The organism is Cereibacter azotoformans (genome assembly GCF_021391315.1).
GTDB classification, from domain to species: domain Bacteria; phylum Pseudomonadota; class Alphaproteobacteria; order Rhodobacterales; family Rhodobacteraceae; genus Cereibacter_A; species Cereibacter_A azotoformans.
In genome coordinates, this window is sequence record NZ_CP090022.1 from 673,440 (window position 1) to 728,861 (window position 55,422).

Annotated in this window: 47 protein-coding genes, 10 pseudogenes, 3 riboswitches and 2 other annotated features (1 of these 62 cut by a window edge); of the genes and pseudogenes, 34 read left to right on the forward strand and 23 right to left on the reverse strand. The window is 68.6% G+C overall.

The features are described 5' to 3' along the window. Positions 1-368 (reverse strand): annotated as a pseudogene (locus LV780_RS18325) (IS110 family transposase) (its annotated part extends 217 nt beyond the left edge of the window); the annotation flags it as partial. Between the two features lie 282 nt (positions 369-650). Between LV780_RS18325 and LV780_RS18330 the strand changes: the two are divergent. Then, entirely contained in the window at positions 651-923 is a 273-nt protein-coding gene (locus LV780_RS18330; RefSeq protein WP_011910416.1) for a hypothetical protein, read from the forward strand. A 373-nt stretch (positions 924-1,296) separates the two neighbouring features. Here LV780_RS18330 and LV780_RS18335 read toward each other — a convergent pair whose 3' ends face one another. Then, entirely contained in the window at positions 1,297-2,169 is an 873-nt protein-coding gene (locus LV780_RS18335) for a DMT family transporter (protein ID WP_108222474.1), read from the reverse strand. A 449-nt stretch (positions 2,170-2,618) separates the two neighbouring features. On the opposite strand from LV780_RS18335, the gene LV780_RS18340 reads away from it, so the two are divergent. From LV780_RS18340 to LV780_RS18355, 4 genes are all read left to right on the forward strand, one after another. Next, on the forward strand, positions 2,619-4,088 hold the full coding sequence (locus LV780_RS18340) for a GntP family permease (protein ID WP_233864044.1): 1,470 nt from the start codon (positions 2,619-2,621) through the stop codon (positions 4,086-4,088). A gap of 45 nt (positions 4,089-4,133) precedes the next feature. Next, positions 4,134-4,280: a hypothetical protein gene (locus LV780_RS18345; RefSeq protein ID WP_180325234.1), complete on the forward strand. Its 147-nt coding sequence runs from the start codon at positions 4,134-4,136 to the stop codon at positions 4,278-4,280. A 199-nt stretch (positions 4,281-4,479) separates the two neighbouring features. Next, positions 4,480-5,076 (forward strand): YdcF family protein, encoded by a 597-nt coding sequence (locus tag LV780_RS18350; RefSeq protein ID WP_233864046.1) that lies wholly within the window; start codon positions 4,480-4,482, stop codon positions 5,074-5,076. After that, positions 5,069-8,908 (forward strand): amino acid adenylation domain-containing protein, encoded by a 3,840-nt coding sequence (locus tag LV780_RS18355; protein ID WP_108222477.1) that lies wholly within the window; start codon positions 5,069-5,071, stop codon positions 8,906-8,908. The genes LV780_RS18350 and LV780_RS18355 overlap by 8 nt, the downstream gene beginning before the upstream one ends. Here LV780_RS18355 and LV780_RS18360 read toward each other — a convergent pair. After that, positions 8,892-9,032, reverse strand: a pseudogene (locus LV780_RS18360) (IS3 family transposase); the annotation flags it as partial. The gene LV780_RS18355 and the pseudogene LV780_RS18360 sit on opposite strands and share 17 nt — an antisense overlap. Positions 9,033-9,576: 544 nt before the next feature. Here LV780_RS18360 and LV780_RS18365 point away from each other — a divergent pair. Continuing rightward, entirely contained in the window at positions 9,577-10,041 is a 465-nt protein-coding gene (locus tag LV780_RS18365) for a recombinase family protein (protein ID WP_233864048.1), read from the forward strand. A gap of 125 nt (positions 10,042-10,166) precedes the next feature. Continuing rightward, positions 10,167-10,611, forward strand: a pseudogene (locus LV780_RS18370) (IS3 family transposase); the annotation flags it as partial. Further along, positions 10,415-10,566, forward strand: a sequence feature (AL1L pseudoknot). It overlaps the preceding pseudogene by 152 nt. Positions 10,612-10,678: 67 nt before the next feature. On the opposite strand, the gene LV780_RS18375 reads toward LV780_RS18370, so the two are convergent. Further along, positions 10,679-11,881: an IS256 family transposase gene (locus tag LV780_RS18375; RefSeq protein WP_117345032.1), complete on the reverse strand. Its 1,203-nt coding sequence runs from the start codon at positions 11,879-11,881 to the stop codon at positions 10,679-10,681. Positions 11,882-12,041: 160 nt separating this feature from the next. Here LV780_RS18375 and LV780_RS18380 point away from each other — a divergent pair. Further along, positions 12,042-12,548: pseudogene (locus LV780_RS18380) on the forward strand (IS3 family transposase); the annotation flags it as partial. Here LV780_RS18380 and LV780_RS18385 read toward each other — a convergent pair. Further along, positions 12,548-12,811, reverse strand: a complete 264-nt coding sequence (locus LV780_RS18385) for a hypothetical protein (RefSeq protein ID WP_181318568.1) — start codon at positions 12,809-12,811, stop codon at positions 12,548-12,550. The pseudogene LV780_RS18380 and the gene LV780_RS18385 overlap by 1 nt on opposite strands. 74 nt (positions 12,812-12,885) lie before the next feature. After that, positions 12,886-14,688 (reverse strand): SLC13 family permease, encoded by a 1,803-nt coding sequence (locus LV780_RS18390; RefSeq protein ID WP_108222478.1) that lies wholly within the window; start codon positions 14,686-14,688, stop codon positions 12,886-12,888. 645 nt (positions 14,689-15,333) lie between these two features. Between LV780_RS18390 and LV780_RS22120 the strand changes: the two are divergent. From LV780_RS22120 to LV780_RS18415, 5 genes and pseudogenes are all read left to right on the forward strand, one after another. Further along, a pseudogene (locus tag LV780_RS22120) lies at positions 15,334-15,411 on the forward strand (hypothetical protein); the annotation flags it as partial. A 55-nt stretch (positions 15,412-15,466) separates the two neighbouring features. Further along, a complete protein-coding gene (locus LV780_RS21970) occupies positions 15,467-16,189 on the forward strand; it encodes an AbgT family transporter (RefSeq protein WP_108222480.1) in 723 nt (240 codons plus the stop codon). Then, the gene (locus LV780_RS18405) at positions 16,186-17,271 is read left to right on the forward strand and encodes an efflux RND transporter periplasmic adaptor subunit (RefSeq protein ID WP_108222481.1); all 1,086 of its coding nucleotides are present in this window, start codon (positions 16,186-16,188) and stop codon (positions 17,269-17,271) included. Before LV780_RS21970 ends, LV780_RS18405 begins: the two co-directional genes overlap by 4 nt. Further along, on the forward strand, positions 17,268-20,321 hold the full coding sequence (locus tag LV780_RS18410; protein ID WP_108222482.1) for an efflux RND transporter permease subunit: 3,054 nt from the start codon (positions 17,268-17,270) through the stop codon (positions 20,319-20,321). Before LV780_RS18405 ends, LV780_RS18410 begins: the two co-directional genes overlap by 4 nt. Beyond that, positions 20,305-21,546, forward strand: a complete 1,242-nt coding sequence (locus LV780_RS18415) for an MFS transporter (protein WP_233864050.1) — start codon at positions 20,305-20,307, stop codon at positions 21,544-21,546. Before LV780_RS18410 ends, LV780_RS18415 begins: the two co-directional genes overlap by 17 nt. A gap of 29 nt (positions 21,547-21,575) precedes the next feature. Here the strand turns inward: LV780_RS18415 and LV780_RS18420 are convergent, their stop codons facing one another. After that, entirely contained in the window at positions 21,576-22,652 is a 1,077-nt protein-coding gene (locus LV780_RS18420) for a patatin-like phospholipase family protein (protein ID WP_011910397.1), read from the reverse strand. A 341-nt stretch (positions 22,653-22,993) separates the two neighbouring features. Between LV780_RS18420 and LV780_RS18425 the strand changes: the two genes are divergently transcribed. After that, on the forward strand, positions 22,994-23,671 hold the full coding sequence (locus tag LV780_RS18425) for an NYN domain-containing protein (protein ID WP_108222483.1): 678 nt from the start codon (positions 22,994-22,996) through the stop codon (positions 23,669-23,671). Positions 23,672-23,969: 298 nt separating this feature from the next. Here the strand turns inward: LV780_RS18425 and LV780_RS18430 are convergent. The 3 genes and pseudogenes from LV780_RS18430 to LV780_RS18440 all read right to left on the reverse strand — a co-directional run. Beyond that, positions 23,970-24,080: pseudogene (locus LV780_RS18430) on the reverse strand (IS5/IS1182 family transposase); the annotation flags it as partial. A gap of 443 nt (positions 24,081-24,523) precedes the next feature. Next, on the reverse strand, positions 24,524-25,369 hold the full coding sequence (locus LV780_RS18435; protein WP_108222484.1) for a universal stress protein: 846 nt from the start codon (positions 25,367-25,369) through the stop codon (positions 24,524-24,526). Positions 25,370-25,380: 11 nt separating this feature from the next. Further along, a complete protein-coding gene (locus tag LV780_RS18440; protein WP_117345079.1) occupies positions 25,381-26,871 on the reverse strand; it encodes a SulP family inorganic anion transporter in 1,491 nt (496 codons plus the stop codon). A gap of 65 nt (positions 26,872-26,936) precedes the next feature. After that, positions 26,937-26,994, reverse strand: a sequence feature (sul1 is cis-regulatory element that is thought to sense ions involved in sulfur or methionine metabolism; They are found in Alphaproteobacteria). Between the two features lie 335 nt (positions 26,995-27,329). On the opposite strand from LV780_RS18440, the gene LV780_RS18445 reads away from it, so the two are divergent. After that, positions 27,330-27,563 carry an ArsR/SmtB family transcription factor gene (locus LV780_RS18445; RefSeq protein ID WP_233864052.1) on the forward strand — a complete coding sequence of 78 codons (234 nt, stop codon included), beginning with the start codon at positions 27,330-27,332 and terminating at the stop codon, positions 27,561-27,563. A gap of 78 nt (positions 27,564-27,641) precedes the next feature. Here LV780_RS18445 and LV780_RS18450 read toward each other — a convergent pair whose 3' ends face one another. The 4 genes from LV780_RS18450 to rsgA form a co-directional block, all read right to left on the reverse strand. Further along, a complete protein-coding gene (locus tag LV780_RS18450; protein WP_117345078.1) occupies positions 27,642-29,447 on the reverse strand; it encodes an amidohydrolase in 1,806 nt (601 codons plus the stop codon). A 243-nt stretch (positions 29,448-29,690) separates the two neighbouring features. Further along, on the reverse strand, positions 29,691-30,281 hold the full coding sequence (locus tag LV780_RS18455) for a hypothetical protein (RefSeq protein WP_181969646.1): 591 nt from the start codon (positions 30,279-30,281) through the stop codon (positions 29,691-29,693). Then, entirely contained in the window at positions 30,247-30,429 is a 183-nt protein-coding gene (locus tag LV780_RS18460; RefSeq protein ID WP_117345076.1) for a hypothetical protein, read from the reverse strand. The genes LV780_RS18455 and LV780_RS18460 overlap by 35 nt, the downstream gene beginning before the upstream one ends. Positions 30,430-30,536: 107 nt before the next feature. After that, on the reverse strand, positions 30,537-31,577 hold the full coding sequence (gene rsgA, locus LV780_RS18465; RefSeq protein ID WP_117345075.1) for a ribosome small subunit-dependent GTPase A: 1,041 nt from the start codon (positions 31,575-31,577) through the stop codon (positions 30,537-30,539). 502 nt (positions 31,578-32,079) lie between these two features. Here rsgA and crcB point away from each other — a divergent pair. The 4 genes from crcB to chrA are packed head-to-tail and all read left to right on the forward strand — an operon-like array spanning position 32,080 to position 34,336. Continuing rightward, positions 32,080-32,484: a fluoride efflux transporter CrcB gene (gene crcB / locus LV780_RS18470; protein WP_108222489.1), complete on the forward strand. Its 405-nt coding sequence runs from the start codon at positions 32,080-32,082 to the stop codon at positions 32,482-32,484. A gap of 1 nt (position 32,485) precedes the next feature. Next, the gene (locus tag LV780_RS18475; RefSeq protein WP_011910389.1) at positions 32,486-32,896 is read left to right on the forward strand and encodes a fluoride efflux transporter FluC; all 411 of its coding nucleotides are present in this window, start codon (positions 32,486-32,488) and stop codon (positions 32,894-32,896) included. Positions 32,897-32,898: 2 nt separating this feature from the next. Next, positions 32,899-33,105, forward strand: coding sequence for a DUF190 domain-containing protein (locus tag LV780_RS18480; RefSeq protein ID WP_108222490.1), 207 nt, complete (start codon positions 32,899-32,901; stop codon positions 33,103-33,105). A gap of 13 nt (positions 33,106-33,118) precedes the next feature. Then, the gene (chrA, locus tag LV780_RS18485) at positions 33,119-34,336 is read left to right on the forward strand and encodes a chromate efflux transporter (RefSeq protein WP_108222491.1); all 1,218 of its coding nucleotides are present in this window, start codon (positions 33,119-33,121) and stop codon (positions 34,334-34,336) included. 304 nt (positions 34,337-34,640) lie between these two features. On the opposite strand, the pseudogene LV780_RS18490 reads toward chrA, so the two are convergent. Beyond that, positions 34,641-35,034 (reverse strand): annotated as a pseudogene (locus tag LV780_RS18490) (transposase); the annotation flags it as partial. A 108-nt stretch (positions 35,035-35,142) separates the two neighbouring features. Beyond that, positions 35,143-35,587, reverse strand: a pseudogene (locus tag LV780_RS18495) (IS110 family transposase); the annotation flags it as partial. Positions 35,588-35,827: 240 nt separating this feature from the next. Between LV780_RS18495 and LV780_RS21975 the strand changes: the two are divergent. The 3 genes from LV780_RS21975 to LV780_RS18505 all read left to right on the forward strand — a co-directional run bounded on the left by LV780_RS21975 (position 35,828) and on the right by LV780_RS18505 (position 37,424). Then, positions 35,828-35,953, forward strand: a complete 126-nt coding sequence (locus tag LV780_RS21975; RefSeq protein ID WP_267964965.1) for a hypothetical protein — start codon at positions 35,828-35,830, stop codon at positions 35,951-35,953. Positions 35,954-36,202: 249 nt separating this feature from the next. Next, positions 36,203-36,427 (forward strand): hypothetical protein, encoded by a 225-nt coding sequence (locus LV780_RS18500; RefSeq protein ID WP_108222493.1) that lies wholly within the window; start codon positions 36,203-36,205, stop codon positions 36,425-36,427. A 90-nt stretch (positions 36,428-36,517) separates the two neighbouring features. Next, positions 36,518-36,712: riboswitch (cobalamin riboswitch) on the reverse strand. Between the two features lie 49 nt (positions 36,713-36,761). Continuing rightward, positions 36,762-36,949: riboswitch (cobalamin riboswitch) on the forward strand. A gap of 91 nt (positions 36,950-37,040) precedes the next feature. Next, complete coding sequence (locus LV780_RS18505; protein ID WP_117345074.1) at positions 37,041-37,424, forward strand: cysteine-rich small domain-containing protein; 384 nt, start codon at positions 37,041-37,043, stop codon at positions 37,422-37,424. A 287-nt stretch (positions 37,425-37,711) separates the two neighbouring features. Here the strand turns inward: LV780_RS18505 and LV780_RS18510 are convergent. After that, positions 37,712-38,071 (reverse strand): annotated as a pseudogene (locus LV780_RS18510) (cobyric acid synthase); the annotation flags it as partial. Here LV780_RS18510 and LV780_RS18515 point away from each other — a divergent pair. After that, a pseudogene (locus LV780_RS18515) lies at positions 38,061-38,702 on the forward strand (IS5 family transposase); the annotation flags it as partial. The pseudogenes LV780_RS18510 and LV780_RS18515 overlap by 11 nt on opposite strands. Here LV780_RS18515 and LV780_RS18520 read toward each other — a convergent pair. Then, a complete protein-coding gene (locus tag LV780_RS18520) occupies positions 38,618-39,040 on the reverse strand; it encodes an alkaline phosphatase (RefSeq protein ID WP_108222557.1) in 423 nt (140 codons plus the stop codon). The pseudogene LV780_RS18515 and the gene LV780_RS18520 overlap by 85 nt on opposite strands. A 154-nt stretch (positions 39,041-39,194) precedes the next feature. After that, positions 39,195-40,073: an NAD-dependent epimerase/dehydratase family protein gene (locus LV780_RS18525; protein ID WP_233864061.1), complete on the reverse strand. Its 879-nt coding sequence runs from the start codon at positions 40,071-40,073 to the stop codon at positions 39,195-39,197. A gap of 181 nt (positions 40,074-40,254) precedes the next feature. On the opposite strand from LV780_RS18525, the gene LV780_RS18530 reads away from it, so the two are divergent. From LV780_RS18530 to LV780_RS18545, 4 genes are all read left to right on the forward strand, one after another. Then, the gene (locus LV780_RS18530) at positions 40,255-40,743 is read left to right on the forward strand and encodes a hypothetical protein (protein ID WP_101342249.1); all 489 of its coding nucleotides are present in this window, start codon (positions 40,255-40,257) and stop codon (positions 40,741-40,743) included. Next, the gene (locus tag LV780_RS18535; protein WP_108222556.1) at positions 40,740-43,211 is read left to right on the forward strand and encodes a rhamnan synthesis F family protein; all 2,472 of its coding nucleotides are present in this window, start codon (positions 40,740-40,742) and stop codon (positions 43,209-43,211) included. Before LV780_RS18530 ends, LV780_RS18535 begins: the two co-directional genes overlap by 4 nt. Before the next feature lie 5 nt (positions 43,212-43,216). After that, a complete protein-coding gene (locus LV780_RS18540; protein WP_108222555.1) occupies positions 43,217-44,218 on the forward strand; it encodes a polysaccharide biosynthesis protein in 1,002 nt (333 codons plus the stop codon). A 123-nt stretch (positions 44,219-44,341) separates the two neighbouring features. Then, complete coding sequence (locus LV780_RS18545; RefSeq protein WP_108222554.1) at positions 44,342-45,751, forward strand: sulfotransferase family protein; 1,410 nt, start codon at positions 44,342-44,344, stop codon at positions 45,749-45,751. 77 nt (positions 45,752-45,828) lie between these two features. Here the strand turns inward: LV780_RS18545 and LV780_RS18550 are convergent, their stop codons facing one another. Then, the gene (locus LV780_RS18550) at positions 45,829-46,056 is read right to left on the reverse strand and encodes an acyl carrier protein (RefSeq protein WP_233864064.1); all 228 of its coding nucleotides are present in this window, start codon (positions 46,054-46,056) and stop codon (positions 45,829-45,831) included. A gap of 44 nt (positions 46,057-46,100) precedes the next feature. Between LV780_RS18550 and LV780_RS18555 the strand changes: the two genes are divergently transcribed. From LV780_RS18555 to LV780_RS18585, 7 genes are all read left to right on the forward strand, one after another. Beyond that, positions 46,101-47,411, forward strand: coding sequence for a hypothetical protein (locus tag LV780_RS18555; RefSeq protein ID WP_233864066.1), 1,311 nt, complete (start codon positions 46,101-46,103; stop codon positions 47,409-47,411). A gap of 10 nt (positions 47,412-47,421) precedes the next feature. Next, the gene (locus LV780_RS18560; RefSeq protein ID WP_108222551.1) at positions 47,422-48,204 is read left to right on the forward strand and encodes a Pnap_2097 family protein; all 783 of its coding nucleotides are present in this window, start codon (positions 47,422-47,424) and stop codon (positions 48,202-48,204) included. 337 nt (positions 48,205-48,541) lie between these two features. Further along, positions 48,542-48,741, forward strand: a riboswitch (cobalamin riboswitch). Between the two features lie 136 nt (positions 48,742-48,877). Continuing rightward, on the forward strand, positions 48,878-49,663 hold the full coding sequence (locus LV780_RS18565; protein ID WP_233864208.1) for a DUF4198 domain-containing protein: 786 nt from the start codon (positions 48,878-48,880) through the stop codon (positions 49,661-49,663). 4 nt (positions 49,664-49,667) lie between these two features. After that, positions 49,668-50,279 (forward strand): cobalt transporter CbiM, encoded by a 612-nt coding sequence (gene cbiM / locus LV780_RS18570; RefSeq protein WP_101342242.1) that lies wholly within the window; start codon positions 49,668-49,670, stop codon positions 50,277-50,279. After that, positions 50,276-50,848 (forward strand): Ig-like domain-containing protein, encoded by a 573-nt coding sequence (locus LV780_RS18575; protein ID WP_101342241.1) that lies wholly within the window; start codon positions 50,276-50,278, stop codon positions 50,846-50,848. The genes cbiM and LV780_RS18575 overlap by 4 nt, the downstream gene beginning before the upstream one ends. Positions 50,849-50,851: 3 nt before the next feature. Then, on the forward strand, positions 50,852-51,628 hold the full coding sequence (gene cbiQ, locus LV780_RS18580) for a cobalt ECF transporter T component CbiQ (RefSeq protein ID WP_108222550.1): 777 nt from the start codon (positions 50,852-50,854) through the stop codon (positions 51,626-51,628). Continuing rightward, a complete protein-coding gene (locus tag LV780_RS18585; protein ID WP_011910368.1) occupies positions 51,618-52,262 on the forward strand; it encodes an energy-coupling factor ABC transporter ATP-binding protein in 645 nt (214 codons plus the stop codon). The genes cbiQ and LV780_RS18585 overlap by 11 nt, the downstream gene beginning before the upstream one ends. A 374-nt stretch (positions 52,263-52,636) precedes the next feature. Here the strand turns inward: LV780_RS18585 and LV780_RS18590 are convergent, their stop codons facing one another. From LV780_RS18590 to LV780_RS18600, 3 genes are all read right to left on the reverse strand, one after another. After that, positions 52,637-53,278, reverse strand: coding sequence for a hypothetical protein (locus LV780_RS18590; RefSeq protein ID WP_108222549.1), 642 nt, complete (start codon positions 53,276-53,278; stop codon positions 52,637-52,639). Between the two features lie 336 nt (positions 53,279-53,614). Beyond that, positions 53,615-54,562, reverse strand: a complete 948-nt coding sequence (locus tag LV780_RS18595) for a hypothetical protein (RefSeq protein WP_181318573.1) — start codon at positions 54,560-54,562, stop codon at positions 53,615-53,617. Further along, the gene (locus LV780_RS18600; RefSeq protein WP_233864067.1) at positions 54,559-55,281 is read right to left on the reverse strand and encodes a DUF4431 domain-containing protein; all 723 of its coding nucleotides are present in this window, start codon (positions 55,279-55,281) and stop codon (positions 54,559-54,561) included. The genes LV780_RS18595 and LV780_RS18600 overlap by 4 nt, the downstream gene beginning before the upstream one ends. Positions 55,282-55,422 lie beyond the last annotated feature (141 nt).

Sequence of the window (55,422 nt, forward strand, 5' to 3'; positions counted from 1 at the left end):
CGCACCAGCATGCTGTCGTACCCCTTCACGCGGACCTCGCGGTAAAACCCGATCTCGGCCAGATGGGACAGACCGTCGGCATCATTGGCATCGGTCTTGTTCGGCGCCATGTCGAGCGCAGCCTTCGCATGCCGCGCGTCGATGCAGATCGCCGGCAGCCCTTCGGCGCTCAGGGCATGGAAAAACCAGACCGACAACGGGCCCGTTTCGAACACGACCCGCTTTGCACCTGGCGCGCGCCGCCGCAGAACGGAAGCAATGGCACCAGGATCAGAGGGGCACTTGCCACGCCAGACCCGCCGGCCGTCGCGGCGCACGGAAATCGCCGTCTCTTTCAGGGATACGTCCAGACCGATATAGTCGCACATGGTGGTTCTCCATTCGATGTCTGGGCCCGGTGTCCATCGTGAGCCCGTATCTGCATCCTGCCGGGGAACAACCACCCGTCTCGAATTCCCCGCACGCAGCGGCCAGCAGGACCGGCTCCCGCGATTACCCCATGTGTGGAAACTCCCGGCTTGGCGGCCCTGCAGGCGCTTCGTGCCTCCGGCGCGCCCGCCGCCAGCATTATTCCCGGCGGTCCATCCGGCGCAGCGGCCGGAACATCTCCGCCAGTGCCGCATTGATGCCTCCGAAGAGAGGAGTTTGAGATGGGATTTTTGGCACTTGATGTGACGATGACCGGCGTAGTGCTGCGCCAGGTCGATGAACGCGGGACGCGGATCCTCGAGCGCTTCAACACGCATGAGGTCGGGATGCGCCGGGCGCTGATCACGGCGCAGCGCGAGCTTGCGCGTGACGACTCCCTGACTGAGGTGAGAGCAAGTGTTCAGGAGCCCGAGCTGGGGCAGCGACTGAAGCACTGCGTCAAGACGGAAGCGAGCAGCGGCGGCAAGCTCGAGGCGCTGGCCGACACGCTCTGAGCGCGCCCGGCCCACCGCGTCGGTGCCCATACCATGCGGCGGCGAGCTGGAAGGTCCAAGCAGGACCGGCGCAGGTCGTCGCTGCGCCGTGGTCCATCGGCTGCTACTCGGGAGTGGCCTCGTAGAGGCGACCGCCCAGTTCGGATCGGAAGCGTCTTGTTGTCTGTTGTCGCGCTTGGCAGGGCAGGCCAGAGGTGGGAAGCTCGCAACTGCGCTTCGCCGCCAACTGCGCCATGCCCGGTGGGGCAAGATTTGCACGCCGGACCCTGAGGTTCGGCCTTGCCTGCGAAACGATGCGCCTCAGCCGGGCGTTGGTCAGGCGGATCCTGCGCGGCAACCTGGCGGGAGGAGTTCATGACAGACCGTCGGGGCGTCAGGATGACGACAGCAGGATCACACCTGCGATCAGCACTCCGCACCCGACCAGCCGCCACCGCCCCACCGCTTCGCGCAGGATCAGCATTCCCATCAACGCCCCTACCATCATCGACATCTCGCGCATGGGAGCCACCAGGCTGAGCGGTGCCCCATCCGTCAGAGCGGCCAGCACCAGGATGTAGGAGAGCGGAGAGAGAAGGCCCACTCCGATGGCGGTGCTCCAATGTCCCCGCATCGCGCTCATGGCGCGGCGAGGGTGGGCGATCACCAGCGGCAGCAGCAGGAAAAACCGGAGCAGGTTCGAGAACCAGTCGAGCACCACCGGCGCGATACCAACCGCCGTCACCGCGAAGGCGTCGACCACCGTGTAGCTCGCGATCAGGCCGCCTGTCGCGGTGCCCCAGCGGATCCCGGCCTGCCCGCTGGGGCGCGTGAAGGCGGCCAGGCTGCCCCGGGAGGCGATCAGCAGGATCCCCGCGACGACCAGGGCCAGCCCGATCAGACCGGTGCCGGAGGGTGTCTCGCCGAGGATCAGGAACGCCCCGAGGGTCGAGAGCATCGGCCCTGTCCCGCGCGCCACGGGATAGGCCACCGACAGATCGGCCACCTGATAGCCGCGCTGCAGGCACAGGCTGTAGGCCAGATGGATCAACCCGCTGAGAAGGACGAACCCGATGCCCGTCCAGGTCCAGATGATGCCACCATGGACCAGCAGATACAGCACCCATGGCGCGTAGGCGACGCAGGCGATCAGGTTGTAGGCGAAGACGAAGACCGGCCCGACCGATGCGGCCTTCTTGGCGAGCAGGTTCCAGCTGGCATGTATGAAGGATGCGAGAACGACAAGAAACAGCGAGGCAAGCGTCATGGAGACCCCCTTATGCGCCGGTAGGCGCGGTTGATCTCGACGTCTCCTCCCCTGGGCTTTTGTCCCTTGGGTGCAGCCAGGGAACTCCCCCGGTCTCTGCAACGCTCGGTCCTGCGGCGGATCGCCCGGAACCCTAGTTACCACTCGGTCGATGCCGGAGCCTAACCAGGATCTGGTCGGGCGATCAAGGCCCGGCTGGCAGCTTCTTTCGCAGCCACGGCATTGGCTGGCCTGTCTCGCGACAGACGGCACAAGTGCAGGGTTCCCGGTGTTGCCCCGCCGCCGCGCAGCGGCACATGGTCCGGGCCGACCGCCGACTGCGACCCTGCAGGCGCCGCGCTGGAAATGCCGCGGAGCGCAGATCCGGCGTTCGGGATCAGGTGCAATGATGGGCTTCTCGAAGCCCGCGAGATGCCGCAACCGCGTCTCGCTGTGGCTTCGGGCATGGTATGACGCCGGCGTTTCCAGAAGGCGAGACGAGCGCTGGCTGGCACCGAAAGCTGAATATTGGCACCGAAGCCGTCACCGTCTATGCTGCATCGCAGCAAACGGGAAATCGCATGACGGTCCTTCTCATCCTTCTCGCACTCGGGCTCCTGATCGCTGGGGCTTGGGCGGGCCTGTCGGTGCTGGTTCTGGCGCCACTGCTGGCGGCGCTGGCAGCCTTGGCGGCCGGCGAGCCTGTGCTCGCGGCCTATACGCAAGTATTCATGGCAGCGGCTGGCGGGTTCGTGGTCTCGTTCTTTCCGCTGTTCCTGCTGGGGGCGCTGTTCGGCAAGGTCATGGATGCCTCGGGTGCGGCACGGATCCTGGCCAGCGCCATTGCGACGGCGGTCGGGCCCGCGAACGCACTGCTGGCCGTGGTCCTGGCCTGCGCGGTCCTGACTTATGGTGGTGTGTCCTTGTTTGTCGTGGCCTTCGTCGCCTGGCCGCTGGCGCGTGCGCTGTTTGCGGAAACCGGCCTGCCCGCGCGCCTGATCCCGGCGACCATCGCCTTGGGTGCATTCACCTTCACGATGACCGCGCTGCCCGGCACGCCGTCGATCCAGAACGCCATTCCAATGGCGACCTTCGGTACCACGCCGTTTGCGGCACCCGGCCTTGGGGTAATCGCGGCGGCGGCGATGCTGGGGCTGGGGATGGTCTGGCTGCTCTATCGCGCCCGGGTTCTGGCAGGTGATACACCGCCCCAGATGCACCCGTCGCCGCCCCGGAACGTGCCCATGCCACTCTGGGCCGCGCTCGTGCCGATCCTGTCGGTTGCGGCGGTGACGCTTGCCATGGGTTGGGTGGTGCTGCCTGCGCTCGAGACGGAATATCTTGCTTTGCCACTTTATGGGGGGACGGATCTTGGGCGCGTGGGCGGGCTTTGGTCCGTGATTGCCGCCCTGACGATCGCGCTTGTGCTGGCGCTGGTTCTGGGCCGCCCGCCGCAGATGATGAAAACGCTGAACGATGGGGCCGAGTCGGCCTTGCTGCCCCTGTTCAACACGGCAAGTCTGGTCGGGTTCGGGGCGGTTATCGCCTCTCTGCCGGGCTTCGAGGTGCTCCGCCAGAGCCTCGACGGGCTGTCGGGCGGAAATGTCGTGGTGACAGCGGCACTGTCGTCCAGTGCGCTTGCGGGCATCACCGGATCGGCATCGGGCGGCATGTCAATTGCGCTGGATGTGCTGGGGCCTTCGTTGCTGGAGCAGGCGATGGCACAGGGCGTTGATCCCGCGCTGTTGCACAGGGTTGTCTCGGTGGCGACCGGTGGCCTCGACACACTCCCTCACAACGGAGCCGTTATCACGCTTCTGGGAATCTGCGGGATGACGCATCGGCAAGCCTACGGCGACATCTTCATGGTGGCCGTGCTGGCTCCTACGCTGGCCTGTGTGTTGATCATGGGGCTGGGCATGGCGCTCGGAGCGTTCTGAAGTCTGAAGCCGCTGTTCCGGCTGCCGTTGAGGCCGGCCACCACGATGGTCGCCCAACGGGCGATCTTCCGCGCACTGCTTCTCGAACCGGGGACGCTGGTCGCCGACGAGCAGACCTCGCGCCTCAACCCGGTGACGCCGGCCGAGCCGGTGCGGCTCCCGGCCGATCGGCGTGCTGCGACCTTGATCTGAGGCTGCGCCAATTCCGGCCGATCCGACGACGGTCTTCGCCGCTGTTTGAACACCGGCACTGGTGTCAGGTGATGAAAGGCGGGGGCACGGCAACGAGGCCCTCTGACGCAGATGCGGTCGAGCAGCGGCCCGTGTCAACGCCACTGCACCGCCGCCGTTCCCGATCGCCCCAAGGTCGATATCGCGTATGTTCCGACCCTTGAAAAGCCTGCGCAGAACTGAGGGACGCGGTATGGATCTATACGACAGCCGCACGGCCATCAGCGCCTTCCTGTTCAGGAAATGCCGCCCGGAACCCGTGGATCTGGCATTTGTCCTCTGTAGCCCGACGATCAGCAGCCTCCATCCGGCCATCGCACTCTACAAGTCGGGGCTGACCCCGAAACTGTTGATCTCGGGCGCGGGGGTTGCCGTCGATGGATCGGCGGAATGGTCCTTTTACCGCGATCACGCACTCGACGCGGGCGTGGCGGAAAGCGCGCTGCTGCTTGAGAAGGCCGCCCGCAATACCGCCGAAAACGCGGCTTTCGGTGCGGCTGTGATCGAGAGGGAGCTGGGCTGGGCGAAGGTCCGCAGTCTTGCGGTCTGCGCCAAGCCCTTTCACATGCGCCGCGCGATCATGACCCTTCGCCGCCACGTCCCGGCCGATGTGCGGCTGGTGGCCCAGCCCCCGGACGATCCCGGCGATCTGTCTGCGGAAACCTGGTGGCAGACAGCGCAGGGCCGGCAGCGCGTATTCGCCGAACTGGGAAAGATCAGCGAATATGCACTCAAGGGAGACCTGGGCGATGTCTGACCTCGCCCGGCTGCACCTGATCGGTGTCGGGGGAAGCGGCATGCTGCCTCTGGCGCTCCTGCTGAAGCAGGCGGGCCACCCCGTCACCGGCAGCGACAACCTCTGCGCCCCCGCGCGTCTCGCCCTTCTGGAAGCGCAGGGGATCGCGGTCCTTTCGGGGGCCGATCCGACCCTTGCGCGGGCCGCGGATTGTGTGGTGGCAAGCCCGGCCATTCCCGAGACCCATGTGGAACGGCGAGCGGCGCGGCGCGATGGCATTCCCGTCAAGACCCGCGCCCGGATGCTGGCCGAGCTGATCGCCGACCGTCTCACGATCTGCGTGGCGGGCAGCCATGGCAAATCGACGGTGACGGCGATGCTCATCCACATCCTGAGCGCCGCGGGAAAGGGCGATTTCGGCTACATGCTGGGGGCATCCTTTGCAGATCCCGGCATTGTCCCCGCGCGACTGGGTGCGCCCGACGCGCCCTTCGTGACGGAAGCCTGCGAAGCTCATGGCGCTCTGGCGCATTGGCTGCCCTCGCATGCCATCCTCACCAATCTCGATGATGATCACGCGGATCACTATGGCGGGCCGAGCGGGTTGAGGCGCGCCTTTTCAGCCTTCCTGTCGCGACTGCCGCCGGAGGGTCGGGCGGTGGCCTGCGGGGACGACCTGCAGGCCGTCGATATCCTGCGCGAGGCGCGCTGTGCGGCCCTCACCTATGGCTTTCGCGATGAGAATGCCTTGCGGGCGGTTCAGGCCGGGGATGGAAGCGCCACCGTCTTCCTGCACGGAACTGAACTGGGGGCGCTGTCTCTGGCCGTTCCGGGGCGCCACAACCTGCTCAATGCGCTGGCGGCTCTTGGAATGGCGCTCACCCTTGGCATCGGGTTCCGGACCGCAGCCGGCGCGTTGGCCGACTTCCATGGGATCGCGCGGCGATTGAGCCGCATTGGCACGGGAAGCCAGCCGCGCGTCTTCGACGACTTTGCCCATCACCCGACCGAGATTGCGGCCTCGATCGCCGTCCTTCGCGAGACGACGCAAGGGCGGCTGATCGCGATCCTTGAGCCTCAATTGCACAGCCGGGTCTCGCGCATGGCCTTGCGCTTCGCGCAGGCCCTGGGTGCGGCGGACCGCAGCTACATCCTGCCGGTGGCGGCGCTCGGCGAGGCCGTGCAAGCGGGGAACGGAGATGCCGCGCTGGCCGATGCCTGCCGTTCCGTGGGGCTTCCCTGCCAACACGTCTCGGGCATGCCAGAGCTGCTGTTGCGGTTGAAGGACGATCTGCAAAGCGACGACACGCTTGTCGTCATGGCGGGAGCCAGCGGTGCGGCCATCGCTCAGCGGATTGCCGAGGCCCTTTCGCGACCGTCTGCGCGCATGTCTGCACCCGCACCGAGCGTCCTGATCGGAGAGAGGCGGCCCTTGCCGCCCGATCTGCTGACCCTCGTCGCCGCGCACGCCGACCGGCAGCCGACGGCGCCGGCCGTTGACATGGGGCACCGCCGTCTCAGCTACGCGGATCTTGTGCTCAGAACCGATGACCTCTGCGCAACCCTTGCAGCAGCCGGTGTCGGGGCCGGCGACAGCGTAGGTGTCTGCCTTGGCCGGACGGTGGACCGTGTGACCGCGTTCCTCGCCATTCTTCAGCTTGGCGCCATCTTCGTGCCGCTCGACCCGACCCTGCCGGACGAGAGGCTGCGCACCATGCTGGAGACCGCCGGCGTGCGGACGGTCGTCGTGAATGCCGCAAGCCCTGCCTTGCCGGATACCGGCCTTCGCATCGTGAATTGCGGCCAGCTGCCGGATCGGGACGGCCGGCCCGAGGCCTGTTGGCGACCGCAGGAAACTGCGGCGGATGCGCCGGCCTACATGATCTTCACCTCCGGGACGACCGGACAGCCCAAGGCGGTCGAGATCTCGCGCGGCGCGCTTGCCAACTACGCGGTCGCGGCGGCCCGGCACTTCCAGATCACCGCCAGCGCGCGCGTCTCGCAGATCAGCGGCTTCGGCTTCGATGTCTCGGTGGGGGACATGGCCATGGCGCTGGTCGGTGGAGCCTGCCTTGTCTATCCCTCGGATTTGCAGGCGATCCCCGGCCCGCCCGTCGGTCGCTTCATCGCGCAGGCCCGGCTGACGCATCTCTCGCTGACGCCTTCGGCCCTGGCGATCGTTCCGCAGGCAGAGCATCCGCATCTGACCCATGTGATCGTTGCGGGCGAAGCATGCCCGCCCGCGCTGGTCGAGCGCTGGGGGAAAGGCCGCACCTTCATCAACGCCTATGGGCCGACGGAAGCCACGGTCGAAGCTCTGTTCGCCATTTGCGCGCCCGGCAAGCCGGTCGCCATCGGACGGCCGTTCGACAACATGGGGGCCTGCCTGATGGATGAGACCCTCCAGCTCGCCGCACCGGGACAGGAGGGAGAGCTTTGCCTGTTCGGGCCTGGCCTGGCCAACGGGTATCGGCACCTGCCCGCGCTGACCGGGCAGCAGTTCCCGGTGGTCGACATCCCCGGCCAGGGCACGACCCGCATCTATCGCACCGGAGACCGGGCAAAGGTCGGATCCGATGGCGCGCTCGTCTATCTGGGGCGCATGGACAGCCAGTTGAAGTTCAATGGCTATCGCATCGAGGCCGGCGAGGTCGAGGCGGGCCTTTGCCGCCTGCCCGGCGTGATTGACGCGGCCGTCTCGCTCGCCTCCTCTCCTCATTCGCCCGATCGTCTGATCGCCCATGTGGTCTTGATGCCCGGCGCGCCCTTGCTCGATCCGGTCGAGCTGCGCGCGCAACTGCTGCAGCACCTGCCGTCCTGGATGGTCCCCTCGGTCTTCCTTCCGGTTCCCGAGATTCCGCGCAACGCCAATGGCAAGCGTGACCGCAGCGCGTTGCCGGTGCCGCCCCAGGTGACGCAGCCACCGGATGCCCGCACCACCGGCACCGCGACCGAGGCAAAGCTCATGGCGCTGATCGACAGGGAGGCCGGGGCCAATGCCGTCGCCGGCACGCGCGACAGCCTGCGCGATGCCGGAATAGACTCCCTGTCGATGGCGAACCTCCTGTTCGCGATCGAGGACGCCTTCGGCATCACGCTCGATGCCGGGTTCGAGGCCGGTTTCGATACCGTCGAAGTCCTGGCCCTGATGGTGGATGCGCGGCTCAAGGCCCCACATGCCCCCTCGTCGCCCGGCATCGAGGATGCGCTGACCGCCAGGATCATGCCATATCTCGCGACCTGGCCAGGCCGGCGGCTTGGCAAAGCCGGGCTGGTGCGGAGCCTGGCCGACGAGCGGCCGCGTCCGAAGCTCTTCTGGTGCTTCCAGGCAGGCCATGAGCTTTCGCGGCTGAGCGAGAGTCTGGGCGACGCGGCGTCCCTGTTCGGATTGCGCTCGGGACATCTTGCCGTCGAATACAGTGCCGACACTCTCAAGGCGCTCGGCCGGCTCTATGCCGACGAGATCACGGCCATCGCCCCGACCGGCCCCCTGTTCCTTGGCGGGAATTGCCAGGGGGGCCTCGTGATCCGCGAAGCCGGGCTGGAACTGATGCGTCAAGGCCGTAACGTGGCCCTGACCATCCTCATGGAGCAGGGCCGCTTCTTCCATTATCCGGGCACCACCCTGCTTCTCTTCGGCGCGGGCAGCTATCTCAATCCCTATGGTCAGATGAATGCGCCGGAACAGGTGTTCCGCACCGCCTATCCTGCGGGCCATCATGTCGAGATCATCCCCGGGGCGCATGGGCACTATTTCATGCCCGAGAATGTCGATGCCCTCGCCGCGACGATCCTGCGTCACCTCGACTGGCCTGCCCCCATGGGGCGGTCCGATTTCAATCCTGCTGCATGACGGGTCTCGGCGCCACGGTCTGGGTGTCCGGCGTAGCGGGGGCGGGTGGCGAAGCCGGCCACTGCACCGCCCGTGGTGCCGGGGTTTGGTAGCCGAGCGATGAATGCGGGCGCCTTGTGTTGTACAACTCGATCACACAACACCCACGGGACGGAGGAACGGACGCTTCTCGATCCCTGGCATTGATGGGCAGGCCGTCGGGTTTATGTTCACGAGGCCGTCGAGAAGGCGGGCGAGGCGAGATTTCGCGGCAGCCTGACGGGCGTTGCCTCCGCTCGCGGTCTTGAGGTTCCGGCCTGGATGTTCGACCTGCCAGCCAGTCACCACGGGGTGCTGAAGACGGCCCCGTTCGCATCGCTCGGGGCTTTGGCGGGCCTGGCAGCTCTGCTGAATGATACGGCGGACGCGGGCGGCGGGCCGTCGGGATCGGCGGATTCGGGCGCAGGATCGCCATCCTTGAACGCAATTCCGGGAGATGCCCATGCCGCGCCGAACCACACCGCGAGCTGCCTCGACCTCTTCGAGCCCCCTGTGCCGCCGGATCGCTTCCAACGCCGGACTGGAGGAGCCTTTGCCCGACGAGACGCAGGCGACGCTAACCGGACTGATGGTCCGCCTGATCCTCGACCACGCCGACGGCGCGCACGGGCCGCGGAAGGAGGAAGGACATGCTGCATGAGACGATCGGACCGCATCACCTGGAGCGCAAGGCGATCCTCCATGTGCGGCAATCTTCGGCGCACCAGGTGCTGCAGGAACCGCGAGAGCAGCACCCTGCAATATGCGATGCGCGACCGGCTGGTGGCGTTCGGCTGGAGTTCAATCGAACCATCGACGAGGATCTCGGCCGCTCGGCCGCGGGCGGTGTCGCGCGGGCCGGCTTCGACCGGATTGTGGCCGAGGTCTGCCTGGGCAAGATCGGCGCGGTCGCAGCGCGCGAGGTGTCGCGCTTCGCCCGCAACAGCCGCGACTGGCAGCAACTGATCGAGATGTGCCGGATCGTCGACACGGTCCTCGTCGACCAGGAGACGGTTTACGCGCCGCGCCAAGGGAACGACCGACATTGCGCTCGCATCACAGGATCCCGGTCCTCCGCCCGGCCCCCGATGGCATCGAGCCGTGGCTCAACCTGACCGACGCCGCGCTTCTGCTCGGCGTATCGCCGAAGACTCTGAACCGCGCCGGGTTTGCCGGAGTCTCCAACTCCAGATTAAGGTGGAGCATCATGAGCAAGACGACGAACTAGTTTTCCCCTGAGGTGCGCGAGCGTGCCGTGCGGCTGGTTCTCGACCACGAGGCCCAGCATCCGTCGCGCTGGCAGGCGGTGATGTCGATCTCGGCGAAGATCGGCTGCACGCCGCAGACCTTGAACGACTGGGTCAAGAAGGCCGAGGTCGACAGCGGCCAGCGTGCGGGCGTCTCCGGCGAGATGGCCGGGCGTATGAAGGCCTTGGAACGCGAGAACCGCGAGCTGCGCCAGGCCAACGAGATCCTCCGCAAGGCGTCAGCGTATTTTGCAATGATCGAAGGCAGTGCGGCACTGCTTCAGCACTGCCTGAGATGCTCGACCGCCGGTCGAAGTGATGGTCAAGTTCATCGACGACCATCGAAGGGAACACGGGGTCGAGCCGATCTGCGACGTGCTGCCGATCGCCCCATCCACCTACTACGATCATCTGGCGAAGCGGGCCGATGCGTCGCGGCGGGATCGTGTCCCATCTTGTGGTGTAGCTGACCGCGGGCCTCGTGCTCGGAAGCGGGTCGAGCTGGTCAGTCGCGCTGCGCGGCAGGCAGGCTGACGGTGAGATCATCGCAGACCGGAGCGAGGGTTTCCAGCGTCAGGTATCGGCCGCGCTGGACGGTCCATTCCTCGGTCTGCTCCATCAGGATCGCGCCGACCAAGCGGCGGATGGATGCTTCGTTCGGAAAGATCCCGACCACGTCGGTGCGCCGCTTGATTTCGCCGTTGAGACGCTCGATCGGATTCGTGGAATGTAACTTGGCGCGGTGCTGGGCGGGAAAGGTCATGTAGGCCAGCACATCCTCCTCAGCCGTGTCCATGAGCGTGGCGAGCTTCGGCAGCTTGGGCCGCATCTGGTCGGCCACGAGCCGCCATTGCGCCTTGGCCGCCGCGTGGTCCGGCTGGGCGAAGGCGGTGGCGATGAAGGCGGAAACCACCCGTCGGCTGTTCTTGCCGGCATGCGCCAGGGCATTGCGCTGGAAATGGACCCGGCAGCGCTGCCAGCTGGTGGACAGCACCCGGGCCGTGGCAGCCTTGATGCCCTCGTGCGCGTCGCTGATCACCAGCTTCACGCCGGAGAGCCCGCGGCGCACGAGGTCGCGCAGGAACTCGGTCCAGAACGGCTCGGCTTCCGAGGCCCCAATGGCCATGCCCAGGACTTCGCGTCGCCCATCCGTGTTCACGCCGACGGCGATGGTGACGGCCACCGACACGATGCGCCCGCCCTGGCGGACCTTGAGGTAGGTGGCGTCGATCCACAGATAGGGCCATTCGCCCTCGATCGGCCGCGTGAGGAAGGCGTCGACCCGCTCGTCGATCTCTTCGCAGAGCCGGCTGACCTGGCTCCTGGAGATCCCGGTCCCGCCCATGGCCTGCACGAGATCATCCATCGCGCGGGTCGAGACGCCCTGGACATAGGCTTCCTGGATCACGGCCGTCAGCGCCTTCTCGACCGAGCGCCGCGGCTCGAGGAAGGAGGGGAAATAAGAGCCGGTGCGCAGGCGGGGGATGCGCAGTTCGACACTTCCGGCCCGGGTCTGCCAGTCCCGGTCGCGATAGCCGTTGCGCTGCGCCAGCCGCTCGCTGCTCTTCTCGCCGTAGTCGGCGCCAGTCCTGGCGCCCACCTCGAGCTCCATCAGCCGCTCGGCGGCGAAGCCGATCATCTCGCGCAGCAGGTCGGCATCAGCGCTCTTCTCCACCAGCGCACGGAGGTCCATCATGGGTTTGGTCATCGGGGGCATTCCTCGGTTCAAGGTTGGCTCAGCAACCCGACCCTACCGAAAAACCCGATGACCACCGCACCGCCGCCCGCCCGCTACGGCGCTTGATGTGAGCGCGCGAGCGGGCGGCGGCGCTACCGGCGAGCTACACCATTTGAAGGGACGTCACCCGCGGCGGTCGGATCGTGCGCGTCGGGATGAAGAACTGCAGCCCGAGATCAGACGCGTCTTCGACGAGAACTGGCGAGTCTACGGCGTCCGGAAGATCTGGCGGCAGTTGCGGCGTGAGGGCTTTGACGTGGCCCGATGCACGGTCGCCCGGCTAATGAAGAGCATGGATATTCAGGGCATTATCCGAGGCAAGCCGCATAGGACGACAATCCCGGACAAGAAGCAGCCGTGTCCGCTGGACAAGGTGAACCGCCAGTTCCGCGTGCCAGCGCCCAACATGCTATGGGTGTCGGATTTCACCTATGTCGCCACCTGGAAGGGCTTCGTCTATGTCGCCTTCGTCATCGACGCCTATGCCCGCAAGATCGTTGGCTGGCGCGTTAGCAACTCGGCGCATGCGGGGTTCGTCCTCGATGCCCTGGAACAGGCGGTGCATGACCGTCGCCCAGCCAAGGGCATAGGGCTGGTCCACCACAGCGACAGGGGCAGCCAGTATCTGTCCATTCGCTAACGGCCGTAGAACAGGACGCGGGTACCGGCGGCATCGTGATCCCTGGCCAGCACCACCGGGTGACCGGGCGTCTCGCGCAGTTCGGACGCGAAGCCGATGCCTTCCTGATCGGCGGCATGCCATTCGGCGCAGCGCCGGGTCTCGGCGGCATGGGCGGGATCGGTCGAGATGGACTTCATCCGCACGGTCCGGAACAGCCGGTCCAGCGCGTTGTCGAGATCGGCGTCAATATGAGCCAGCACCTTGTCGAGATCGGACATGAGACCCCCCTTGCACAAGCTTCGGACGCTGCGATGACTGCCGGACGCAAGGGCGGAGGGACTTCCGCCCGTGGTCAGAACGGCCAGATGATCGGCACGAGGACCACCGCGATGACGAAGAACCAGATCATCAGCGGCAGGCCGAGCTTCCAGTAGTCGCCGAACCGGTAGGCCCCGGGCTCCATCACCATCAGGTTCGTGGGCGTCGCGACCGGGGTCAGAAAGGCCGCCGCGCTGGCGAGGCACACGGCCATGAGGATCGGCTGCGGGGACACGCCCATCTGCGCCGCCGCGACGACCGCGATCGGGATCACGATCAGCGCCGTCGCGGTGTTCGAGATGATCTGCCCCATCACCCCCGACAGCACGAACAGCCCCGCGAGCAGCAGGTGCGGACCGGCGTCCCCGATCATGTCCACCAGACCCGTGGCCAACAGGTCCGCTGCGCCGGTCTGCTGCATGGCGGTCGAGAGCGGCATCATCGCTCCCATGAGGATGATGGTCGTCCAGTTGATGGCGCGGTAGACCTGATCGACGCTCTGGATGCCGCTCAGGAGCACCGCCCCCGCCGCGAGGACGCCCGCGATGGCCGGCGGTACCAGCCCGGTCGCCAGCAGGACGACCATGGCGCCGAGGATCGCCAGCATGTTCCAGGCGCCCGGACCCATCGGCAGGGCCTGCCGGCGGACCAGATCGGGCGAGTTCACCATCAGCACCTCGGCGGGCTTCAGCCGTGCCTCGAGCGCGGGCCACGTTCCCTGCAAAAGCAGCGTGTCGCCGACCGCGAGCGGCTCGCTCGGGTCGAGATCCTCGCCATGGCGCTGCACGGCAAGCACGATCAGGTCGCCGCTTTCGGTCACCATGCCGGGAAAGAACCGCTCGCCCACCAGCTTCGACCGCGGCGGGATCTGGATCTCGGCGAGGCCCGACTGCCGGTTGAACAGGGTCTTCTCCAGATCGGGCGGGTCGTCTTCCGTGAAGCTCAGGCCCAGCTCGGTCACAAGTTCGGCGGCGGCTTCGGCCGGGCCACGCACGACGACGACGTCGCCCTGCCGGATCGTGTCGCGGCGCGCCGAGAGACCGTCGGCCTCCTTCAGCGTGACCAGCGCAAGCCCCTCGCGGCCGGAGAGGTCGAACCTGCGGCGGGCCGTGCCGACCAGCGGCGAATCCTCGCGCACGCGCAGGTGGTGGACGTCGGTTGCCAGCCGGTACTGCTCGATCAGGGTCATGGCGTGGCGGCTCAGGTCCGGGGGCAGCGTGGCGCTGGTCCGTTCTGGCAGAAGCGCGCGGCCGAACAGCACCACGATGAGGATCGAGCCCGCGCTCAGCGGAATGCCGACCAGCGCGAATTCGAGATAGCCGAACCCGCCGCCCCCGGCCTCGAGCGAGGCTTCCGAGACGAGCACGTTGACGGGAGAGCCGGTCAGCAGGATCTGCGAGCCGGCATGGGCGGCAAAGACCAGCGGCATCAGAAGTTGCGACGGCGACTGGCCCAGCCGGATGGCCATGACCACCACGACCGGCAGCAGGGAGGCGACGGCGCCGTTGACGCTGATCAGGCCGCTCAGAAGGCCGGTCACGCCCATCATCAGAACGATCAGGCGGGTCCGGCTTTCCCCGGCCTGCCGGATCAGGATCTGCCCGGCCCAGGCGGTGACGCCGGTCGCCTCCAGCCCCGCGCTGACCACGAACAGCGTGGCGACGAAGATGATGGCCGGATCGCCGAACCCGGCGAGGGACTGGTTCAGCGTGAGAATTCCGGTCGCCCACAGCAACAGTGCCGCGGTCATGCAGACCGCGATGACCGGCAACCTGTCCCAGATGAAGAGCAACACGACAACGCCGATGATGGCGAACACGGTCCAGATATCACTCACAATACTGCCCCACTACCGCCCGCGACCACGATGCGCCGATCATCGCCGTCGGGCCAAACCGTTGACGCAAATTCCGGAGTGTTGTCTTGATGAGAAGGACGGTCAGTTCGCCGCAAGCTTGCACGACCTTTCTTGAGTTATCAAGCAGCCCATCCGGTGGTGTCGGCGCCGGAGCGCGGACCGGCCTTCCTCCGCGGCGCGGCCCACCGGGTGGTCAGGATCGTTCCGGTAATTTTCGTGGACAATCGGCGCGCCTGTCCGGTATGAATGAGGCAGCCGAACGTTCTCGTGGCGTGACTGGATGCCATGCGGGTGTGTCGCGGATGCCCTCGACGAGCCGGCCATTCTGCCGGAGCTTCGTCTTGGCACGACGACGGCAGCCCGATCCGATCGCATGGCATCCTGTCGGACCACGACCCGGCCGCACCGGGCGGTGCCGAACGCAAGGGCCGTGCCGCCCCCACCTCGAAAGCAGACGCAGAAATCACGACCCGCAGGCTGCACGGCGCGCACCCGCGCGCGGTCTGCGGTCCTTCCACCGGGAATTTCCGGTTCTGGCGGGGCCATGGCCTCGTCCTGTTGCAAGTGACACGGGAAGGGAGGTCGCAGGTGACGAGGGCAACGAACCCGGCTCCGAACCCGGAGATGTCCGGGCCGCGGGGAACGATCGAGCGCGTCGGCAACCGGGTGCCGCATCCGGCGATCATCTTTTTCCTGCTGATCGCCGCCGTGATCGTGCTGTCGGCGATCTTCGGCGCGCTGGGAACGTCGGTCACCTATGACGGCTACCATCCGGCAATCGGGCGACATCGTCGAGCAGACGACCTCGGTGTGCAGCCTTGTCTCGGCCGATGGCATCCGCTTCATGCTGACCTCGCCGGTCGCGAACTTCCTGGGCTTCACCGGAGGGGGCGTGATCCTCGTCGCGATGATCGGTGTCGGTCTTGCCGAGGAGTCCGGGCTCAACGACGCGATCCGCGCGGTGAACCCGGGCGCCGAGATCAGCGTGGCGGGCAACCTGTTCTTCATGATCGCGTTCTCGATCCTGATGGGCCTCATCTGCACCGTTCTGACCGAGCGCATCATCGAACCGCGCCTCGGACCCTACAGGGGCGGCGTGCCGGTCGAGGCGAGCCACGGCCTCTCGGGCAACGAGCAGCAGGGCCCGAGGAACGCGGGCCGGGCGCGCGGCGCGGGCACCATCGCCAACGTGACCGAGGCCATCGGCCTGATCGTGAAGGCCTGGGGCAACCTGGCGGGGATGATCTTCCTTCTGTTCGTGATCGCGAACCTCATCTCCTTCTTCAACTACATCAACCTTGCGACGGTTCTGGCCGTCAACCTTGCCGACCTTCTGCAAGACGCGCCGATCGGGCGCGCGGGCTTCATCGTCCTGTTCGTGCTGGTGGCGGCGATCATCGACATAATGGGCCGCGCTGAGACGCGTCGGCCCCGGATCTGTTTCGCAATGACCCTTGCCATGACGGAGAACGGAACATGAGGTCGCGCGCCATCCCGAACATCCTGCTCGCGGTGAGCCTTGTCGCCGTTCTGGCGGCCTGCGACGAAGAGGAGACCGCCGAAGCCGAGCCGATCCGCCCCGTCCGCACCGTCACCGTCGAAAAGCGGGTCATGGGCGAAACGATCACGCTGGCCGGAACGGTGGAAAGCCAGGTGCAGGCCGAGCTCGGCTTCCGGATCGGTGGCCGGCTGGCCGAGCGCCTGGTGAGCGTGGGCGACCGGATCGAGCCTGGCCAGCCGCTGGCCAGCCTCGATCCCACCGACGAGCGCAACGGCCTGCGCGCGGCCGAGGCCTCGCTGGCCGCAGCCGAGGGCCAGCTGACCGAGGCGCGGACCGAGTTCGGGCGGCAGCGCCAGCTTTACGACCGCGGCTTCGCCTCGCGCGCCGCCTATGACCGCGCCGAGACGGCGCTGACCACGGCCGAATCGGCCGCGGAAGCCGCACGGGCGCAGTACCTGATCGCCGCGCGCCGGCTGAACGACACGAGCCTCGTGGGCGATGCGCCCGGGCGCGTGACGGCGGTGGGTGCCGAGCCGGGCGAGGTCGTCACGGCCGGCCGGATGATCGTGCAGGTGGCGCGCGATGGCGGCAAGGACGCGGTCTTCGACGTGCCGGCCGCCGTTCTCGCCGCCAGCCCCGCCGATCCCGAGATCACGGTGGCGGTCTCGCAATCCCCCACCGTCAGCACGAAGGGCCGCATCCGCGAGGTAGCTCCCCGCGCCGATCCCTCGACCGGCACCTTCCGGATCCGCGTCGGGCTGATCAAGCCGCCGCCCGAGATGCGCCTCGGGACGGTGGTGACCGGGCAGGCCACGTTCGGCGACGCCGCGGGGATCGAGATCCCCGCCAGCGCCCTGACCGGAGGCAACGGACAGCCCGCGGTCTGGGTCGTCGATGCGGCCAGCGGAACCGTCGCCCTGCGCGAGATCGGCGTGGCGCGGTTCCTGCCGGCCTCGGTCACGGTGTCCGGCGGGCTGGAGCCGGGGGACATCGTTGTGACCGCGGGCGTGCAGGCGCTGCGCCCGGGTCAGGCCGTGCGTCTGGTGGAGGCCCGGCCATGATCGGGCCGAACCTGTCGGAATGGGCGCTGCGCAGCCGGCAGCTGACGATCTACATGATGATCGTCACGGTGATCGCGGGCGCCTTCGCCTTCATCAACCTCGGCCGGGACGAGGACCCCAGCTTCACCATCAAGACGATGCTGGTCACCGCCGTCTGGCCCGGCGCCACGCTGGAGGAAACCCAGACCCAGCTGACCGACCGGCTGGAGCGGCAGTTGCAGGAAACCACCGGGCTAGACGCGCTGCGCTCGATCACGCGGCCGGGGATCGTGACGATCTACGTCGATCTCGAGGTGGCCTTTCCCCCCGAACGCGTTCCCGAAGCCTGGCAGGAGGTGCGCAACGCGGTCGGCGACATCGCGCACACGCTGCCTCGGGGCGTGCTGGGGCCGTTCTTCAACGACAACTTCGGCGATGTCTTCGGCATCATCTACGCCTTTACCGCCGACGGCTTCAGCGACCGCGAGTTGCGCGACGAGGTCGATGTCGTGCGCTCGACGCTGCTGCGCGAGGTGCCTGCGATCTCGAGGATCGACTGGCTCGGCGTGCAGGACGAGCAGGTGCTGCTCGAGTTCCAGCCCGACCGGGTTGCCGCCATGCAGCTGGACTATGCCGCAATCTTCAACGCGGTGGCCGCGCAGAACGTGGTGCGCCCGGCGGGCGTCGTCACCACCGCGCAGGAAAACATCGCCCTGCGCGTCTCGGGCTCGTTCGAGACCGACGCCGACCTGCTCGACGTGTCGCTGGTGGCGGATGGGCGGATGATCCGGCTGGGCGACATCGCCTCGGCACGGCGCACGCTGTCCGACCCGCCCCAGCCCCTGCTGCGCGTCAACGGTCAGCGCGCCATCGCACTTGCGATCTCGATGCGCGAGGGGGGCGACATCCTCGATCTGGGAACCCGCGTCACGGCCGCCATGTCCGAGGCTTTGGCCAACCTGCCCATCGGGATCGAGCCGATCCTGATCTCGAACCAGCCCGCCGTGGTCAATCAGGCCATCGGCGAGTTCACCACCTCGCTCTGGCAGACGGTGGCCATCATCCTGACGGTCAGTTTCCTGATGCTCGGTGTGCGACCGGGCGCGGTGGTGGCCATTGCGATCCCGGTGACGCTGGCCGGCGTGTTCCTCGTGATGCAGACCCTGCAGATCGACCTGCACCGGGTCTCGCTCGGCGCGCTGATCATCGCGCTGGCGCTTCTGGTGGACGACGCCCTGACCACGGTGGACGCGATGCTGCGCCGGCTGGCGGCGGGCGACACGCTAAAGACCGCCGCGACCTTCGCCTACCGCAGCCTCGCCGCGCCCATGCTGACGGGGACGCTGATCACCATCGCGGGCTTCGTGCCCATCGGCTTTGCCGAGAGCACGGCGGGCGAATACACGATCTCGCTCTTTCTTGTCGTGGGGATCGCGCTGATCGCCTCGTGGCTCGTGGCCGTGCTCTTCACGCCGATCATCGGCTCGGTGCTGCTCAAGGCGCCCGCCACCGGCACGGCCGAGCCCGGCCCGGGGCGGATCATGCGGGGCTACCAGCGGTTCCTCGGCCAGGCGATCCGGTTCCGCTGGCTGACCTTCGCGGTCACGGCGGGACTGTTCGCGCTGGCCTGGGTGGGCCTCTCGCGGGTGGACCGGCAGTTCTTCCCCGCCTCGGACCGCAACGAGCTGATCGTCGATTTCCAGCTTCCGCGCTCGTCCTCGATCCTCGCCAGCGAGGATGCCGTGGCGCGGATCGAGGCGTTCATTGCGGCTTCGGGCGAGGCGCAATCCTGGACCTCCTATGTCGGGCGGAACGTGATCCGCTTCTACCTCTCGCTCGACATCCGGCCGCCCAGCGATCACCAGTCGCAGATCGTGGTGATGACGAAGGACTTCGCCGCGCGCGAGCGTCTCGAGGTTGCGCTCGAGGACTGGCTGGGCGACGCCTTCCCCGAGGCGATCAGCCGGGTCAGCCCGCTGCAACTGGGCCCCGTCACCGGATGGCCGGTGCAGTATCGCCTGAGCGGGCCGGACATCGAGGTCCTGCGCGCCCGTGCGCTGGATCTGGCCGGCATCGTCGCCAGCGAACCGGCCACGCGCCACATCCATTTCGACTGGATCGAGCCGGCGCGACAGGTGCGCATCGACGTCGATCAGGACCGCGCCCGCCGTCTCGGGCTGACCAGCGCTCAGCTGGCGGCGGTGCTCGACACCGCCGTGAGCGGCACCGCGATCAGCCAGCTGCGCGATGACATCCACCTGATCCCGATCGTCGCGCAGGCGGCGGCCGGCGACCGCCTCTCGCTCGACCGGCTCGAGACGCTGCAGGTGCCGGTGCCGGGCGGGCGCACGGTGGCGCTGGGGCAATTCGCCAACATCACCTTCCGGCAGGAGCAACCCTTCCTCTGGCGGCGCGACCGGCTGCCGACGCTCACGGTCCTTGCGGATGTAGCGCCGCAGGCTACGCCCGAGGCGGTGGTCGCGGCCCTTGCGCCGCAGATCGACGGGATGAATGCCGCCCTGCCGGCGGGATACGAGGTCGAGGTTGGCGGCACGGTGGAGACCAGCGCCGAAAGCCAGGATTCGGTGTTTGCGGTCGTGCCGTTGATGCTCTTCATCATGATCACGCTGCTGATGATCCAGCTCCAGAGCTTCCGCGACGCCGGCATGGTGCTTCTGCTGCTGCCCTTGGGCCTGATCGGGGTGGTGGGAACGCTGCTGGCCTTCGGCCGCCCGCTGGGGTTCGTCGCGATCCTCGGGATTCTCGCGCTGATCGGGATGATCGCGAAGAACGCGGTGATCCTGATCACACAGATCGATGCGGAGCGCAGCGCGGGCTTCGGCGTCAGGGATAGCGCGATCCGGGCCGCCACGAACCGCGCCCGTCCGCTGCTGCTGACGGCGCTTTCCACCGTGCTCGGCCTTCTGCCCATCGCGCCCACCCTGTTCTGGGGGCCGATGGCCTTCGCGATCATGGGCGGCCTTCTGGTGGCCACGCTTCTGACCCTGATCTTCCTGCCCACGCTCTATGTCGCGCTTTGCGGCGACGACGCCGATGCCGTCCCTGCCTGAGACCCGGGCCGAGGACGAGGCCTGCCTCGGCTGGTCCGGCATCAGCGACAAGGCCAGCTATTACCGGCTCTTCGCGGGCTATGTCGTGGCGCAGGTCGCGACCGGCATCGCCACCGTCGCCCTGACGCTTCTCGCCTTCAACCTGGCGGGCGACGAGGCGGGCGCGGTGATCGGCACGGCGCTGTCGCTGAAGATGCTGGCCTATGTGCTGGCCGCCCCGGTCGTCTCCATCCTGACCGCGGGCATCCGGCGCCGGCGCCTGCTGATCGCCCTCGATCTGTTGCGCGCCGGCTGCCTGCTGCTGCTGCCCTTCGTGGCCGCGGTCTGGCAGATCCACGCCATCGTCTTCGTCTTCGCGCTGGCCTCGGCAACCTTCACCTTCGTCTATCTGGCGGTGGTGCCCTATCTTCTGGGCGATGAGGCCGACTATTACAGGTCGCTGGCGCGCTCGCGGGTCGCGGCCGAACTCGAGGGGCCGATCAGTCCGCTTCTGGCCGGCCTCCTGATGGTCGTGCTGTCCGTCGCGGGGATCTTCACCCTGACGGCGGCGGGGTTCGTGCTCTCGGCGCTGCTGATCCGCGCGGCGCGGCTGCCCCACACCCCATTGCCACCCTCCGGCGGGGTCTGGCGCAGGCTGACGCGCGGGCCGCGGCTGTTCGTGGCGACGCCCGCCTTCCGGGCCATCATCGCGCTGGATGTGGTCGCAGCCCTCGGCACGGCGATGGTCATGGTCAACACCGTGGTGATCATCCAGGGGGTTCTCGACCGCGAGGTCGGCTCCACCGCCACGGCCTTCGCCTTCCTGGGCGGGGGCTCCATCCTCGGCGCGCTGGTGCTGCCGCTGGTTCTCCTGCGCATCAAGGATCGGCACGTGATGCTCGCTGGGGCGCTGATCGTGGTGGCGAGCCTTGCCTCCGGAGCTCTGGGCGTCGGGATCGCCGGCCTTCTGGTGCGCTGGACGGCGATCGGCTTTGGCGTGGTCTGGACGATCACGCCGGCCATCTACGTCATCCGCCGTCTGGCCCGGCCCTCCGATCTGCAGGCGATGATGGCCGCCCAGATGACGCTGGCAAATGTCTGCCTGCTGATCGCCTTTCCCGTCGCCGGGTTCCTCGGCGCATGGACGAGCATGCCGGCGACCTTCCTGATCCTCGCCGCCCTGTCGGGACTTGCCACGCTGATCATGATCCGGCTCTGGCCCGAGGATGTCACGCCCGACATCTGACGCCCGCGGCACGGCGAGCCGCGTCCGGGCTACTCCGCGGCATCCGGCAGAAGGACCGGCACGGGCAGATGCGCATCTCCCTCGAGGCTGTCGAGATCGAGGGTCGAGCGCTGGCCGACATGGACGAAGTTCTCCTCCAGCCACGCGTCCGCCCAGCCACGGCCCAGGTCGAACAGCTTGCGGAGGTAGTCCCACTCGGCGTTCAGCTTGCTCGACGCCACCAGATCCTGCACCTCGAGATCGGTATGGATCAGGTGCAGATATGTCCTCGTGTAGGTGCCGAGGTCGATGCCCTTCGCCTCGGCCACGCGCTGCATCAGGCCGATGGCGCGCAATTCCTTGACGAGGCTCGAGTTGAAGCTGATCTCGTTCACCCGGTTCATGATCTCGCGCGCGCTGCGCGGCAGGGCGTTGCGCACCAGAGGGTTGATCTGCACCACCACGATGTCGGGGCTGTCCTCGCTGATCAGCAGCGGGTAAAGGGCCGGGTTCCCGGTGAAGCCACCGTCCCAGTAGGCCTCGCCGTCGATCTCGACCGCGGGGAACATCTGGGGCAGGCAGGCCGAGGCCAGCACCGCGTCGGCCGTGATCTCGCCAGGATTGAAGACTCTCGGGCGGCCGGTGCGCACGTTGGTGGCCGTGACGTGGACGTGCAGCCCGGGCATGGTGTTCACCCGGCCGAAATCCACGCGCTTCACCAGTATGTTGCGTAGCGGATTGAGGTTCAGCGGATTGAGTTCGTAGGGCGAGAAGAGCCGGCTCAGCCCCTCGAAGAGCAGGAAGCCGGGCGACCGGTCGAGGCTGAAGTCGCCCGTCGCCCGTGCCAGCGGGCCGCGCTGGATCGGCGAGAACCGCGCGGCGTCGCTGACGTCCTTCCAGAAGCGGGTCAACGCATCGCGTGCGCCCTGCCGACCGGCCGAGGCCAGCCCGTCGGCCAGCACGACCGCGTTCATCGCGCCGGCGCTTGTGCCGCTGATGCCGGTGATCTCGAGGCGGTCATCTTCCAGAAGCCGGTCCAGCACGCCCCAGGTCAGCGCGCCATGCGAGCCTCCCCCTTGAAGAGCCAGGTTGATCGACTTGCGTTTGTTCGAGGTGCCTGCGGACATGGGATCTCCTGCTCGTGTGCTCGACGTCAGGGAACTGAATCCGGATCTCGGGAAACGATACCCTGCGTGCCGCGCCGCGACAACCGCCATCAGCGGCCCTCATCCTCGCCACGACCATCGTCGACAGCGGAACTCCACCGAACGTGCAGGAGACGGCGCACCGGCTGCTCCCTGCGCATAGCGTCAATCGCCGCGCAAATCGCGAATGTCGACGGGATCGTCCCGTGAGGCATGGCCATGCAAACGTGCAGCCCGGTCTTGCCAACCTACGGCACAGATCCGCCCGATTTTCGGCCCATTCCCGTCTCAGGGTGGAGCAAGCCAGGGACACGAGGGGAGCAATGGGGGCTGTCGCGGTACTGATCGACGGAGACAATCTGTCTGGCAAGCATGCCGCGCGGATTGTGGAGGTCGCGGCGGCGCTGGGTCGACCGACCGTGCAGCGGGTCTATGTCGACGCACAACGCCCCTGCGACTGGCACGCGGCGCGCGGATTTCGCCTCATGCACGCAGGGACGGGGAAGAACGCCTCGGATCTGTTGCTGGCGCTCGACGCGGTCGAACTGGCCCTGCGCGGGGACGCCGATCAATTCGTGATCGCCAGCTCGGATCGCGATTTCACTCATCTGGCGCTTCGATTGCGGGAATACGGGGCCTCGGTGACAGGCGTGGGCGAGGCCAAGACGCCGCAGTCCTTCCGCGCCGCCTGCGCCGATTTCATCGTGATCGGGTCGCAGCGTGTGGCTTCGTTGCCGACGCCGCTTCCCAAGGAGGCGCAAGGCGAGCTGGACCGAAAGATCGGGGCGCTGATGGCTGAGCAGGGATGTGTGAGCGAGGGCATGCGGATTGCGACCCTCGGCCCGCTGATGCACGCTCGGCACGGCACGCGCATCAGTACCTTTTTGGAACGCACCTGGCGGGCCTATCTGGCGGCGCGGCCCGAGCTATACGCGCTGGACCCGCGCGGTCCCGAAGCCCGGGTGCGACTGCGTCTAGGGAAGATCGGCGGGGCCGCCTGATGCACATGCCCGCCCCAGCGGTGCCAAGATTGCGCTATTGGTGACGTGCGACCTGAGCCCCTGTATCGACCGGCTTCAATGGCAATTGTGCCGATCTTGTATCGGCTTGGCGTGGGGCCACCACATCATCCATCTTCCTTGACCATGTGCATGAATGACTGATGGCTCAGGGCCTGCCCATCGGGCGGCCTCCCCGCAGTCAGATTTCGGTGGTGTCGGGCCTCCGCAACCAGTTCAAGCACAGACCGGCGTTGTTGCAGGAGACTCGAGGCGTGACTGCCCCCTTTCCCCGCCGACGTCAGGCGCCGCGGAGGATCTCGGCGGTGCCGAGTGCATTGAAGCGGTTGATGAGGGCGACGCGGATGTGGATCTCGGCGGTCTGGCGGTCGGGGTGCCTTGGCGTGGCGCGAGCCAGGCCATCTCCTTGTCGAGCCAGACCAGCAGCGACGCCAGCTTCAGCGGCGTGATCCGGTCCGCCAGCACGCCCGCGAAGACCAGCCCCGTGGCGCTCGTGAGCGTCGCCAGCGTGCAGGGGCCTCCGAAGGCGCCGTTGCTCAGCCCGAACTCGCCCCTCAGGGCCGCGTTGAACTGGGCGATGAAGGGGGTCTGGCCCGGCATGGTGGCCAGCGTCATCACGAGGTCGCCGGCGATCCAGCTGACCTGCCGCCCCGAGAGGTCGCTCAGGGGCGGCGTCGGTGTCGATGTCATTTCGGGACTATCCTCGGGTCCGCCGCGCCGTGTCGGCGCGCGCAACCGCCACAACGCACCAGACCCGCTTCGAGGTCCAGCCGTTTCACACCGATGTATGCGCCGAAGGCGCCCGGCCGTGGCGGCCGGACATCCTCCCCAGCCTCACCGATAGACGAGGATCGGGATGGTGCAGGAGCGGATCATGGCGGTGGTGGTCGAGCCGATGATCAGGCTGCGGATCCGGCTGTGGCCATAGGCGCCCATCACCAGCAGGTCGAAGCCCTCGGCCTCGATCTTCTCTTCGAGCGCCACCTCGGGCTCACCGGAAACGACGCAGGTCTCGGCCTCGATCCCCGCGGCCAGCAGCGTGCCGCGGGCGCGCTCCAGCTTGCGGTCAGCGTCGTCGCCGCCCGCGCAGGCCAGCGTGATCGCGAGATCGCGGAACACCGGGCTCGCCGCCATCCGGTCGATCGCCACGCGCGAGCTTGCGCCGCCATCAAAGGCCACCAGCACCTTGCGCACGGGCCGGTAGCCGGCGGTCGCGATGAAGACCGGCACCGTCGTCGCGCGCAGGATGCGCTCGAGGTTCGAGCCGAGATGGTCGCTGGCAAAGCCCGCCGCCTCGCCCCGCTTGCCCACCACGAGCGCGCGCACCGAAGGCTCGATCTCGGCCACCGTGTCGATCAGGTTGCCCTGCCGCAGATGGGGCACGGCCTCGACCCCTTCGGCCGCAAGGATCGCATGCGCATCGTCAAGGATCGCCCGCCCCTGCGCCTGCGCCAGCCGCGCGCGCTGCGCATCGAGCGAGGCGAGCTCCTCGAGCAGCGCGGTGCGTGCCCCCAGCGAGAGCGCGCCCGACCGGTCGCCGCGGTCCGCCGCCTCGCGCCGGCCCAGCACATGCAGCAGGTCCACCGGAAGCCCGAGCCGCTGTGCGATCCAGGCCGCGTGCAGGCAGACGCTGCGCGAAAAGCCCGAACCGTCGACCAGCGCCAGTATCCTGTCCGTCATCTCATCCTCCCTCAATGCGCCGTCAGCCGGTCCATGGCGCCGGGCTTGTCGTGGATGGCCAGCCGGTCCACCATGGTTTCCGAGGCCTCGTTCATGCCGATGATCCGCACCTGGGCGCCCTCGCGGCGGAACTTCAGCACCGCCATGTCCAGCGCCTGCACCGACGAGATGTCCCAGATATGGGCGCGGCTCACGTCGATGACCACGCGGTCGAGCGCCTCGCGGAAGTCGAAGGCCGCCATGAAATCCTCCACCGAGGCGTAGAACATCTGCCCCTCGACCCGGTAGATCCGTTCGCGCCCGTCCTTCGAGAGCTCCGAGGTGATGCGGAAGAGCTGCGCGATCTTGGCCGCGAAGAAGATCCCCGAGAGGAGCACGCCCACCAGAACGCCGATGGCGAGGTTGTGGGTCCAGACCACCGTGGCCACGGTCGCCAGCATCACGACCGAGGACGACCTCGGATGCGTGCGCAGCGCCTTCATCGACGACCACGAGAAGGTGCCGATCGAGACCATGATCATGATCGCCACCAGCGCCGCCATCGGGATCCGGCTGACGAGATCGCCCAGACCCACCACGAGGATCAGGAGGAAAACGCCGGCCACGAAGCACGACAGGCGCCCGCGCCCGCCCGACTTCACGTTGATCATCGACTGGCCGATCATGGCGCAGCCCGCCATGCCGCCGATGAAGCCCGTCGCGGTGTTGGCCAGACCCTGCCCGATGCACTCCTGATTGCGGTTCGAGCGCGTGTCGGTCAGCTCGTCCACGATGTTCTGCGTCATCAGGCTTTCCAGCAGCCCCACCACCGCGACGGCGATGGAATAGGGCAGGATGATCTGCAGCGTCTCGAAGGTCAGGGGGATGTCAGGGATCAGGAAGACCGGCAGCGTGTCAGGCAGCGCGCCCATGTCGCCCACCGTCCGCACATCCAGCCCCAGCGCCAGGGTGAGGGTCGTCAGCACGATGATGGTGACGAGCGGCGAGGGCACGGCGCGGGTGATCCGCGGGAAGAGGTAGATGATGGCCAGCCCCCCCGCCACCAGCAGGTAGGTCAGCGGCGGCACGGTCCGCGGATCGAGCTCCGGCAGTTGCGCCATGAAGATCAGGATCGCCAGCGCGTTGACGAAGCCCGTCATCACCGAGCGCGAGACATACCGCATGACGAAACCGAGCCGCAGGAAGCCCGCGCCGATCTGGATCAGCCCCGCCAGAACGGTGGCCGCCAGCAGATACTGAAGCCCGTGGTCGCGCACGAGTGTCACCATCAGCACGGCGGTTGCCGCGGTCGCGGCCGAGATCATCCCGGGCCGTCCGCCCGCGATGGCGGTGATGACGGCGATGGAGAACGAGGCGTAAAGCCCCACTTTCGGATCCACTCCGGCGATGATGGAGAAGGCGATGGCCTCGGGGATGAGGGCCAGCGCCACGACAAGACCCGACAGAAGATCGGCACGCACGTTGCCCAGCCAGTCCTGCCGGTAGGTGGAGAATGAAATCATGAATGTCCCGTTCCTGCCCGGCCGTGGCCTTCGGCCCGCCGGTGGATGTTCTGTCTGTTCTGATCGGTTGTCCGGCGGATCGGCGGCCGGAGGAGCCACCCGGGGATCGCACCCGGGTCCTGACGAATGGCCCGCCCTTAGCCCAACTGCGGAGCGATGCCAAGCGGCACGATCTTCGCGCCGGCGGTCTCGACGGCGTGCAAAGTCCGGCTCTGCCGCGCGGTGACGCAGTTCGAAGCACCCGGAGAATGGCCGCCTGCATCGTTGCCCGGCGATCAACATGTATCGGGCGACAGCGATACAAGAGGGTTCGGGATGTTCGACCGGAACACCCCGTAACAGGCGACGCCCATCGAGACGGAACGGGTTGCCGCGATTGCCAAGGCGATGGCGCATCCGGCTCGGGTGGAGATCAGCGCCGTCCTGCTGTCGATGCCAGGCTGCATCGGCGGGACATCGTGGATCAGGTCGGGCCGGCGCAATCGACGGTCTCGCAACATCTGCGGATCCTGAAGGCATCGGGGCTGGTTCACGGCACGATCGACCATCCCCGGATCTGCCATGCGCTCGACCCGACGGCCCTCGCGCCGTTGCGCGCGCTGCTCGACGCCATTGCCGCGCGTCACGCCGACGGTGACGCGCCCTGCTGCTACACCCCCCAAGGCTGCGTTCCCAGGGGGACCGCGCCATGACCGCACGTGTTCGCAACCTGCGGACGACCGATCCACGCCCACGCGGGGGGCAACGGCATGCCGATGGAACGTTCCGGGTCAGGCGACGAACACCTGATCTCCGTTCATCCATGTCTCGAGCACCCGGATGTTCCTGATGGTATCGGGGTCGACCCGCCTTGGGTCCTGTTCCAGGATCACGAGATCCGCCATCTTCCCGACTTCGAGGCTGCCGACCTCATGGTCCGAGAACAACTGCCAGGCGGCCTCCGAGGTCATCGCGCGGATCGCGGATTCGACGGATATGCGCTCTCCCGGATTGAGGACAAAGTCCGGTTCCTTCCACGTCCGGCGGGTCACGGCCATCTGGATCATGTGAAGAGGATCGGGTTCGGTCACCGTGAAGTCGGAATGGAGCGTGAAGCCGACACCGGCCTCCTCCACGCTGCGGCAGCGGTCAAGGTTGTTGACGCGCTCCGGGCCGAAGACGCGGTCGCGCATCCAGACACCCCAGAAATGGACATGCCCGATCAGGAAGCTCGCCGAGACGCCGAGGTCCTTCATGCGCGCGATCTGGTCGTCATGCAGCATGGAACAATGCTCGATCCGGGTGCGGATGAGGCTCATGTCGATGCCGGCATCGCGCACGGCCTCGCAGGCATCGAGCACCATGTCGATCCCGGCGTCGCCGTTCGCGTGAAGGGCGAGAGGCCAACCCTTCGCGGCGCGGTCGAGGGCGATGCTGGTCATCTCCTCGGGCGTCATGTAGGCGGTTCCGCGGCTGTCCGAGCCGAGATAGGGCTCTCGCTGGAGGCCGGTGAAGCCCTGGTTCGATCCGTCCGCGACGAGCTTGTAGCCCGTGATCCGTGCGAGGGCGTCGCCTGTGCCCGGCCCGATCCCCGACTCGTCCCAGGCAGAGGAACCGACGGTGTAGAAGGGATAGGCCCGGATGCGCGCCTTGAGCCGACCCGAGGCCGCCGCGCCAAGAACGATGGCCGCGTCCTCGGGTGAGCCGGTCAGCGTTCCCAGCGCCAGTTCGCTGACCGTGGTCAGACCGAGGCGGCCCCAGTCCGACAGCAGGTCGATCAGCGCCGTCACCGGATCGAGCCGTCCCATCGCCGGTGCTGCCGAGACAACCTTGAGGAAGGAGACGTTGTTCTTCATGACGCCGGTCAGCCGGCCCTCGGCGTCGCGGACGAACTCGGCGCCCGGCGGGTCGGGGATGTCCTCCGGGATGCCAGCCGCCTCGAAGGCCTTGCGATTGGCATAGGCAAGGTGACCCGAGGCGTTCATGACGAAGACCGGCACCTCTGTCGAGACGGCATCGAGTTCCGCGAAGGTCAGCGCTTCCGGTCCTTCCTGCAATGCGGGGTCGAAATTGCGGGCCAGTATCCACTCTCCCGGGGGCGTCCCTGGCACCAGCGATCGCAGGTGGTCGAGGATCTCCGCCGCCGTGCCAAAGCGCGATATGCCGACGTTCGTCATGATGCCGCCGACGGCGGCCCCCGAAACGACATGCGTGTGCGGCTCGATGAAGCCCGGCAGCATCGTGCGCCCCGCGAGATCGACCTCAACCGCATCTTCGCCGGCGGCGGCGCGCACGTCCTGAATGCTCCCGACCGCGATGATCCTGTCGCCCCGGATGGCAATGGCCTCAGCCTCGGAGAACGCCGCATCGACAGTCAGGATCGTCCCGCCGCTGAAGATCCTCGCAGGGGCGGTCTGCGCCCTGCTCCACGTCGGAAGCGCTGCGACGAGGCCCGTCAAGGCGGCGGTGCCCGACATGAAGGACCGGCGGTTGATCGGAAGTGTCGGTGGAAGTTGTGCCGCCGCCGTGCGGCGCACGCCTTTCAGGAAGCCGTCGAAGGCGCCACTGCAGCAAGGACATCCAAAGCTCTCGTTCATGTCGCCAGTCCTCCCACTGATCTGGTGAGAGGTTACACACGACCAGGACGTCCGTGAAGCGTGCTACAGTCCCGCCCAGCGGGATGATGGGGCGTCGTGAGCCATCCTGTACCGGGTCAAAAGAAGGGCTCTAGCCGCGCCATCTGCGCGTCGGTCAGCCAGAATTGGTTGGTCATCAGTCGGTCTCCTGGCGGAGGCGGAAATCATGCCGCAAGCGGATGTTCACGGGCTCCTGACCTGACCCTAGAGCTTCCGCAGCCGGTCGGACGCGGCCACCACCCCGCCCTCCTCGATCGAGCAGAGGATCCCGCGCAACCGAAGGGTCGCATGGCCGGGCGCCACGATCCAGTCCTTCGCCGCCGCGCCATAGCGCGCCTTCCATTTCACGCAGCCGTCATTGAAGACGTCCGAGACGCGCAGCACCGCCGTGCCCGCACGAAGCAGGCTGCCCGCGGGCAGGTTCGCCTCGGACGTGTCGAGGTCGGCCACGATGGTGTCGCCGGGGTGCGGTGTGCCCTGATGGTCGCGCCAGACGAGGTCGCAGACGCGGGCGGGCAGGATCGAGACCTGGATGCGCGGGTCCGGCCGTCCGTCCGGCAGGCGCAGCCACGGCTGCTTCAGCCAGCGTTCGCCGGGGATGCCGCAGCGGCGCGTGAGCAGGAGCCGATCGGGGAAGCTTCGCCGGTTGAACCCCGCGCGCCAGCACAGCGAGACGATTGGTGCATCGGTCTTGGGCGCGGCCAGGACATGCGGCAAAGCGGCGGCCAGTTCCTCGGCGGTCACGGGATGGGGCATGGGATCAGCGCCCGATGGCGCGGAGATCGGGCGTCGCATCGTCGCCGTCCGCTTTCATGGCGTCGGCAGATGACCCACCGTTCCGTCGAAACAGGTCCGCGGCCGCCCGCTCGCCCGCCGTGGCGCCGCGGACAAACAGCGCCCCGAGCTTCGCCAGCTTCATCCGCATGTCCTCGGCGCCTGCCATCGTGCCCTCTTCAGATGTTCCGGGCTGCCTTCTCCCGACAGGGTGCCGCTGTCAATGGCAGAGGCCGCGCAGGGATTGCGGGCGGCGAGCCGCCCGCAACGGGGTCGTCAGAAATCGCTGCGACGGCGGTTCTTGTCGCGCAGCACCTCGCGCACCATGCGGCCGAAGGCGCGGTCCCGGGCGTGCGCCTCGGCGAGCGTGGCTGAGTTGTGCCGGTTCTCGCGCTTGAGCTTCTCCCACCGCGCGAGGCGGCCGGGATCGAGCCGCCCCTCGGTCAGCGCCGCCCGCACGGCGCAGCCCGGCTCGTTTCCGTGCGTGCAGTCGGCAAAGCGGCAGGCGCGGGCCAGCGCGTCGATATCGTCGAAGACGGCGGCGATGCCCTCGCCCGCGTCGGTCAGGCGCAACTCGCGCATGCCGGGCGTGTCGATCAGCCAGCCGCCCCCGGTGATGGGCCGCAGGTGCCGTCCCGTCGTGGTGTGGCGCCCCTTGGCATCATCCTCGCGGATCGGCGCCGTGGCCTGCGCATCGCCGGTCAGCGCGTTGGCGAGCGTGGTCTTGCCGACGCCCGACGAGCCCGCCAGCGCCACCGTCTGGCCGGGACGGCACCAGTCGGCGAGCGCGGCGCGCACCTCCGGCCCTGTCGCGTCGATCAGGCGCACGGCGACGCGCCGGTCGATCGCCTCGGCGCGCTCACGCCAGGCCTCGGGATCGGGTGCGAGATCGGGTTTGGTGAGCAGGATCACCGGCTCCACCCCCGCGGCGCGGGCAAGCGCGAGGTAACGCTCCAGCCGCGCCGGGTTGAAGTCGGCGTTGCAGGAGGTGACGACGAAGAGCGTGTCGACATTGGCGGCGATCAGCTGCCGCGCGGCCGCGGTGCCCGCCGCGCGGCGCGACAGGCTGCTGCGCCGGTCGAGGAGCCGCAGCAGCCGCACACCGTCGGTCAGCGCCCAGTCGCCCACGGCGATCTCGCCGGTGGAGAGGCCGGGGGGCGGGGTGAGCGACAGGGGACCGGCGGCCGTGAGCGCCTCGACGCGGCTGCGGTGGACGGCCGCGATGCGGCAGGGGGTGGCGGAAAGCTCGTCGAGGTCGAGCTGGCGCAGGAAATCGGAAGCCCAGCCGAGATCGGCGAGCGTGAAGGATGGGGTCAAGGCGAAGCCCTCGCTTGGACACTGAAGGACAGGCGCCGGGGGCGCCGGTGACGTTCAGGCGGGCAGGGCGACGGCGGGTATTCCGCTCAGACGGCCCCGGCCCGGAGGGATGCAAGCTCTGACATGTCCTCTCCCGTGGCTGCGGTGGCAAAGATCGTGCACCATTCTACACCGGCCCCGGCGCCCGTCCAAGGCGGCGCGGACCCGTGGCGGGTCGCCCGGCACGGTCTGCGCCAGAATGGCAACACCAGTCCCCATGCCCGCCGATCCCACGCCCCCTCCCGACGTCGAGTGCGTGCGTCTCGCTTGTCCGTCGAGGGCGTGACCTTCCTCGCCCGGAGGCGGGCTTATGCGTCCGCCGCTCGGGCGGGCAGGCAGTTGGCAGCCGCCGGCGCCATACTCCGAGCCACGCGCTGCCGGTTGCGCGCAGCGCCTCGTCCCGCCGGGGCTTGCGGGTGGAGGACGGATTGACAGTCGCCGTCAACAGGATCAGCACCGCGGCATGGACTTCGAACTGGCACAGCTCGGGCTCGTCGCCCTCGGAGGCGCCCTTGGTGGGACGCTGCGCTACGCGATCTCGGGCCTCGTGGCTCGGCGCTGGGGCGAGAGCTTTCCCTGGGGCACGCTGGTCGTGAACGTGACCGGGGCGGCGCTGATCGGGGCGCTGGCGGCGCTGGTCGTTGTCCCGGGCGATCATGCCGTCCTGCGGCCGTCGCTCTGGCTTGTCTTCGTCACCGGCGTGCTGGGCAGTTACACCACCGTCTCCTCCTTCTCGCTGCAGACGCTGGCGCTCTTGCGGCAGGGCGAGACGGGGCGCGGACTGGCGAATGTCGCAGGCTCGGTTGGGCTCTGTGTCGGAGCGGCGGGTCTGGCGATGGCGGCCGTGCTGGCCACGAGGGGCGGTTGAGATGCGGCGCGACCTGCGGATCTACGCTGCGGTGGCGGCGGGCAGCAGCCTCGGTGCGGTCGCGCGCCATCTGTGCGGCCTCTGGGTGCTCGAGCTTGCCGGCGGCGGCTTTCCTTGGGGAACGCTGGCGGTGAACGTGGCGGGCTCGTTCCTCATCGGCCTTTACGCCACGCTGACCGGGCCGGAGGGGCGCCTGCTGGCCAGCCCCGCGCGGCGGCAGTTCGTCATGACCGGCTTCTGCGGCGGATTCACCACCTTCTCGGTGTTCAGCCTCGAGACGCTCTTCCTGCTGGAACGGCAGGATTACGCGCTGGCGGCGGCGCATGTGGGGGCTTCGGTCCTGCTGTGGCTCAGTGCGGTCTGGCTTGGCAGCCGGATCGGCGCGAGACTGAACCGGCCGAGAGGAGCCTGACCATGCGCGCGACCACGGATGCCGCGCTGCTGCGGCTGATGATCGGCGAGAGCGACGGCGGCAAGGGCCGGCCGATGTATAAGGCGCCGGTGTTCAAGGCGCGCGAGCCGGGGCTGGTGGGGGCCACCGTGCTGCGGGGCGCTATGGGCTTCGGCCGGTCGAGCCGGATGCACGGCTGGCGCTCGCACGCCGGCGGTTGCGCGAACTGAAGGACGAGGCAGGATGAGCACGGACCCGGCAGCAAAGGACAGCACAACCGCAGGCGAGGGAACGGCGGCCGAAGTCTTCGCGGCCTTCCTCAAGCTGGGGCTGACCAGTTTTGGCGGCCCCATCGCCCATCTCGGCTATTTCCGGTACGAGTTCGTCGTGCGGCGGGCGTGGCTGACGGAGGCCGCCTATGCCGATCTCGTCGCGCTCTGCCAGTTCCTCCCCGGCCCGGCCTCAAGCCAGGTGGGCTTTGCTCTCGGGCTGATGCGGGCTGGCTGGCTCGGGGCGCTGGCGGCCTTCGCCGCCTTCACGCTGCCCTCGGCCCTGATCCTTCTCGGGGTGGCGATGACGGCGGGCCTCGCCGCGGGCCCGATGGGCAGCGGCCTCTTCCACGGGCTGAAGATCGTGGCCGTCGCCATCGTGGCGCAGGCGGTCTGGGGCATGGCGCGATCGCTCTGCCCGGACCGCGAGCGCGCGAGCATCGCCGTCGCGTCCGTGGCCGTCCTTGCCGCCGCGCCCGGCGCGTTCGGCATGGTCGGAGCCATCCTCCTGGGCGCGGCCGCCGGTCTGGCCCTCGGCCGTGGCACCGGCGCCGCTGGCGGCGGCCATGTCGCGATGCCCGTCAGCCGCGCGCAGGCGGGGGCAGCGCTCGGGGTCTTTGCGGTGCTTCTGGTCCTTCTGCCGCTGGTGGCGGATCAGGCGCGGGCGCTGGCGGTGTTCGACAGCTTCTATCGTGCGGGGGCGCTGGTCTTCGGGGGCGGCCATGTCGTCCTGCCGCTACTGCAGGCCGAGACGGTCGGGCCGGGGTGGGTCTCGCCGGACAGCTTCCTTGCCGGGTATGGCGCGGCGCAGGCGGTGCCGGGGCCGCTCTTTACCTTCGCTGCCTACCTCGGCGCGGTGCTAGGGCCGGAACCCAACGGCTTCATGGGGGCCGTCATCGCGCTCTTCGCCCTGTTCCTGCCCGGTTTCCTGATCCTGATCGGCGTGCTGCCCTTCTGGGACCGGTTCCGGACGCTGCCGCTGGCGCAATCGGCGATGCAGGGCGCGAATGCGGCCGTGGTCGGCATCCTCGGCGCGGCGCTCTATTCGCCGGTCTTCACCAGCGCCATCGGCGACCTGCGCGACTTCACCCTCGCGCTCGTCTGCTTCGTGCTGCTGATGGCCTGGAAGGCGCCGCCCTGGAGCGTGGTGCTCGTCGCGGCGGTCGGGGGTGTCGCGCTCGGCTGCATCTGAGCGCTGCGCTCCCCCGCGTGGCGCGCTGTTCCTGCGGGAGGTGCGTCTGGCGGCATGGGCTCACAAGGATCCTCAGAGTGTTGGTCGTGGACACCCCCCGTCGGCTCTGATGATGTGACCGCCGCCCGACGGAATTCATGAGCAAAGTGCAAAGAGTTTCGTCGTTGTCGCCGAAGACGGACCCTGCGCCCCGTGCCAGCGGACCTGCCATTACTCTGTTCGGCAATCTTACGCATTCGGAGCCGGAACGATCCACTGGATCGTTCCCGATCGCCCCTCATCACGGCGCCACGGTCCTGCCTCACCCAAGGAAGGTGATCCCGGGGCTGTCCATGAGCAGGTTCAGCGGGCCGTCGGCGCGGCGGCACGGGAGTGGACGGCCAAGGACTCCTGCCGCCGGCACAGGGTGGAACAGTCCGGAACCTGCCCGTCGAGACCGGCCAGGCGCAGGAGGCTGGCCACCATCCCCGCGGTCTGCCCAAGCGGCGGCCGGAACCGGGGCTCCGCCCGTTCAGGGCTGAAAACGGTCCGCAGGACCGTTCCGGGCGCCCTTCACCCTTGATCGACAGGCAGACCTGGATCGCTGCCTCTGAGAACACCGGCGGCCTTCCAGGTCTTCCTTGGCGTGGCGCGAGCCAGGCCATCTCCTTGTCGAGCCAGACCAGCAGCGACCCGCGCCTCCGGAGCGCGTTCGCCATTGTCCTTGGACCATGTATGGATGGCTCCCGCGTGACAAGGGGGTCGGCGTCTTCGGCAACTGGTCGGGTGCGGCCATGTATTCGGCGTCTCGATTGCGGCTTGCCCGGCTGGGTCAACTGGCGGACAAGGAAGTCCCGCGCCCGATGGCTCATCAGCACCGCCTGTTGCGCCTCGGTCTTGACCGAAACGAAACGCACGGTGGGCTGGGTCACGGCCGTGCAGCTGGCCTCGGCATCGTTCGTCGGCTTACGCGGCGCCGCTGGCGCCACGGTCCTCCTCACCATCCGTCTTGCCGCGCCGGACGAAGGGCTTGACGTAGGACGGCGGGATCAGCCGGACGTCGTGACCGAACTTGGCCAGTTCGCGCGCCCAATAATGCGCCCCGGCGCAGGCCTCCATGCCGATCAGACAGGGCCGCAGCCGTGAGAAGTACAGAAGGACCTGCGCCCGCTTCACCTGGCGCCGCACCACCACCGCGCCCTCCGCATCGACGCCGTGAACCTGAAAGACGTTCTTGGCCAGGTCCAGCCCGACCGTGGTAATCTCCTTCATGGATGGCTCCCTTCATGGGTCCGTGTGACAGCACCCAATGTGGCACATCGCGATGCCGGGAGCGGGAGCCATCCACTCCATCAATGGCGCAAAATGGCTTGCTGCAGGTGGACCGGTTCTCGTGCGATCGCGCAACGAAAGCCGGTCTCGCCCTGTGCCCTGCGCTCGATCAGTCCGAACTGTCGCCGCATATCGTGCCCGCACCTGCTCTACACCGGCGTCACGCGGGGGCGGAAGCTGGTGGTCCTCGTCGGCCAGCCGAAGGCGATCGCGATGGCGGTGAAGAACGTCACCGGTCGCCGGCGCTGGTCGCGCCTCGCCGAGTGGCTGGCGGGTGTCGAAGGGAGCTGCGGGCATGATGCGTGAGCTGCCTCACGGGCTCCGTAAGGCATCTCGCGAAACTGGCCGGAGCGGCACCAACGCGTAGAAGCGACAAGCAGCGCAAGCACCATGGCCCCTCCGGCCGGGTTGTGGTCGAGGCAGCGCCGCGGGCGGCCGCGCAAGATGTCGTCGAGGTGCCGGAGCAGGCGCGCCGGGCGGGCAACTAAATCGGCAGAGCGCGCGTGGCGGGGACCGAGAAACCCCCAGGCGAGGCTGAAAAGCACCAGCGCGAGGATGAGGAAGCCGCTCCAAGGTCTCGCGCTTGAAACCTCCTCGGAGGGTGGCACGATGCTCGGAGCGCTGGAACTGAAGGGCAAGGCGCTGATCCTGCGAGTCAATTCGAAGGAGCGCGCGCGCTCGTGGGTCAGGGTCAGGGCTCGGGCCGCCGCCATCATGTTGCCGTGGAAGATCACGGATCGGTGCCTTTCATCGGAGGCGGCCGAAGAGGACCGCGGGTGAACGGACGAACGGGATGAGAAGGCTCGGGCGCGCGCTCCGGCCCGCCCGGGCCAGACGCGCACCCCGGCGTCCGGTCGAAGCCGCGCGGCCGGGGCCGGCGGGCGATCGGCAGGTCTCCTGGCTCACGGGGCTCTGCTCGGCCGGCCTTCCCGGGGGGCAGTGGCATCTTCGGCGTCGCTCGCCGCTCGCAAGTGCGGGGGCAGCCGCGGTTTTGCCCCATCTGGGCGCGCCGCGTTCCCTTTCAGCCCCCGGACGCCCGAAGGAACCGATCATGCGCCTGTCAATCGCAAAGCGCCGGCGCCTGAGGGGCGGTTGACACCGGCGGCCCCCCGCCGCATCGTCGCGGTGCCCTGGTTCCCGCGGTGATCCCGCGGGCGAAGAGGGAAGCCGGTGCAACTCCGGCGCTGCCCCCGCAACTGTGAGCGGCGAGCCATCTGCCATGCCACTGGCCCCATGGGCCGGGAAGGGGCAGCCGGCGTCCGAGCCGCGAGCCAGGAGACCTGCCGGGCCTTGACGACCATCCCGGGCGGCGGGCCCGGAGGCATGGGCCCGTGCGCTCGCGCCGGGATCAGCCACCCTTCCGCCTTCCGGTCAAGCGACCGAAGGAGTGGCCATGGAGCCGAAAGACACAACCCTGAACGAGGCCTTCAAGGGCTTCACCAACCGCGACTGCCCGTTCCTGCCCTGCCATCCGGGGGTGAAGCGCGCGTTCAACTGCCTGTTCTGCTACTGCCCGCTGATCGCCTACGACTGCCCCGGGCCGTATGAGATCTATACCGACCGCAACGGGCTGGTGCGCAAGGACTGCTCGGCCTGTACCCTGCCGCATGACGGCTACCAGCAGTCGTGGAACTTTATCCAGAAGTGGCTGGAATTCCCGCAGCCCTGGTCGGGCCAGCCGCAGACCGACCCGCCGACGCCGCGACCTCGGCCGGTTGAAGGGGCGACCGAGGCCGTGGCCGAGGCGCATCGCCGCCACCGCGAGGGCGAGGTGTGACGTCGCGCGGCGGCGCGGCAAGGGCTACCGGCACGACGCGGTTCGGCGGCTGACCGAGGGGCCGTCGCCGTGCCGCCGGTTGGCCAGCGCGCGGATCTCAACAGCGCGTCGAGGTCGAGGTCCGGCTCGATCCCGTCCGCCAGCCGGTCAAGCGCCGTCTCGATGCGCGCGGAATGGTCCCCGGCCGATCCCGCAGCCCCCAGGGTGCGCAGCCACTGCGCCCGGAAGGCGCCGGAGCCGAAGATTCCGTGCAGGTAGGTGCCCGCGACGCGACCATCCTCCGAGAGCGCGCCCTCGGGCCGGCCGTCCAGACTCAGCCAGGGACGGTCAAGGCCGGCGCCGGTGGTCATCCCCATGTGCATCTCGTAGCCGGTCACCCGCGTTCCGCTGATCGCGTCCGTCGCGGTGATCTCGCAAAGCCGCTTGGACGGGCCGATCCCGGTGTCGATGTCCAGAAGTCCAAGGCCCTCGGTCTCCCCCGGCGGCCCCTCGACCCCGTCCGGATCGCGCACCCGGCGCCCCAGCATCTGGAAGCCCGCGCAGAGCCCCATGGCCCGGCCGCCGTGGCGCTGCTGCCCCCGAGGCTCGCGCGGCCAAAGCTGCCGGCGCGGCGTTGTTGCAGAACACTGAGCGTGAAGGATGCACATCACCCTGAAGGTGCAGATCCCGTATCGCCGTGCCGACGGACCGCTGAACCTGCTGGTGGACAGCACGGGTATCAAGTTCCTTGGTGACGGAAAATGGCAGGCCCGCAAGCATGGTGTTCAGGGACGGCGCCAATGGCGCAAGGTCCATCTGGCCATGGACACCGCCACATCCGACGTGCGCGCGGTCGAGTTCACGCCCAGTCGGGAAGGCGATAGCCCCGTCCTGCCAGACCTCCTTGACCAGATCCGGGTCGACGAAGCCATCGGCACCGTGACCGCGGACGGCGCCTATGATACCCGCCGCTGCCACAGCGCCATAATCGCACGGGGTGGCACGGCTATCATTCCGATCCGCAAGAATGGCAGATTGTGGAAGGAGAATTGCCCCGCGGCTCGAGCCCGCAACGAAATCCTGCGCGCCACGCGTTACTACGGCCGGGCGTTCTGGAAACGGTGGACGGGATACCACGTCCGCAGCCGCGCCGAGGCCAGGATGCGCTGCCTCAAGTCCTTCGGCGAGCGCATCGCCGCGAGAGACCCCGACCGTCAGGCAGCCGAAATCCACATCCGCATCGCCCTCATCAACCGTTTCAACGCCCTCGGCACCGCCGAGATCGCCCGCGTGGCATGAGCATCCGTGGGGTAAGGGGCAGTTAAGCCCCAGGCCTGAGTTCTGCAACAACGCCGGTTTGCGGTGACGATGATCAGCGTGTCCTCGGCGCGGGTCAGTTCCATGGCCTTGGCAATCGCATCGGCGAAGGCCTTGCCGTCCGTCAGGGTGCGGTAGAGGTTGCCGTCGTGCTTGGCATGATCGACCCGCCCGGCCTTGATGTTGAGGTGGAAGCCGTTGCCGTTCTGCGACAGCGACATGATCGCCGCTTCGGTCATCTCGGCCAGCGACGACTCGCCGGTGACCTCGAGCGCCGGAAGTCCTCCGACGCCGGCAGAAAGGCCGCTCGATTTCCGCATGCGCCCCCGTCCGGCATCATGGCCCTGAGAATGGGGTCAGGCCATGGCTCCGGCCCGAGCGGGCGCCGCGGGGCCGGTGGTCGGCCTCTCTTCGTTGCCGGCCTGAAGCGCCTCGGTCGTGCGGACCCAGCGCCAGCTCTCCGCCAGCCCCTCGTCAAGGCCGATCCGGGGCGCCCAGCCGAAGGCTTCGCGCGCGCGAGAAATGTCGAGTACCACGCGGGGGACGTCGAACGCGCGGCCGGGCCGACAGAGCGGGCGGACGGGCGGGCCGCCCGAGGCGCGCACGGTCCGATCGATCCCGGCGAATCTCGGCCACCGAGGTGCCGGTGCCGCTGCCCGCGTTGAAGCATCCCGAGGTGTGCGAGCGGAGGGCACGGACGCAGAGTTCGGCCAGATCCCGCACATGGATGAAGTCGCGCGTCACCTGACCGTCGCCCCAGACCTCGACCGGCTCGCCGCGCGCGGCGCGCCAGAGGTGGGTGCCGATGATGCCCTGGATGCCGGCATGACTCTGCCGCGGGCCATAGGGGTTCGAGGCCCGCAGGATCACCGGCTCGATCCCGTGGAGCGCCTGCTCCATGCGGATATAATTCTCGATGGCGACCTTCACGATGCCGTAGGAGCTGATCGGGCGCAGCGGATGATCCTCGGGGACCGGGTCGGCCTCGGGCACGCCATAGACCGTGCCCCCCGAGGAGAGGAAGACCAGCCGGCGCTTGCCCGTGGCCCGCATCACGTCGAGAAGCCGCACCGTCGCCACGAGATTGCCCTCGATATCAGCGACCGGATTGAGATTTGCGGTCGCGGGCACCGTGGTGCTGGCCAGATGGAGCACCGCATCCACATCGCGGACGGCCTCGAAGAGCTGCGTGGGATCGGTATAGTCGCCCATTACGTAATCGACCGCGGGAAGCGGCGCGCGAAAGGCCTCGGGCCTGCGGTCAAAGACCCGGACACGGACCTCTTCTTGCAACAGAAGGTCGACGACATGCGACCCGATAAACCCGCAACCGCCAATCACCAGAAGCTTCATCTTGTTCCCTCGACAGGCTGATCGCTGGTCAGTTCTACTTCTGATTGTGTTCCGCTATCCTTGATGCCGAGTCAAATGATTCTTAGGATGAGAAAATGCGCGGGGACGGTTCGAGTTTGGTGTGGACGTGCCAGCGGATGCCCGGTATCAAGCATCCTCATGGAGCTGCCGTTGTAGGATCATGCTGGCTGTCACGACCAACGCATTCTCGGGCGGTTCGAATAAGAACCCGCTTGCCGATTGGCCTGAACCGCATGTCATCTTTGTCCTGCTCGAAATGAGAATCGCCTCTAGGGCGATCATGGACCGCAACCCCGCCGCCATCGTGATCGAGCATCTCCAGCCTCCGAAGGGCGCCTTTGCGTTGCTCGAAGACCTGCCGAAATGGCTCGGCCACCATTTGCTCGATCCTGCGCGGCCGCTCGTGTTTCTCGACCGGCCGTTCGAGGCCGAGGAGCTGGCAGAGGAAATGCGTGAGGGGCGCGCTCATCCGCGCGGGGGGCGGGGAGAGCTGGACGCTGCGGGCCGGATCAGGCTGCTGCGACTGGGCGGCATGATCGCCACAAGTCCGCTTCTGCCGCCGTTCCTGCGCTTTCTGGCCAAACGGGACGTGGACGAGGCGACGGCGCTCGACCTCCTGCACACGGCCTTCCCGGACATGGGCGCATGAGCCACCCCGACAGCCTCTGGCGGCGCCTTGCGCCCGCGCATGTCCTTGCAGGACGGCCGGATTTCCGCATCGACCCCGACCGGAAGGGGCGAGCCACCCTCTACAGCGACCTGAGGCCGCGTATCCCCGGCTTCGACGGGATCCTCGCCGGGCTCGTGACGCTGCCCGAACTGTCCGCGGTGATCGCGGCCGGCGAGCCCGACGCCTGCCATCTGGCCTGCGAGCTGATCTGCCTCGGCGACCCGGTCGATCGAACCGTCTCGGATTTCTCGGAGCAGGCCTATCGAGCCTGGTACGCCGATATCGCGAGGGCGGAGATCGACCCGTTCCGCCACTATGTCGAACATGGCCTGAAGGAGCAGCGCCGCACGCTGGCGAGCCTGCGCGACATGCGCCACCGCGGCCTGCGCAAGTACGACCCGGACCTGCCTACCTGCCTGATCGCCGTGCACGAACTGTCACGGACCGGCGCGCCGGTCGTGGCGCTCGATCTGGCGCGCGAGGCGGCCGCCACGCACAACGTGGTGATTGCTGCCCTGCGTGGTGGCGCACTGCTCGAGACTGTTCTTGAATATGTCTGCGATCTTGTCCTGACGGATCAGCCGCTCGAGGTGATGTCGCATTTCAAGGATGAGAGATTTGCAAAGTTCGATTTCGCAATTCTCAATTCCGTCGAGAGCTACGCCTTCACTCCCTTTCTCGTCGCGAACGAGATTCCGTTCGCTGCCTATATCCACGAATATGCCGACTATACCTTCCCCGTCTTCAAGTCGACCTTCACCTCGCTTTTCGCCGACCTGCTGATCTTCTCGTCGGATCATGTCCGGCAGAGCTGGGCGGGCCGGCTTCGGGATGTGGACTTCGACCTCGACCGCGACACGATGATCCTGCCGCAGCGCGAGGGCGCGGTGGGCCGCTGCCCGCCCGAGCGGATCCGCGAGGCGCGGGTGCGGATCTCGGCGCTCATCGGGCGGGACTGCGCGCAGCTGCGTCTCGTCTGCGGCGCGGGCCATCTGCAGTGGCGCAAGGGCACCGACATCTTCGCCATGGCCGCGCAGATCTGCGCCGCGCGCGACCCCGAGACGGTGTTTCTCTGGATCGGGGACGGCCTCAACCCCGAGGACATGGAGTTCGGGGTCTGGATGACCTATCACCTGCGCCAGATCGGCGCGGGCCGCCCCGAGGGCAATATCTTCCTGCTGCCGGCGGGCCCGGCCTATCCAGACGTGCTGGCCGCCTCGGACGCGATGTTCGTCTCGTCGCGGCTCGATCCGCTGCCCAATGTCGTGTTCGACGCGCTGGACGCGGGCTGCCGGGTCGTCCTCTTCGAGGGGGCGAGCGGCTTCGGCGATGCGGTCTACCGACGGTCGGGCCATGTCGAGACCGTCGAATACGGCAACCCGGCCGCGGCGGCCGAGGCGCTGCTGGCGCTGCCGCGCAAGACGGGCACAGCGGGGGCTGCGCAGCCCGCGGGGGGGCTTCTCTTCGCGCGCATCCGCCGCGCGCTCTTCGACCGGCTGGCCGCGCAGCGCCATTTCGTCCGCGGGGCGAGCGACATCGATGCGCCACTTCTTTTTCCGCGCCCCGAGCAGGCCGCCTTCCGCATCCTCGAGCGCGAGAAGATGCAGCGCTACGGCCGCCGCCGCGTCTGGCGCGATCTGGCCGAGGTCGAGGAGACGCTCGCCGCCTCCGACAACTGGGTGCATCGCGCGCTTCGGCTCGCGCCCTATGCGACGGTCGCGGACAGTTCGGACCTGCCGCCCTTCGCGCTGCATGTCCATGCCTTCTACACCGACGATCTGGCCGCGGACGTGCGCAGCCACCGGGCCTTCCGTCTGGCCCGGCGGATCGTGATCACGACCGACAACGAGCGGAAGGCCTCCGAGATCCGCACCCGGATGGGGGCCGAGGGTCTCTATCCCGAGGTGATCCTCGTGCCCAACCGCGGCCGCGACATCCTGCCCTTCATGCAGCTCTTCCTGCCGGGCGGGCCTGCGGGCAAGGACGAGATCTGGTGCCACCTCCACCAGAAGAAGTCGCTCGCCACCAGCGACAGCGGCGATGTCTGGCGCGCCTTCCTGCTGCGAATCCTGCTGGGTGACGGCGCGGGCCTGTCGGATGCGGTGGGCCATCTGCGCGACCCCGCGGTGGGGCTCGTGGCGCCGTTCGATCCCTACCACGTCCCGTGGGACGCCTCGCGCGCGCTGCTGCCGCGCTTTGCGCCACGCCTGCCGGGGCCGCTGCCCGACAATCCGCTGCTCTTCCCGGTGGGCAACATGTTCTGGGTCCGCGCCGGGGTGGTCCGGGCGATGAACGACCTGTTCGGCCCATCCTATCCCTGGCCCAACGAGCCCATTGCCAATGACGGGACGGAGTTTCATCTCGTGGAGCGGCTCTGGCCCACGATGGCCGCGCGCTGCGGCCTCGGATCGGTCTTCGTTCACAAGCTGGATCAGAAGAGAGTGTAGGTCGCATGGAAGTCATCCTGCACATCGGCATGGGCAAGACCGGGACATCCTCGATCCAGGCCGCGTTGACCCAGAGCGCCCCCGCGCTCCGCGAGCAGGGCGTGGAATACCTCGGCATGTGGTTCGACATGATCGACCCGGCCTTCCGCGGCCTTGCGGGGCAGCCGAACTTCTTCCGCTCCGGCCCCGAGGAGATGCAGGCTCACGCCCGGCGCTTCGCCGCATTCCTCGCCGAGCGGCGGCGCACGGGCGGCTGCACCCGCTTCATCCTGTCCAACGAGGGGATCTACGGGCAGGTGCGCACTGTCCTGCCATTCCTGGAGGAACTGAGACGGCATGTGCCGTTGCGACTGGTGGCCTATGTGCGCGATCCGCGCGACTGGTTGCCCTCGGCCTACAGCCAGTGGTCGATCTTCCACAAGAATTACGAAGGGCCCGTGCGTCCCTTCGCCGAGATGGCCCGCCAGCAGGTGAAGGTCTATTCCGGCTTCCAGCTCTGGGGCGAGGCGGCGCGCGACATTCTGACCGTGCGGCCCTTCCTGAAGCAGAAGAACGTGGTCGAGGATTTCGCCGAGGTCCTGGGGATCTCTCTCACGCCGCCCGCCAATCGGCGCCAGGCGCGGGTCGAGGCCGATCAGGCCGCGCTGCGCATCTTCTACAACACCCGCCTGCCTGGCAACACGCTGCCCTGGGTCTTCGACGGGGCCTTCAAGGGACTCGACCTGTCCGCGACGCCGGTGCTCGAGGATGTGGTGGACCGGATGCTCGACTACCGCGAGACCGACCGCATCGTGAGCGAGGCCCGTCCGCTCTTCGACTATCTGCGCACCCGCTTTGGGATCGACTTCCCGCCCTCCGAGACCGAGATCGAGCCGCCCCCTGACGCAGAGGCGCTGCGCCGGCGTCTCACCGAACATCTGCTCCAGATCGTCATGAATCAGGCCGACCGCATACGGGCGCTCGAGGAGGCCGTTGCGGCGCTGCAGGCCCCGACCGGTAAAAGCTGAGCGAGGGGTCAGACATGCAGTTCGGGGAAGAAGATCGAACGGCGCGCAGGCCGAAGTGGGCCGATCCCGCTCCGCGCGGGGGCCGTCCGGGCCCGGACGTCTCAGACAGGGGGAAATGATCACATGCCACTCGACCAAGCCTCCCCGCCGCGCATCGCGCTCGTCGTCCTCGGGATGCACCGCTCGGGCACCTCGGCGCTGGCGGGCGTTCTCGGGCACATGGGCTGCGACCTGCCGCAGGATCTGATGCCCGGCAACGAGGCCAATCCCCGTGGCCATTTCGAGTCGCTCAAGGTCTATTACCTCAACGATGCGATCCTCGCCTCTGCCGGCTCGGCGTGGGACGACTGGGCGCCGGTCAGCCCCGACTTGTATCGCTCGCCCCGCTTGGCTGAGTTCCGCCTGCGCGCGGCCGAGGTTCTCGCGCAGGAATTTGGGGACTCGAGCCTGATCGTGCTCAAGGATCCGCGGATCTGCCGCCTCCTGCCCTTCTGGACCGAGGCGCTGGCCGAGGCGGGGTTCCGCCCGCTCTACGTCTGCACCCACCGCGCGGCGGACGAGGTGGCGGCCTCGCTCACACGGCGCGAGGGCTGGCCCGCCTCGCGCGGACGCCTGCTCTGGCTGCGCCATGTGCTCGAGGCCGAGGCGGGCACGCGGGGACAACCGCGCGTCTTCGTCTCCTACGAGGCGCTGCTGTCGGATTGGCGCGCCACCGTCGCGCGCATCGCGGGAGGTCTCGGGCTTCAGTTCCCGCGGACGCCCGAGGCGGCCGCGCCTGCCATCCTCGACTTCCTCGCCGACGATCTGCGCCACTTCCGCTCCGACGGTCAACGGGCCGGGCCGGAGCTGCCCGACTGGATCCGCCGTCCGCAGGAGATCCTTGGCCGCTGGGCCGCCTCAGGCGAGAGGCCCGAGGATCGGGCCGAGCTGGACGCTATCGAGGCCGAGCTGGACCGCGCGCTGCCGATGCTGCGCATGATCGCGGGCGACGCAGCCCCGGCGCAGGGTGCGCCCGTCCCCTCCGGCCCGTCGGCCGAGGAGGGCGCGAGGCGCGCCGCGGACAGGGCGGCGCAGGCGATGCTCGAGGAGGAGCTTGCGCTGCTGCGTCGCGCGCAGGCCGACGCCGAGGCACGCCTCAGACATGCTTCGGCGCATCTCGAAGCCATGACCCGGCGTCTTTCGGGCGAGATGGAAGCGACGCTCTCGGCCGAGCTTTCGGCGCGCGCGCGCCTGCCCGAGGTCGAGGCCGCCCGCGCCGCGCTTCAGCGCGAGGTGGCTGACCTGCGCGAGAGCCTGCGCCACAAGGGCTATCATGTGGCTGAACTGGAGCGTCATGCGGGCCAGCTTGCAGAGCGCGTGGTGGTGCTCGAGCGGCAGCAGGGCGAACTCGAGCGGCAGCTGAGCGAGGCGACCCTGCAGATCGCCGAACTGGAGGCCCGCCACGCGGCGATCATGGCCAGCACCTCCTGGAAGGTGACGCGGCCGATGCGCTCGGCGATCCAGATGTTCCACCGCCCGAAGCAGACGTCGTGAGGGCCGCGGTCCCCGAACAGACCCGCTCCGGCGGGCCGGGACACAGGCTCCGCGTTGCATTGCTGGGGTGGACGGCGTCAGACCGGGTTCAGCCGGTCGTAGAGCTGGCCCACGGTGCGGATCGAGGCATCCAGATCATCGATGTCGATCTCAAGCCCGGTGGTCTCCTCCAGATCCATCACGAATTCGGTGAAGGCGATGGAGCTGATGTTGAGCCCGCTGCCGAACAGGATGTCGTCCGAAGACACGGCGGGCGCCTTCGCGTAGCGGGCCAGAAGGGCATCGAAAACGGCGCGGTCGATCATCGTCCAAAATCCATCCATCAGTTCTTGCAGATCGAGTTATGACAATGACCCAGACCTTGTCCAGAAGCCTCGCCGAGCTCGATCTGGCGGACCCCGACACCCTGTTCGGCTCCGCCGCGGGCGAGGGTGCGGGAGCCGCGATCCGCGAGGCGGTCGAGACGGCGCTGGGGCAGGTGGCACCGGAGTCAGGACAGCCCCTGCGCGCCTGGCGGATCCGGGTTCTCGCCGTGGCCGGGCGACTCCTCCTCAACCGGGAGTTGCGGAGCGAGGTGGTTCACCTGACGCGCCACGCCGTGCCCGCGCTCACCGACGTGCCGGCGCTCGCGCACCTGCGGCTGGTGGCGCTCTGGCAGTTGAGAGACCGCGCGGGCACCGTGACTGAAGCGAGCCGGGTGCTTGCGCTGCCGGGCTTGCCGCAGGCCGGCCGCCGCGCGTTGCGCCAGTCGGTGCGCCAGTGGGGCATTGAGGGCGAGCTGGTCGAGACGGTCGAGAGCCTGCTCGACTTCTGGCCCGATCCCGAGGCGGCTCTTGCCGATCCCTTTGCCCAGGTCCCCCATGAGGCGCCGCCGCCCTGGCTGGAACGCATGGGCAGCGCCATCCTGCGGCTGCGCGGCGACGATCCCTCGGACGCAGCCTTCATGGGGCGTTTCACCTGGGGGCGCGAACTCTTCCGCCGCGCCGTCTTTCTGACCCGTGTTGCGCGGACGCTGAACGAGAGTGGGCACCCTCTCTCGCCGCTCGAGCGGACGCACATGGCGCTGCATGCCGAGTTGCAGCGGCGCATCCTGCCGCCGGATCCGGCCCCGTTGCTGTCCTGCATCGCAGAGGGGCGCAGCGCGGTCATTGTACAGGCTCATGCGGGTGTGTCGACGGCTCATCAGCTCGGGCTTCCCTTGGGGGAAGTGGGCCTCTCCCACATCTCTCGGAATGCGGCGCCCGCAAGTCGGCCGCAAGATTTCCATCTGGCGACCGGGGCGCCAGGTGCCGCGATCGAGTTCACGAAGCTTGCGCGCATGATGAAGAAGACGCCGCGGATCGTGCGGATCTTTCCCGACGGCGGCATGGGCGAAAAGACGGAGGTGTCGGTTCTGGGAAAGCCCGTTCCCATCGGACGCGGCGCGGCGCATCTGGCGTGGCTCGGCCGGTCCGCCGTCTTCTATTGCGGCTCGCACCGCAAGGAAGGCACCTTCGGCTTCTCGCTCGTGCCGGGTCCCGTCGCCGCCGATTATGCGGATGCGGCCTCGTTCGAGCGCGCCTTCAACGCCTTCTATGCCGCGCGGCTCGAGGAGATCGTCCAAGGCCCCCCGGACGAGATGATGGTGGGTGGCGGCTTCTGGCCGCACCTGGCCAAGTGAGGACATTGCCATGAATTACGTCAGCCACTTCACCGCAGGCCTGCCGCAGCTCGACATCCATACGCTCTCCGAGGATTGGGCGCTGGCCACCTCGCTCGAAAACCACTGGATCCTGCTCGCCCGCAGCATGGGGCTGAAGCCCTCGGAGTGGCTCGACAGCCAGGGCGACCGGATGTACGGGGCGGTGATCCATCTCACCACCTCCTTCGATCTGGCCGATCCCCTGCGCGAGGACGAGGCCTTCGCGGCCGACACGCGCTTCCTCGCGATCCGCAAGCCGCATGCGCTCTCCTCGACGCGCTTCCTCGTTGACGGCAAGGAAAAGGCCGAGGTCCGCATCCTCTCGAGCTTCATCAAGCGCAAGGTGCGGGGGTCCAACAAGAAGTTCGCGAAGGTCCGTGACATCTGGACCGCCGAGGATCTCGACGGCGCGAGGATCGATGCCGAACTTGAGCGGCACCATGCGATGAAGAGCCTCCCCGTCGAGGGGGTGCTCGCGATGGACTACGAGGTCAACCGCATCCAGGATTTCAACACGGCAGACTTCCTGTACTTCAAGAATTTCGTCCGGATCGCGAAGGCGTCCGAATGGCGCGAGAACCGCGGGAAGGCCCCGCGGCTCAACAGCCGGCGCGAGGTCTGGTATTTCGGCAATGTCGAGGATGGCGAGCGCGTGCTGGCCCATGTCGCCCGGGCGAGTGACGCCTGCGCGACCGAGCTTGTCGATGCCGAGGGCCGGCGGCTCTGCCTGTCGCTCGCCGAAGCGCCCGAAGTGACGATCGCACCGCGCTGACCGGACGGTGCTTCTACGCGGGATGTGTCCCTCACAGGACTTGTGCAACTGAGCCCCGTAGTCTCCGGGCACGGTCAGCGTCACGGTGAAGTCCTCGTTGATCCGCCACTTGAACGGCTCGGCGCCGGCGGGGATCAGCACTTCGGCGGGCGGTCCGCAGGCGGCGAGGCGGCCGTGCGCTGGCCGCTCCGCCCCCCGGAACCATGCTCCGCATCGAGGCCGGAGCCCCACCGGGTGACACGGCGCCGCCTCCCTGTTTCCGGTATCGGCCCGCGGCCTGCCCGAGTTGCGGCGCTGGTGCGCGGATAACGCTGTTGACAGGGAGCGGCAGACCGGGTTCAACGGCAGCGTCATCGGTTCTTCCGGCAACGGAAGAGGAAAGAGGGAATGCGGTGAGGCCGGATGGCCGACTCCGCGGCTGCCCCCGCAACTGTGAGCGGTGAGCGAGGCCGACATGCCACTGGGCGCCCTGCCCGGGAAGGCCGGCCGAAGCTGTGATCCGCGAGCCAGGAGACCTGCCGCTGGCGCGCGGGGAGCGATCCCGCGCCTTCCACCGGACGCCGGGGTGCGCGTCTGGCGCGAGGCACGGCGCCGGATCGTGCGACCACCTCGGGCCATTCTCCCCTCCGTCCTTTCACACGACCGCCCCGAAGGCGGCAGAAAGGGACGAATGATGAAACTCCACCACGCGCTGCTTGCCGCGGGCCTTCTGATGCCCGCCGCCGCCGAGGCGCATTTCCAGCTGATCCATGTCGAGACGCCGCTGATCGAGGCGCCGGGCGACGTGCCGGTGAAGCTGATCTTCTGGCATCCGTTCGAGAACGGCCACGTGATGGACATGGGGCCGCCGCAGGCGTTCTATGCGGTCAGCCGCGGCGAGAAGATCGACCTCGCGGCCAGCCTGACGCCCTTCACCTTCACCGGCGCCTCGAATGCGGCGCAGGGCTTCGACGCGGTGGTGCCGGTGACGAAGGCGGGCGACTACGTGCTGGTGGTCGAGCCTGCGCCCTATCTGGAACCGTCCGAGGACATCTTCATCCAGCAGTTCGCCAAGGTCTACCTGAACCGGATGGAACTGCCGACCGACTGGACCGAGCCGCAGGGTCTGCCGACCGAGATCCTGCCGCTGGTCAAGCCCTACAACGTCATCGCCGGATCGACCTTCACCGGCCGCGTGCTGTCCGAGGGTCAGCCGGTCGCCGGTGCCGAGATCGAGGTGGAGTTCATGGCGGCCGAGCCCGACATGGCGACGAACGCGCCGAGGACTCCCGTGGCCGGGCCGATGCCGGGTGGCGCGGTGGTCGCGGTCTCGGACGCGGACGGCTATTTCACCTTCGGAATCCCGAAGGCCGGCTGGTGGGGCTTCGCCGCGCTCGGCACCGGGCCGGTGAAGGAGCACGAAGGCAAGGAGCTGAGCCAGGACGCCGTGATCTGGGTGCGCGCCTGGGACGTGGAGTAGATCCATGCACATCGTCGATGGCGCGCTTTCGGGGCCTGTGGTGATCGGCGGTGCGGTGCTGGCCGCGGCCGGCATCGCGCAGGGCCTGCGTCACCTGCCGGTCGAGAAGATCCCCACAGCAGGCGTGCTGTCGGCGACCTTCTTCGTCGCCTCTCTGGTGCATGTTCCGATCGGCCCTTCGTCCGTCCACCTGATCCTGAACGGGCTCGCGGGGCTGGTGCTCGGCTGGGCCGCGTTTCCGGCGCTCTTCGTGGGCCTGCTGCTGCAGGCGGTCTTCTTCGGCTTCGGCGGCGTGACGGTGCTGGGGGTGAACACCTTCGACATCGCGGCCCCGGCCGTGCTGGTGGGGATTCTCTGCCGCAGGGGGCTCGCCGGGCCGCCGGCGGTCGCGGCGATCTGGGGCGCGGTGGGCGGTGCGCTCGCCGTCGCTCTGACGACGCTCTGCGTTGGCGTGGCGCTGGCGCTCTCGGGCGAAGAGTTCATCCCGGCGGCCAAGCTCGTCTTCCTCGCGCATATCCCGGTCATGGCGGTCGAGGCGGCCATCACCGCTGCCGCGGTCTCGCTGGTCCGGCAGGTCAAGCCCGAACTCTTCTCGGTCATGGAGGCCGCAAGATGAAACTCCTGCTCGCGCTGGTCCTCGTTCTGGCGCCGCTGCCGGCCTTTGCGCACAAGGTGATCGCCTCGGTCTATCCTGCGGGCGCGGCCATCGAGGGCGAGATCGGCTTTTCCAACGGCGACATGGCCGCGAACCAGCGGGTGACGGTGACCGATCCCGAGGGCCGGCCGCTCGGCGAGGTGGTGACCGACGCCGCGGGCGCCTTCAGCTTCACGCCGGCCGAGCCGATTGCCCACGTCTTCCACGCCAATCTCGGCGCGGGCCATGTGGCCGAGGTGACGATGCCGGCCGAGGCGGTCGCGGCGCTTCTGGGGAAGGCTTCCCCCGCCACGCCGCCCGGCGCCGGTGCGATTCCACTGACAACCGCCGCACTGGCGGGGGGAGCCGCGCCGCTCTCGCGGGACGAGATCGCCGCCATGCTGCGCGACGAGCTGCGCCCGCTTCGGCAGGAGATCGCGGCCTACAAGGAGAAGAACGACCTTCAGACCATCCTGGGCGGCCTTGGCTGGATTGCGGGGCTCTTCGGGCTCGGCTTCTACCTCGCCGCCCGGCGGCGGATGGCGGGCTGAGGCTTGGGCCACCTCCTGTCCGCCGACGCCGCTGCCCCGCCGCCCGACGGCGGCGCCTTCCGCCGGATCGACCCGCGCGCGCGGGTGCTGGCAGCGGTGGGCTTTGCCGCAGGCACCGTGGCGCTTTCGACCCTCGCGGCACTTGTCGCGGCGCTGGCGGTGGCGGTGGCGCTGCTGGCCGCGAGCCGCCTGCCTGTCGCGCCGACGCTGAAGCGCATGGCGATGATGGACGGGTTCATCGTCTTCATGCTGGCGCTGCTGCCCTTCACCGTGCCGGGAGTGGCGGCCTTCACGCTCTGGGGGTTCCCGGCGAGCTGGGAGGGGCTGCAGCAGGCCGCGGCCATCGCGCTGACCGCCAATGCCATTATCCTGACCCTGATGGTGCTGGCCGGAACGCTGGAGCCCGCCGTGCTCGGCCACGCGCTCGCGCGGCTCGGCACGCCCGAGCGGCTGGTGCATCTGCTTCTCTTCACCGTCCGCTACGTCGAGGTGCTGCGTGGCGAATACCAGCGCCTGCGCCTTTCCATGCGCGCCCGTGGCTTCCGCCCGCGCACCGACCGCCACACCGTCGCGAGCCTCGGCCACCTCGTCGGCATGATGCTGGTGCGCGCGCTGGAGCGGTCGGAGCGCATCCTCGGCGCGATGCGCTGCCGCGGCTTCACCGGCCGCCTGCCGCTGATCGACCGGCTGGAGTGGCGGCCTGCCGACACGGCGTTCCTCGCCGGGCTCGCGGCCGTGATCACAGCCCTCCTGCTGCTGGACCTCAGCCTTGCTCATTGACCTCCGCGACCTGCATTTCGCCTATCCCGGCGGCGCCCCCGTTCTGCGCGGCGCATCGCTGACGCTGGCGGCGGGCGAGCGGCTGGCCGTCACCGGGCCGAACGGTTCGGGCAAGTCCACGCTGCTGCAACTGGCGGTCGGGCTGATCCGGCCGTCAGCGGGGAAGGTGGTGGCCTTCGGGCAGGAGCGTCGGCGCGAGGAGGAGTTCCATGAGGTTCGCCGTCGCGCGGGGCTGGTGTTCCAGGACCCCGACGACCAGCTTTTCTGCCCCACGGTCGCCGAGGACGTGGCCTTCGGCCCGCTGAACCTCGGCCGGTCGCGGGCAGAGGCGCGGGCGGTGGTGGAGGAGGTGCTGGCGCGGCTCGGCATCGCGCATCTGCGTGACCGGGTGACCCACAGGCTCTCGGGCGGCGAGAAGCGGCTGGTGACGCTGGCCGCCGTGCTGGCGATGGAGCCCGAGGTGCTCCTGCTCGACGAGCCGACGACGGGCCTCGACCAGGCGAACGAGGAACGGCTGACGGCGCTGCTGGCCGGGCTGCCGCAGGCGATGGTCTTCGTCAGCCACGACCGCAGCTTCCGCGGCCGGCTCGCGACCCGCGAGCTTCGTCTGCAGGAGGGGCGGCTGCTCTCCTGACGGTCCGGGGCACGGTTGAACCCTGCAGAAACCGTTCAACAGGAGCGGATCCCACGGACTGTAAACTGGCTTCAAGCGGCCGCGCAGGTGGCGCGGTTCGGCCGCGATGGTCAATGTCGTCGGCGGCTGCGGCACCACGCCCGACCACAGCCGCGCCATCGCGGACGCGCTGGCGGGCCTTGCTCCGAGGACGGTGAAATGAGCCGCCACCTCCGCCTTTCGGGCCTCGAGCCCTTCGTGCTGAGGCGATGCACGCGGTCTTCCTCCACCATGCCATCCGGGAAGGGATGGACATGGGGATCGTCAACGCGGGCCCGGCCCTCAGCCGCGCCGGGCTCTGGCAGTGACGGCACCACGGCGCCCTCAACCCGGATTCAGCGGTCGAACGGGTCGCAGACGATCACCGGGGTCGTGCTTGAAAGCATGGCGAAGCCTGGCCGGTTCTGCCGGGTCCAGGCGATCGAGTCGCCGAACATCGCCTCGACCGTGGCTTGCGGCGCCGCGAACTCCACCCCGAAGCCGTAGAACCGGCTGCCGGGACGGCCGTTGTAGATGTCGAGAGAGCGGACCGGCAGGCCGCGGTAGCTGCCCGAGATCTCGAAGTGGAAGAGCATATGGCCCTCGTCCTCGCGGATCCTCGCATTCTCTATGGGCACCGGAAGGCGCCGCGCGACCCGCGCCAGCACCTTCGGCGTCACGCGGTAGTTGATGATCGGATCGTCGGGATGGATCGGGAAGGCGGTGTTCAGGTCGGCCCGCAGCGCGCGCAGCCCGGCGCTCTCCTCGCAGAACTCCACGTTGTTCAGGAACCGGTCGAGCGAGCCTGCGTGCAGCGGTGCGGCAAGGCCGGCAATCAGCGCGGCCGCGAGACGACAGACCCTATGACGGGCGGCGCACGCGATCCGTCGGCGCAGGTCCGCCGGACCTTTCGGCGGTATGGGCCTTGCGGACCCTGCGGTGGATGCGGAGAGCGAAAACGGCGCCGGGCTCGGCGGCGCCTCGGGAAACAGACACATTCGGAAAGACACTCCAACTCGTAATGGGCCGACGCTATGCGCAAATCCGCTGGCCGGTCAAGTCGCGGCCGCGGCAGGGCGGGCGGGCAGGGAACGGCTGCGGAGATGCTGACCCGAGGCCCTCCGCGGGTGCAGGGCAACATCCGCTCGGCTCCGTTCCGGATCAGGGCCGAGCGCCGGATTGGCAAGGGCGCGATCGTCGCCGCCGCCAGCGTCGTGACGCGCGACCTGCCGCCCCTCATGCTCGTAGGGGGCAATCCCGCCCGGCCGATCCGCTCACTCCGCCACGGCACCGGAGCGCGAACGGACGGTCTGACCGATCGGCGGCGTACCGGATCACGGGCCCGGCAGGGGGAGGGGCGTGAGGATGCGTTCGACCTCGGCGAGGAGGGGCGCGCCGGCCGAGGCGGGCTCGGGGTCCGGCACGTCCGAGGGCACGACACGGGTGTAGTCGTCGGTGTTGCCCTGTTCGGCATCCATCAGGCGGGGATCATCGGGGCCTTCGGTCGTGTGGAAGGCGGGGTCGGGGGCGGGCGCGAGGGTTGGCGGCTCGGGGTAGAGGAGCGGCTCTCCCCGGCCGGCGGAGATGCTGTTGGCCACCGTCCTGAGCACGTTGATCCGTTCGGCGGGCGCGGCGACCAGCACGCTCGACCATGCACCATCGCGGAAATCCGAGCGGAGGTAGAACACGCCCAGCCGGAAGTCGCCGTCCCCGAAGAGGGCGTGGAAGGGCGCGTAGGCGGTCCAGACCCGCAGACGGGGCTTGGGGGCCGGGAAGTAGCTGTTCCGGTCGGGGCGGGCGTTGCGCCGGATGTCGTCCCCGACCGCCTCGGCCACCTCCACCGGGCCGCGCGCGGCGTAGATCGTCACGTCCGGGCTGGCGTGGATCTGGGTGAAGCCCGGCCCGATCGCGCGGCCGGTGGCGGAGCCGCCGGGGACGAGCAGCGAGCCGGCAAGCGCCGGAAGATAGGTGACCTGCCAGCCCGAGGCCGCAAGCCGCTCGCCCGCGTCCGACAGGAAGCTCTCGACCTCGGAGGCGGCGAGGCGGCAGGGCGGGGCGCAGCCGAGCGCCTGTTCGAGCGCGCGCCGGCTCATGCCGCCCCACTCTCCGTCGAGCATGCCGTCGTAGATGTCCGCGAAGGACAGCGCCGTCTGGAGAAAGCGGATCTCGGCGCGCGAGAGGCGGGCGGGATCGAAGGGTCGGTCCTCCGCCTGCGCTGCCATCGCGGCAAGGAGAAGCGTCACCAGACCCGCGGCCAGCGATTTTATGCCAAGCCTCCTCATCCCCGGATCGCCAGGTCGAGCACGGCGGTCCGCGCGTCGGCGCCCCAGCGGCAGTCGATCCGCGCCGGTCCCGCCGGTCGCGAGAGGCCCGCCTTCCGCGCGCAGCTGAGCAGGAGAGCGGCCGCGACGCCGGTCGCCGCGGCCGCGTTGGCGCAGCTTCGGATGCCGGCCTCCAGGCTGGCGGAATTGAGCGTGAGCCGGCAGCGGAGCGCGATCCCCTCGCCGCCGGGGGCCGTGCGCAGCGCGATCACGTTCTCGCTGTCGCCGGCGAAACAGGTGGTGCCGTCGGCCCCGGTCGTCCGGCAGACCGGCGGGTCGGACAGGACGAGCTGCGGGAAGAGCCGCGCGCTCTCGGCGTCGCGGAACGGCAGCTGGTAGGGTACGGGCGTGACGGTGACCGAGGGCTCCTGCCGGGGGGCGGCGGGTGGCCGGGCGGTCACTCCGCCGTCCAGCAGCAGGCGGGTCATGTGGTGGGCGGTGTGGGCATGATAGGGAGAGCCCGTGACGGTCACCTGGTCGCCCACCGCGCCCTCGAGCCGGGTGACGGTGATCTCGGTCACGCCGACGATGGCCGGTTGCGGCATGTCCGGATCGGGGTCGGGATAGATGCAGATCGGCGAGGGCAGCTTCAGCACGTCGCCGCTGACGTTGCGGTAGCCGTCGCTCATCGGGTCGGGCGTGTGCCATGTCCGCCGGACGATGGTTCCGCTGAGCGTCATCGTTCCTGCGTAGCTGTGACAGGGCGCCGGGGGAAGGGGCAGGTCGTCGGGGATCGCGATGCCGTCCGAGAGGGGGATGGCCCTTTCGGCCAGCACAGGAGTCGGGACGGGCAGCAAGGCTGCAAGGACGATCCACGGCAG

What these genes read in the sequence shown, in the direction of transcription:
- LV780_RS18330 (WP_011910416.1), top strand. Translation starts at nt 651, where the DNA reads ATGGGATTTTTGGCACTTGATGTGACGATGACCGGCGTAGTGCTGCGC.
- LV780_RS18335 (WP_108222474.1), bottom strand. Translation starts at nt 2,169, where the DNA reads ATGACGCTTGCCTCGCTGTTTCTTGTCGTTCTCGCATCCTTCATACAT.
- LV780_RS18340 (WP_233864044.1), top strand. Translation starts at nt 2,619, where the DNA reads ATGACGCCGGCGTTTCCAGAAGGCGAGACGAGCGCTGGCTGGCACCGA.
- LV780_RS18345 (WP_180325234.1), top strand. Translation starts at nt 4,134, where the DNA reads ATGGTCGCCCAACGGGCGATCTTCCGCGCACTGCTTCTCGAACCGGGG.
- LV780_RS18355 (WP_108222477.1), top strand. Translation starts at nt 5,069, where the DNA reads ATGTCTGACCTCGCCCGGCTGCACCTGATCGGTGTCGGGGGAAGCGGC.
- LV780_RS18365 (WP_233864048.1), top strand. Translation starts at nt 9,577, where the DNA reads ATGCTGCATGAGACGATCGGACCGCATCACCTGGAGCGCAAGGCGATC.
- LV780_RS18375 (WP_117345032.1), bottom strand. Translation starts at nt 11,881, where the DNA reads ATGACCAAACCCATGATGGACCTCCGTGCGCTGGTGGAGAAGAGCGCT.
- LV780_RS18385 (WP_181318568.1), bottom strand. Translation starts at nt 12,811, where the DNA reads ATGTCCGATCTCGACAAGGTGCTGGCTCATATTGACGCCGATCTCGAC.
- LV780_RS21970 (WP_108222480.1), top strand. Translation starts at nt 15,467, where the DNA reads ATGACGGCTACCATCCGGCAATCGGGCGACATCGTCGAGCAGACGACC.
- LV780_RS18405 (WP_108222481.1), top strand. Translation starts at nt 16,186, where the DNA reads ATGAGGTCGCGCGCCATCCCGAACATCCTGCTCGCGGTGAGCCTTGTC.
- LV780_RS18410 (WP_108222482.1), top strand. Translation starts at nt 17,268, where the DNA reads ATGATCGGGCCGAACCTGTCGGAATGGGCGCTGCGCAGCCGGCAGCTG.
- LV780_RS18415 (WP_233864050.1), top strand. Translation starts at nt 20,305, where the DNA reads ATGCCGTCCCTGCCTGAGACCCGGGCCGAGGACGAGGCCTGCCTCGGC.
- LV780_RS18420 (WP_011910397.1), bottom strand. Translation starts at nt 22,652, where the DNA reads ATGTCCGCAGGCACCTCGAACAAACGCAAGTCGATCAACCTGGCTCTT.
- LV780_RS18425 (WP_108222483.1), top strand. Translation starts at nt 22,994, where the DNA reads ATGGGGGCTGTCGCGGTACTGATCGACGGAGACAATCTGTCTGGCAAG.
- LV780_RS18435 (WP_108222484.1), bottom strand. Translation starts at nt 25,369, where the DNA reads ATGACGGACAGGATACTGGCGCTGGTCGACGGTTCGGGCTTTTCGCGC.
- LV780_RS18440 (WP_117345079.1), bottom strand. Translation starts at nt 26,871, where the DNA reads ATGATTTCATTCTCCACCTACCGGCAGGACTGGCTGGGCAACGTGCGT.
- LV780_RS18450 (WP_117345078.1), bottom strand. Translation starts at nt 29,447, where the DNA reads ATGAACGAGAGCTTTGGATGTCCTTGCTGCAGTGGCGCCTTCGACGGC.
- LV780_RS18455 (WP_181969646.1), bottom strand. Translation starts at nt 30,281, where the DNA reads ATGCGACGCCCGATCTCCGCGCCATCGGGCGCTGATCCCATGCCCCAT.
- LV780_RS18460 (WP_117345076.1), bottom strand. Translation starts at nt 30,429, where the DNA reads ATGGCAGGCGCCGAGGACATGCGGATGAAGCTGGCGAAGCTCGGGGCG.
- crcB (WP_108222489.1), top strand. Translation starts at nt 32,080, where the DNA reads ATGGACTTCGAACTGGCACAGCTCGGGCTCGTCGCCCTCGGAGGCGCC.
- LV780_RS18475 (WP_011910389.1), top strand. Translation starts at nt 32,486, where the DNA reads ATGCGGCGCGACCTGCGGATCTACGCTGCGGTGGCGGCGGGCAGCAGC.
- LV780_RS18480 (WP_108222490.1), top strand. Translation starts at nt 32,899, where the DNA reads ATGCGCGCGACCACGGATGCCGCGCTGCTGCGGCTGATGATCGGCGAG.
- chrA (WP_108222491.1), top strand. Translation starts at nt 33,119, where the DNA reads ATGAGCACGGACCCGGCAGCAAAGGACAGCACAACCGCAGGCGAGGGA.
- LV780_RS18500 (WP_108222493.1), top strand. Translation starts at nt 36,203, where the DNA reads ATGAGGAAGCCGCTCCAAGGTCTCGCGCTTGAAACCTCCTCGGAGGGT.
- LV780_RS18505 (WP_117345074.1), top strand. Translation starts at nt 37,041, where the DNA reads ATGGAGCCGAAAGACACAACCCTGAACGAGGCCTTCAAGGGCTTCACC.
- LV780_RS18520 (WP_108222557.1), bottom strand. Translation starts at nt 39,040, where the DNA reads ATGCGGAAATCGAGCGGCCTTTCTGCCGGCGTCGGAGGACTTCCGGCG.
- LV780_RS18525 (WP_233864061.1), bottom strand. Translation starts at nt 40,073, where the DNA reads ATGAAGCTTCTGGTGATTGGCGGTTGCGGGTTTATCGGGTCGCATGTC.
- LV780_RS18530 (WP_101342249.1), top strand. Translation starts at nt 40,255, where the DNA reads ATGCTGGCTGTCACGACCAACGCATTCTCGGGCGGTTCGAATAAGAAC.
- LV780_RS18535 (WP_108222556.1), top strand. Translation starts at nt 40,740, where the DNA reads ATGAGCCACCCCGACAGCCTCTGGCGGCGCCTTGCGCCCGCGCATGTC.
- LV780_RS18540 (WP_108222555.1), top strand. Translation starts at nt 43,217, where the DNA reads ATGGAAGTCATCCTGCACATCGGCATGGGCAAGACCGGGACATCCTCG.
- LV780_RS18545 (WP_108222554.1), top strand. Translation starts at nt 44,342, where the DNA reads ATGCCACTCGACCAAGCCTCCCCGCCGCGCATCGCGCTCGTCGTCCTC.
- LV780_RS18550 (WP_233864064.1), bottom strand. Translation starts at nt 46,056, where the DNA reads ATGATCGACCGCGCCGTTTTCGATGCCCTTCTGGCCCGCTACGCGAAG.
- LV780_RS18555 (WP_233864066.1), top strand. Translation starts at nt 46,101, where the DNA reads ATGACCCAGACCTTGTCCAGAAGCCTCGCCGAGCTCGATCTGGCGGAC.
- LV780_RS18560 (WP_108222551.1), top strand. Translation starts at nt 47,422, where the DNA reads ATGAATTACGTCAGCCACTTCACCGCAGGCCTGCCGCAGCTCGACATC.
- LV780_RS18565 (WP_233864208.1), top strand. Translation starts at nt 48,878, where the DNA reads ATGAAACTCCACCACGCGCTGCTTGCCGCGGGCCTTCTGATGCCCGCC.
- cbiM (WP_101342242.1), top strand. Translation starts at nt 49,668, where the DNA reads ATGCACATCGTCGATGGCGCGCTTTCGGGGCCTGTGGTGATCGGCGGT.
- LV780_RS18575 (WP_101342241.1), top strand. Translation starts at nt 50,276, where the DNA reads ATGAAACTCCTGCTCGCGCTGGTCCTCGTTCTGGCGCCGCTGCCGGCC.
- LV780_RS18590 (WP_108222549.1), bottom strand. Translation starts at nt 53,278, where the DNA reads ATGTGTCTGTTTCCCGAGGCGCCGCCGAGCCCGGCGCCGTTTTCGCTC.
- LV780_RS18595 (WP_181318573.1), bottom strand. Translation starts at nt 54,562, where the DNA reads ATGAGGAGGCTTGGCATAAAATCGCTGGCCGCGGGTCTGGTGACGCTT.
- LV780_RS18600 (WP_233864067.1), bottom strand. Translation starts at nt 55,281, where the DNA reads ATGACGCTCAGCGGAACCATCGTCCGGCGGACATGGCACACGCCCGAC.